This is a genomic window from Verrucomicrobiales bacterium (assembly GCA_016793885.1).
Classification (GTDB): domain Bacteria; phylum Verrucomicrobiota; class Verrucomicrobiia; order Limisphaerales; family UBA11320; genus UBA11320.
Window position 1 is genome coordinate 1 of the sequence record JAEUHE010000125.1, and the last position, 42,593, is coordinate 42,593.

Here is a 42,593-nt window from a genome sequence, read left to right on the forward strand (position 1 = left end):
TCCGACCCCTTACTCTTCCTATAGCCTGCGTCCCCTGACGCGGCTCCCTCCAACACGCGATGTAAGCAGTAGCGCTCGTTCCTAAACAGTTAACTCAGCCACCCACTGTCTCTGCGCTCCTGCCTACTTCGCATTCTTGTTCGACTTGAGGCTGTCCCGCTCAACCAGCCAGGCTGCCCGCTCCCTCCGCAGGGCAGCCAACTCCTCCCCGGTCTCTTTCCACGAGGTGCTCACCTTGGTCAGCTGGTCACGAAAGCGGTCTCGATCCGCATTCGAGTCGCGAATCTGACCGGCTTGCTCCTCCACTTTCGCCAGCAGTTCGTAGTGAACCTTCGTCTGCGCCACCCGCTCCAACTGAGCCCGCCGGCTGGCTTCCCATTGAAAGAGGCAGATGCCGCTCAGGACCAGAACTCCCACGAGATTGAGAGGGCCAAGAAAACGATTCATGGAGCGCTGGCCTTGACTGCCTCGCGGGTTTCAAACGCCACCTTGTCGATTCCCGAGGATCGCACCAGATCCAATGCTCGAATGACATCTCCGTGACGCGCCGCTTGATCCCCGCTGATGAACACCCGGACGGACGCATTGGTCTTTCGTTGCGCCGTAAGCAACGAAATCAGCTCCTGATTCCCGATGGGTTTCTGGTCGAGGAACAAGGTGCCAGCCGCATCGACCGACAAACTGAGGAAGTCCTTGTGAGCCTCGCCGGTCGCGGTTGTGGCCGTCGGCAGATCGACCTTGACGCTCCGGCTGTTTACCATGCTGAGGCTAACAAGCATGAAGGCGGCCAAGAGGAAAAACATGATGTCGATCAACGGGATGATCTCGATGCGAGCCTCGGTCTCGTCGGCATGCCGGGATGTCAGCTTAACAGGCATGATGCTTAGCGGTGGGTGAGCGTGGTGGAAGGCTGACGTGTTGACTCCGACGACCGGGTGCCGATCGCCTGGTCTCGCGCAAACTCCTCCAAATCGTGCCCGTGCTGCTTGGCGGAAGCCACCAGGAGTTCGACCTGGTTGATCGTCCGCTCCAGGCGCGATCGGAAACTTGCCAAGCGTCGATTGAAATAGTTGTAAGGCAGGAGGCAGAGAATCGCGATCCCCAGCCCGCAGGCGGTGGCAATCAGCGCCTCCGCAATGCCACCGCTCACCTTGGTGACCGCCAGTTGGTCGTCCCCGACGAAGTTGAACGAGTGCATGATGCCGGTGACGGTGCCCAGCAGCCCCAGCAAGGGCGCCAAGGTAATGAAGCTTCCCAGGATCCAGAGTCGCTGCTCGGCTCGCTCGATCTCATCGGTGGCTTTAACCTGCATTGCACCCAGCAGACTGCTGTGCGCGTGAGTGAGACCCTGGTGGACCGTCGCAAGATAGGGATCGTTGGGCCGCTGGCCACTCAGCTGAACGGCGCGGACAAAACTTCCCTGAGCAACCGCCTCACAGGTCTCCGAGAGGATCTCGCGAGAGGCCCGCCGACTGAGGGCCCACCACCACAGACCTCGCTCCGCCACCACCACCAGCGCGGCGAGCAAACAGAGCAGAATCGGCCACATGATGGGACCCCCCTTCAGGAAAAAGTCCACAACGACGTTGGCGAGCATGGGATGGATCATAACGATTTAGGGAGCGAGTTCAAAACGAATCGAGACTTCGTACAGACGAAGCGGGCCAGGGCGGAACTTCCAACGATCCCGCACCGTCCGCAGCGCCGCCTGGGTCAGAATGGGCCACGGCGCGGGCCTGATCGCCTCGGCAGCCACAACGTGGCCGTCCGGGCCGACCGTAAAACGAACACCCACAGTTCCCTGCTGCCCCTGTCGACGCGCCGTCATCGGATACTCGGGCGCGGGTTGCCTTCCTTCCCCCTGTCCGTATTGCAGCTGCTGGACGGCCGGGACCGAAACCGGGACTGCCGGGGTGGCTGTGGGTGTAACCACCGGCGCTTGACGAACCAGGGAGGCCTGCGCGGCGTTCACGACCCGAACCGGGCCTTCGACGGGTATCGGAAATGCAATCGCCGGACTGGGCTCGGCGACAGCGATGGCGGCCGGTGCCGGCACGGGCATGGACTTCTGCGGCAGCGTGGGTGGCATCGCCGCCGGTGGCGGCGATGCCGGAAGTTCCGGCGAAGGCAGGGGCTCCGTGGTCAATTCCACACTCAGAAACTCGGCCTGAACGGGGGCTCGTGGCGGTGCGGGAGGCAGTGGAGTCGGATAGGACAACCAGGCACCCATCCCCGCCACCCCTGAAACGAACAACCAAAGGACCAGGGTAAAGATGGCGGACCAGTCCGCGTCCTCCGGATGACAGCTCAGCTGGCGCCGTTCGGGGCCAGTTGAGGTCGATTTCGAATGGAGCTGGGTCGAAGTCACAGGTTTTCTCGGAGCGCATCGGGTGGTCCGTTGGCTACTGCGCTGTTCTCGCGACGCGACCTAAATCGACGCCACGCCAGCGCGAAGCCGGTCCAAACCAGAACCGCCCCACCCAGGGAAGCCAGGGCAGCCACGAACTTGCCAACCATTCCCAGCGCTTCGCCCGTGTGAAGGAATCGAAACCACATCCGGAGCTTACGTCCGGAGTTAAACTCGGCATATCCCTCGCGTTTCAGCACTGCGCCCGTATAGGGATCGAGCCACAGCTGAACGCTCCCGTATTGAGGCAGAGCCCCTCGCTCCCGGAGCGAGAAGTTCACAGCGGGAACGTTGTCCGGCCCTTTGCTGGCCTCGCCTTTACCCTCGCCTTCTCGCGGACCGCGAGCGGAGCCGCCGCGGTCCGCCGACGGAGCACCACCACCACGACGGTCGTTCGAGCCTAAGCGCAGGGTCAGAAGGTCCCACTGCGGAACTGCCTGCTGAGCGATCGCCGCCAAGGCCGCGTAGGTGAGCGGCTGGGTCGGCACCTCAGGTTTGCCAACGGTCACCGCTCCCGCTCCCGCAGGCCCACCAGGACCCGCGGCGGCCGGCGGTGGCGGAGATCCCGCCACACGGTGCAGGAGATCGGACGCCCAACGATAGGAAATCACCATGCCCGTGAGCGTGAGCACGATCAACACGGGCGAAAGCCAGAATCCGACCACTGTATGCCAGTTCCAATCCCGAGCCTTGCCGCGGGCCTGCCAGCGGAAGTGGACAACCGACTTGATCGATTCGATCGACCACTTCCGCGGCACCCACAGAATCAGTCCGGAAATCGCCAGGAACAGAAAAGCCACATTCGCTGCACCGGTGATCGCCTTGCCGACCGATCGACCCTGGTCATCGCGACCGAGCCACCGATGCCAATCCGTCAGCACGCGCATCAAGCTGCGCGTGCCCGCGGCTCCTGGATCGACCATCGCTCCGGTATACGGGTTCATGTAAGCAGATTCGTACCGGCCATACGACAGCACCACCGCCTGGCCCGGATCAAAGGACACTGCCAGAGAAGTCGGCTTTTTGCCAGGCCGATCGAGTTCTGCCCGCCTCAGCATTGCATCGACCGACAGCGGTTTGATCCCTGGAATCGGCTCCACCCTCCTCAGGCCAGCCTCGCCGAACCCGATGGCCTCCTTCTCGAAGGCGATGGCCGCTCCGGTCACGCACAGCATGAGGATAACCACCCCCGCTACCACCCCAACCACCAGGTGGGCCCAGAACAAGAGTTTACGCAGCATCATGATCCTCTCAAAGCTCCGCCCATTGGCGCAGCAGGTTGTGGTAAACACCCGTCAGTTGAACGGCCGTTTGCTCAGCGGTGGCGTTCCCCGCGAGGTCTCGGCTCAGCCGCTGAACGCTCAGGTCCAAATCAAAAAGCAGCGATCGGTGCCCATCGTCGCGGACCATGCTCTGGATCCAAAAGAACGAGCAGACCCGAGCCCCTCGGGTCACCGGCGTCACGTGATGAAGGCTCGTTGACGGGTAGAGAACCAGGTACCCGGGAGGCAGCTTAACCCGCTGCACGCCATAGGTGTCCTCCACGCAAAGCTCGCCGCCATCATACTCTTCGGGCCCAGCAAAAAAGAGGGTCGCCGACAGATCCGTCCGAATCCGGTGCGCGGTTCCGGGCACTTGACGAATGGCATTGTCCACATGAGTTCCAAAGGACTGTCCGCCCGAATACCGGTTGAAGAGCGGCGGGAAAACCCGCAACGGAAGGGCAGCGGACAAAAAGACCGAGTGTCGTCCCAGCGCGCCGAGGATCATCTCGCCGAGTTGGGCGGCGATGGGATGCCCCTCGGGAATCTGGACGTTGTCCTTGGCTTTGGCCGACTGGTGGCCGGCGGTGACTTTGCCGTCCACCCAATCGGCCTGGTCCAGGAGTTGGCGTGCCTGCTTAACCTGGTCGCCATTGAGAACCTCGGGAATGGTCAACAACATAGGGGAGTGGGATTTAGAATTTGAACGACGCGGTCAGAATCGCCGAGCGCCCCGCGCCAGGAATGGCATGCCCACCGCCCACTCGGTCGATGTACTCCTTGTCCCACAGATTCGAAACGTTCACTCGAATATCGATATGATCATTCGCTTTCCATGAAACAAAACCATCCTGCAGCCAATAACCCGCCACCGACTGCTTTTCGACATTGTGCGAGAAGCGCTCATCCACAAAAAACACGCCAGTACCAAGGGTGAACCGCCACGGCAGCTCATAGGTGGTCGAAATGCTCGCGGTCTGTTCGGGGGTATTGTTGAGGCGATGGCCCTGCTCGCGAATGGCGACTCCATCGTAGGTCGTGACAGTCGACGATTTAAGAATCTCGCTGTCCATGAAGGCGTAGCCCCCGTAGATACTCCACCGCTCGGTCACTCGGCCGGAGACGCCCAACTCAATCCCCTGAACTCGCACTTTCCCGGTGGTGCTCACCACGCTGGTGATGGGATCCGTGTTTCGATAATTGTCCTTGTCGGTTCGAAACACCGCAGCGCTCACCGACAGCCGTTCCCGGAACAGATCCCATTTGGTTCCCAACTCATAGCTCCGCCCCAACTCGGGATCCAGGATCGCGTTGTTGGCAGCCAGGGTGAGGCCTTCGGCCGATGGGTTGAACGAGGTCCCGTAGCCAAAGTAAACGCTCCCGTGGGGCAGAGGCTTGTAAACCAAGCCGCTTCTCCACGTGGGCTCGATGTCGGTGCGGGCCAGCGTCGTGGTCACCCCATTGGTCGCACGCTGATGGTAAGTGGTCGAAAACACATCGCCTCGCAAGCCGGCGGTGAAGAGCCATTTCTCAGAGAGTTCGATGGTATCAAACACCGACAAGCCAGCCGCATCCACAATCGCCTGGTTCCGCGCACCGGTCCGGAAGTACGGATGGAACAGATCCGACGAGCTGGGCGAAAGCGGGTTGCTGAGCTGGGCTGGGTAGGGAAAGGCGGTGCCAACCGTGGAGGACCGCAGATAGTTGGCTTCCGTCTCGTGACTGTACTCGAAGCTAGTGACCAGCGTGTGCCCCAGCTTGCCGGTTTCAAACTCGGTCCGAAGATCCGTCTGGTTGGAAAAGACATCCGTGACTTGATCCCGGGACTGAAACTCGTGATTCAATCCATACAGTGCCCCGTCGCTGCCCGTAACCACTCGTCCCGATCCCAGGTCATAGGGCCCATAGAGCGGATCCGCCGTAGGATTCCGGATGATCCGTGGAGCGGTGATCACCGAGTCCCGATCCGTCCGCCCGTATCGGGTTTGATTCTGCAGTTTTACCGTATCCGTGAAGTCATGTTCGAAGCGGAGCCCGGCGATGTCGTTCACCAAATCCTCGAAATCACGGTCCACCAGGCCCAGAAAACTATCGTAGGGCAAGGGGGCAATCCTACCGACGGCGCTCCGGCCCCCGTAGGGATTGTTGCGACTGCTCACAAAGGGAAGTCCATATCCCGCCAAGTTGTTTTCCTGAAGATGCAGATAGCTCAACACCGCCCGGGTCCGGGTGCCCAACCCGAGCGCGAGGGTGGGATTCAAAGCCCACCGATGGTCGTGAATCCAGTCGCGGCCGGCGAAATCCTGATCATGGTAGAGCCCGTTCAAACGGAAGGCCGCCCCCTCGAGACCCAGCTTGCTGAGCTGTGGGATGGGCTGGTTGAAATCGAGAGTGCCTCGATAGTAATCGTCGGAACCGTAGCTCAACGATCCGCCATAGAACGGGTTCAGCTTGGGAGTCTTGGCGACCATGTTGACCGAACCGCCGGTCGAACCCCGACCGGAATACGTCGAATTCGGGCCTTTAAAGATCTCCACCTGCTCGACATTGAAGGCGTCGCGGGTATAGCCGCCGACGTCTCTAACCCCGTCGACGAACAGGTCGGTACGCGCGGCAAATCCACGGATGGTGAGCTGATCCCCGGCCGGCACCCCGCCCTCCCCGGCTTGAAAGCTGATGCCCGGCACGTTTCGCAGAACGTCCCGCAAGGTGGTCGCGTTCTGATCTTCAATGACCTGCCTGGGAACCACGTTCACTGTTTGTGGAGTGTCCCGCAGCGCGGTCACGATCTTGGGAGAAGCGACCGACTCGGGTTTGTACCCGGGGTCCTGCTCGCCCTTGACCACCACCTCCGGAAGCACGGACGGACCATTCGTTCCTGTCGCTGTTCCCGAGGCGGGCCTGGAGCCCACCAAGGAGGATGTCCCCTGCCCTGATGAGGCATAAGGGCAGAGCGCCGCCGCGCTCAATGTCGTCAGGAATGCCAATGCGGGTGACCCGCAACGACGGGTCAACAAGCTGGAGCCCTCGGCTTCCTCTCGGTCGTTAATCAGATTCAACATAGGAAAAGGGACGATTCACCATCCGATCGCCAAGGGAACTGCCCATGATCCGATCAAATGCGAGAAACATCATGCACACATACCCCCGGGTCCGCCTCTGCGTGGTTGCGATAGATTGTCGTTGTCTTGCGGTCGGAATCGAAATCTCCCGCGCTTCCCGGCAACGGCGTCCAACAGGCGACTCGATAGGGATTCCATGGCCGCCTTAACGTAAGGTCTCGCCCCTCAGGGCCGCTTTCGCAGCGCCTTTGATTTGCGCAACTGGCCGCCAAAGAATAGCAACCCCGCGGATGTGCTGCGCACAAAAGCCTGGTATGACACGGACATGTGCTCACGAACGTCTCAGAACCATGGATCATATTGAGAAACCCGAAAGCAGCCGATCACCAGGCGAGGTCCTCTTGCATCTCAGGGAGGCGGAGCGGTGCCTGGCCGCCGGGACAGCCTCAAGCCTCGCCTCAGGCTTGGCGGCGACGGATACGGCCCTGCGATGGCTCCAGGGGCCTGTCATCTCAAGCGATGATTCGGTTGTCTGGCTGAAGGCCACGGCCTTGCTTCTGCGCGGCAACTGCCTCCGCGAAATCGGAACCAGCCAAAGCAGGACGGCCGCCTTGTCCTCCTACGACGAGGCTCAGCGTATGTTGAGCGAGCGAGACTCGGCGCAGCGAATCGACGTCCGCAATTTTCTAGCCAATGTTTGGACCAATCGGGGGATCGCACTCATGAACGAAGGCGGCTTCGACAACCTGACGCAATCCATCCGCTCGTTCGACAAGGCCATCGAGTGTCGCCGGGCTTATCCTCCCGACGTAGATCCCTGGATCCGCTACGGCCTGGCCGCTGGATGGATGAACCGAGGCGATGCCCTCACGCGACTCGGAGGCACGAACAACCTCGAACTCGCCCTCACCGCCTACGATGAAGCCTTAGGGGTCATGCTGAGTTTTCCCCCACAGGCAGCGGCGGCCTTTCGCCAGCGAACCGCCATCGCATGGATGAACCGAGGGATCACCCTCCAAGCCTTCGCAACTGAGGACGCCCAACGTGAGGCGATCGACTGTTTCGAGCAAGCAGACGCATGCCTGGAGGGTTTGGCGGAGACCGGAGACAGCGCGCAGATCCGAGCGGCTGTCTCCATGAATCACGCCAACGCGCTCCTCCAATCCGGAATCCCGAATCCAACCCAGGCCTGCAAGTCCGCCCGCAAAGCAATAAGCTACTCTCACGGCGCTGAGCGGCAGCACCTCCGATCCGCGGAGGTCGGGTTGAAGGCCCGTTACATACTCTGCCAGGCTTTGACTTGCCTGATCGGGGAGCACCCAGATGGCGCGACGAGGGATCCGTTATTCGCAGAGGCCACCGACGCGGTGGATGAAGGAATGGAACTCATTCGGCATTGGACTGCGAGTGGATCGCCGTTGTCGCGGACAATAGCCAATGATCTGTTCCGTTTTGGAGCGAGAGTGTACCAAGCGTATCAGCCCCATTTCCTAACGGAGTTCCTGCTCGAAACTCTCGAACCGCAACCCTCGCCAGCAGCTTCAGAACCAAATCCAGAGATGCACCTCACGGCCGTGGAAGCGATCTGGCAAGAGCTGAGAAAAGTAAGCAGGAATGGCTTCAAGATGGTTAGCAAGCCTGAGTTCGATTCGCTCTTGGACCAACTTCGGCTGCTACGGGTCGCGGACGAGCGGCTGACCAAACTGCGCGAGCAGAGTTCCTAGCTCCCTTCTCTCAGTGCGCATGAGGCGAGGCGGCCGATCGTTAACAATCTCTTAACACTTTTGAACCGCTTCTTAACTACCCAAATCTGTCCAATGGACGCACCTTCACTGCATGGAAACTCTTCGTGAGAAACACGTCCCCCAACGGGGATACGGAAGGCACGCTATGATGGATGCGATCTACGTTGGACTCATGTTCCTATTTTTTGTCGCCTGCAGCCGCTATGTACGGTGGGTGGAGAAACTCTGAAACACGCCTATGGAAACCATGCTGCTCGGGAGCGTCGCGCTCCTGCTGTTCGTTTACCTGTTCACGGCCATGGTTCAACCCGAAAAGTTTTAAGGACTACCTATGGGCACCTCGGGCTGGATTCAACTCACCTTGTTTGTTATCGTCTTGGCTGCCGTTACCAAGCCGATGGGGCTCTACCTTGTTCAGGCCCTCGATGCGGATGGCAAGACCTGGTTCGATCGGATCCTGCGACCGGTCGAACGGCTGACCTACCGCGCGATGGGAATGGACGCGCGCCAGGAACAGGACTGGAAGCAATACACCTTCGCCATGCTGGTGTTCAGCCTGGTCGGATGCCTGTTCACCTACGCCATTCTACGGCTTCAACATCTCCTTCCGCTCAACCCGCAAGGATTCGGCGCGCTCAGCGAGGATCTCGCGTTCAACACTGCGGTGAGCTTTACGACCAACACAAACTGGCAAAGTTACGGGGGGGAGACAACCTTGTCCTATCTGTCCCAGATGGTGGGCCTCACCTTTCACAACTTCGTGTCGGCCGCCACCGGGATCGCCATCGCCGCTGCGTTGGTTCGGGGAATTTCGCGGCATTCGGCGAGCACGCTGGGCAACTTCTGGGTGGACCTGGTCCGGACAACCTATTATCTGCTCCTGCCCATGTGCGTGGTCTTCGCCGCGGTCCTGATCTCCCAGGGGATGATCCAGAACTTCGAGCCCTACACGACCGCGAAGCTCACCGAGACCTACACGGTCCAGGTTCCAAAATCCGACGACCGAGGCCTGCCAGTGATGATCGATCAGATCGTGGAGGAGCAGACCATCGTTCAAGGCCCCATGGCGTCGCAGGTGGCCATCAAGATGCTCGGTACCAATGGCGGCGGATACGTCAACGCCAATGCCGCGCACGGTTTCGAGAACCCGACACCGCTGTCGAACTTCCTGCAGATGCTCTCCATCTTTGTCATCGGCAGCGGCCTGACGTATTACCTGGGCCGGATGGTCAAGAATCAGAAACACGGATGGACGGTGTGGGCCACGATGATGGTGCTCTTCCTGACCGGAACCATGGCCTGCTGGTGGGCGGAATCAGCGGGAAACCCAATCCATCACCAACTGGGATTGGCCTCCAGCGACGGCAACATGGAGGGCAAGGAGGTGCGTTTTGGCATCTTCAATTCCGCCCTGTTCGCGACGGTGACCACCGCCGCTTCTTGCGGCGCCGTGAACTCCATGCATGACTCTTTCACGCCGTTGGGTGGGTTTGTTCCGCTCTTCAACATGCAGCTCGGCGAGATCATCATTGGCGGCGTGGGCGCCGGACTTTATGGAATGCTGGTCTTCGTCGTGTTGGCCGTCTTTATCGCCGGCCTCATGGTCGGAAGGACGCCCGAATATTTGGGCAAAAGGATCGAAGCCTACGAGGTCAAGATGGCGATGCTGACACTGCTCATCCTGGCCGTCTCGATCCTGGGATTGTCCTCCTGGGCTGCGGTCAGTGCCTGGGGAACCGCCGGGCTGAACAATCAAGGACCCCACGGGCTCGGGGAGATGCTCTACGCCTTTAGTTCAGCGACCGCCAACAACGGCAGCGCGTTTGCTGGGCTCACCGCCAATACCGTCTGGTATAACACCACCCTCGGGCTGGCCATGTTGATAGGCCGGTTTGCCATGATCGTGCCCATCCTGGGCCTGGCGGGATCGCTCGGCAGAAAAAAGATCTCTCCGCCCAGCGCCGGCACTTTCCCGGTTTCAGGGGGCACCTTCATGATTTTGCTGCTGGGGACCGTATTGCTAGTCGGTGCTCTGAACTTTCTACCGGCGCTGGCACTCGGGCCGGTGGTCGAGCACTTCCTCATGCATCAAGGAAAGCTGTTCTAAGAACTGTCTCACGAACGCTCGCCCCCTATGACTTCGAAACCAACTTCCCTGCTGGATTGGAAAATCGTCGGTCCTGCCATTGGCGACTCCTTCGTTAAATTGGATCCGCGCCTGATGATCAAAAACCCGGTGATGTTCGTAACGATGGTCGAGGCCGCCCTGACTACCGTCAGCATCTTCACTTCCTCGGACGAACGAGGTTTCGTCGCTCAGCTAGCCGTTTGGCTATGGTTCACGGTTCTTTTCGCAAATTTCGCCGAAGCAGTGGCCGAGGGCCGGGGAAAGGCCCAGGCGGAGAGCTTGCGCAAGGCGCGGAAAGAGACCACGGCACGTCGTCTGCGCAACGGGCGAGAGGAAGCCATCCCGGCACCCAGCCTCATGAAGGGCGATATCGTGGTCTGCGAGACGGGGGATGTCATCCCGGCCGATGGCGATGTCATTGAAGGCATCGCGACCGTGGACGAGGCGGCTATCACGGGCGAATCGGCCCCCGTCATCCGGGAAAGCGGCGGCGACCGAAGTGCCGTCACCGGAGGAACCCGCGTCCTGAGTGATCGCATTCTCATCCGCGTGACCATGGAGCGGGGCCAGGGCTTCCTGGACCGCATGATCGGTCTCGTGGAGGGCGCCCAACGCCAGAAGACACCGAATGAGATTGCCCTCACCATTCTCTTGGCGGCCTTGACCTTCATCTTCCTGCTGGTCTGCGTAACGCTCAAACCGTTCGGCATCTACTCAGGTGCGGTCTTCTCCGCGCCCGTGCTGATCGCACTCCTGGTTTGCCTCATCCCCACGACCATCGGCGGACTGCTCAGTGCCATCGGCATCGCCGGAATGGACCGCGTGCTGCAACGGAATGTGTTGGCGATGAGCGGGCGGGCCGTCGAGGCGGCGGGCGACGTGGACGTTCTGCTCCTGGACAAGACCGGAACCATCACGCTCGGCAACCGCATGGCAACCGCCTTCCTGCCGGCTCCCGGCGTTGCCGCGGAGCACCTGGCGAATGCGGCTCAACTGGCCTCTCTGGCGGACGAAACCCCCGAAGGCCGCAGCATCTCCGTATTGGCCAAGCAGCAGTTCAATCTCCGCCCACGAGACGTCGGCGATTCGCATGCCAAGTTCGTTCCCTTCACCGCTCAGACGCGCATGAGCGGAGTGGACTTTCCGTCGACAGATGGTCACGCGACGCGATCCATCCGCAAAGGGGCGTCCGAGGCGATTCGTCGGCATGTGGAGTCGCTGGGCGGAAGTTTTCCCAAGGAGATCAGCCAGGGCGTGGATGAGGTCTCCCGCGCAGGCGGGACGCCGCTGGTAGTGGCCGAGGGGCGCGAGGTGCTTGGGATCGTTCAGTTGAAGGACGTCGTCAAGGGCGGCATCAAGGATCGTTTCGCACAGCTGCGCCGAATGGGAATTCGGACGGTAATGGTGACGGGCGACAATCCCTTGACCGCAGCCGCCATCGCGGCGGAGGCCGGCGTCGACGACTTTATGGCGCAAGCCACTCCCGAGCAGAAGCTGCAGCGCATCCGCGATGAACAGGCGGGAGGCCACCTGGTTGCGATGACGGGAGACGGAACCAACGACGCCCCTGCCCTGGCCCAGGCCGATGTGGGTGTTGCCATGAACACTGGCACGCAAGCCGCTCGGGAAGCCGGGAACATGGTGGATCTCGATAGCAACCCCACCAAGCTCCTGGATATCGTCGAAATAGGAAAGCAGATGCTGATCACCAGGGGATCACTCACGACCTTCAGTATCGCTAACGACGTCGCGAAGTACTTCGCGATCATTCCGGCCATGCTCATGGTCACCTTTCCCGCGATCGCCCCCTTAAATGTCATGCACCTGCACAGCCCGACGAGCGCGATCCTAAGCGCCGTCATTTTCAACGCCCTGCTGATTGTCGCTCTGATCCCGCTAGCGCTACGCGGGGTCAAGTACACGCCCATCGGCGCGCTGGCAACTCTCCAACGCAACCTCTTGGTCTATGGTCTGGGCGGAGTCATCATGCCTTTCATCGGTATCAAGGCCGTCGATATGCTGATCACTGCAGTCAACCTCGTTTGACGTCTACTATGACTCACAGATTTCTCTCTGACCTTCGCGCAGGCATCCTCTCCACCCTCATCTTGGGCGTGGCTTGCTGTGGCTTGTATCCGCTCATCGTATTCGGAATCGGGAAGGCTCTATTTCCCGACCAAGCGGCCGGCAGCCTGATCCGTGACCAGACCGGGCTTATTCGCGGCTCAAAGTTGCTTGGCCAGAATTTCAGCGGGGAGGGATACTTTCACCCGCGGCCCTCGGTAGCCGGCCATGGCTACGATGCCGCCAACTCCGGCGGCAGCAACCTGGGTCCGACGTCACGAAAGCTCCATGACGCACTTAAGGTGCGGGCGGACACCTATCGAAAGCGGAACGGGCTGCCATCCACGGATGCCGTTCCGGCCGACGCCGTGACGGCCTCCGCCAGCGGCCTAGACCCTCATATTTCGCTTCAGAACGCGGCGCTACAAGCGCGCCGCGTCGCGAGGGCCCGTCAGCTCGAGTTGCAGAAAGTCCTGGGTCTCGTTCGCGAGAACACCGATGGCCCGGACCTCGGTATCCTAGGGGAACCCGGAGTGAATGTGCTAAAGCTGAACCTGGCGTTGGATGCGATTAGCGCCACTCGATGAACCAGGGAAAACCAGACAGGTCTGGACACGCCAAGGGGCAGGACGAGAGAATGGTGCCCTATGGACCGCGGTGGCACGACACCGCTGTTCCTTCACGCCGCCTGATCCCCGACCACGCACCCATTCACCGAGGAAGCCGAGGTGCCACTCCGTCGCGCGCAGGAAAAGCGGAGACATGTCTCCGCACTCCACAGAGCCACACTTCTTCGCAAGTCACTGGAGAGCAAGAACGCTCTATGGACCGCGGTGGCACGACACCGCTGTTCCTTCACGTCACTTTATGCCCCCGGATTCAGCCAATCACATGCGGCACTCCCCTGATCCTTCTGGCCCGCCTCCGCCATCCCAAGAAAGCTTGCCTTTTAAACTCCATCCGGTGGACTTGGCATGAGCGAAATGTCTGACGACGATCGACGAAACCCGGATGCGCTTTTAGCTTCCATCAAGCGCGAGGAAGCCCAACGAAAGCGCGGACGGCTCAAAGTGTTCCTGGGAATGTGTCCCGGTGTCGGCAAGACGTTCGCCATGCTGGAGGCAGGCCATCGGGAATTAAAGGCAGGTCGCGATGTGGTCGTGGGCCATGTCGAAACGCATCAACGTCAGGAGACCGATTCGTTGGTAAGCGGACTGCCTCAGGTTCCCCATCTGGAGCTCGAATATCGCGGGATGCGACTACACGAGCTTAACTTGGATGAGCTCCTCGCGCGACATCCCCAGATCGCACTGGTGGACGAACTCGCGCATACCAACGCGCCCGGCTCCCGACATCCCAAGCGCTGGCAGGACGTCCAGGAACTGCTTAGTTCCGGCATCGATGTGTTTACCACCCTCAACGTTCAACACGTGGATAGCCGCGCGGATACCGTACGACAGATCACCGGTGCCGAGATCCGTGAGACCGTTCCGGACAGCCTGTTGGACGAGGCTATCATGGAGCTGGTCGATATCCCGCCAGCCGAGCTGCTGCGGCGGCTCCAAGAAGGCAAAGTGTATGTTCCGGATCGTGCCGCAGCTGCCGCCCAAAACTTTTTCCGAGAGGCTAACCTCACGGCTCTCCGTGAGATTGCGCTGCGACTCGTGGCCGAACATGTGGGCGTCGACACTCGCGAACTGCGCCAAGCCCTCCCAGGTGCCGGGCCGTGGAAAACCAGCGTGCGTCTCATGGTGGCGGTGGGGCCCAGCCCTTTGTCAGCATCCCTCGTCCGCTGGACGCGGCGGCTCGCGGACGCGCTCCAGGCCCCTTGGCTGGCGGTCTCCGTCGAAGGCTCCAATCCTGTTCACGAGGACCAGCAAGCTCGCCTCGCCGCAAACTTGAACCTGGCCCGACAGCTAGGAGGCGAGGTCGTTACAACGGTGGACGAGGACATGGTTCGCGGCCTCCTGCGCTCTGCCCGCGAGCACGACGTCACCCAGATTGTGTTCGGGAAACCCGGCCCGGGCAGATGGCTCGGCGTCCGCCAGCGGAGACACGTGTTGCGCCGGCTCGTGGAATCCAGCGGCGACATCGACGTTCTGGTGGTGCGGGCCGACAAACCCGAGACCCCCCCTCCCGCGAAGGCCGCGTTGCTAAACCTGGAGTCACAGAGTGGTCAATACTTGGCCGCCTTCGCGAGTTGCGCCGCCGTCACCCTGGTAGCATGGGTCTTACAGCGCTGGATTGGGTATCAGACGGTCGCGCTCATCTTTCTCTCTGCGGTCGTGCTACTCGCCATGTTCGTCGGGCGGGGCCCCATCTTCTTCGCTGCCACATTGACCGCTCTCTCCTGGAACTTCCTGTTCGTGCCGCCGCTGTTCACCCTCTGGATCACCGGCTTCCACGACTCGATGATGTTCGCGCTGTACTTCTTGGTCGCCCTCGCCACCGGCCAGCTGACGGCCAGGCAGCGGCTCCAGCAAGCCGCGGACCGCGAACGCGAGAAACGGACAGCTGCGCTGTACCGCCTGACTCGCGAACTCGCCGCCGCTACCGATTACGCGCAAGTCCTGGGCGCGGCCATCAAAGAGGTGGGAGCCGCTTTCGATGCGGATGTCGCGCTCATGCTGTCCGGATCGAACGAGAATCAGGAGCTGGTTCGCTACTTCGCCGCGCCCTGGCTGCTGGATGACAAGGAGGAGGCGGTAGCGGCCTGGGCGTTTCACCACGATCAACCAGCCGGCCGCTTCACGGATACGCTGCCGCAGGCCGCGGGCTTGCATTGCCCCCTCAGCGCGGGGGGGAAATCATCGGGCGTGATCGCGTTGCGATTTCGCTCCTCCCAGCCCCTCTCGATCCAGCAACGAAGCCTGCTTGAGAGCTTCGTACGGCAGATTGCCTTGGTCATCGATCGCCAACGGCTGAAGGAAGGCGAATTTGGCGCACAGCTCATCGCCAAGTCGGAGCAGCTGAGCCGAACCCTTCTGAACTCCGTCTCGCACGAGCTGCGTACTCCCATCTCGGCGATCATCAGCGCAACGAGCGCTTTGGCCGGGGCGGGCCCGCTTAACGAGGCGCAGCGGGGGCTGTCCGAGGAGATCGACCTGGCGTCAAAGCGATTGAATCGAGTCGTGCAGAACCTGCTCGGCGCGGCGCGCCTGCAGTCCGGACACATTGCGCCCAAAATGGATTGGTGTGACGTGGCCGAATGGGTCGAGATTTCGGTTCAGGCGTTGGGACGGCAGTTGGAAGGACGCACCATCCTACGCGACATTCCCCGCGACCTGCCCTTGATCCGAGGTGATCTCGTGCTGCTGGAGCAGGCGCTGAACAATCTCCTTCTGAACGCGTCGACGTACACTCCCCCCGGAACGCCTATCGAGATTGGGGCTGCGCGAGACACTAAACACCTGATCCTAACGGTAGCCGACCATGGCCCCGGTCTCTCGACTCACGAACTTGATCGCGTCTTCGATCTCTTTCATCGCGGCCCCGATGCCGCGGCGGGCGGAACCGGCCTCGGACTGGCCATCGTGAAGGGCTTCGTTGAGGCCCAGGGAGGCCAAGTCACCGCGAGTAACCGTCCGGGAGGCGGTGCTCAGTTTTCCATCTCTCTTCCGCTCGCGGAACCTCCACCTCCCCCAGCTCAACAGACATGAACCGGACCTCACAAAAGCCAGCCTGGATGGCGCTAGTCATCGATGACGAGCCTCAAATGCGCCGCCTGCTGTCGCATGTCCTCGAGGCCCACGGGTATCGCGTGATCCTCGCCGAACGAGGCGAGGAGGGCTTGCTGCTGGCGTCTCAGCATCGGCCTGATATCATTCTGCTGGATCTCGGACTGCCCGATCTACCCGGCGAAACCGTGCTCAAGCAGCTTCGCGAGTGGTCCGCCACCTCCATCGTGGTTCTCACCGTCCAGGACGCTGCGGCGCAGAAGGTGGCTTTGCTCGACGAGGGCGCGGATGACTACATCACCAAGCCGTTCGACACCGGAGAACTGCTGGCGCGCATGCGCGCCGCGCTGCGCCATCGGCAGGGACCCAGCGCGGATCCGCTGTTCCGAGCCGGCCCTCTCGAGGTCGATCTCGCCGCACGTCTCGTTCGCAAGCAGGGTCAGGAGGTGAAGCTGACGCCGATCGAGTATTCCCTGCTCCGCCTGTTCGTGACACATGCCGGAAAGGTCCTGACCCACCGGCAAATTCTGACGGAGGTGTGGGGCCCCAATGTCTCTGGAGAGACCCACTTTCTCCGCGTGCACATCGCCCACCTGCGCGACAAGATCGAAGCCGCTCCCGGCCGTGCCAAACTCATCGTCACCGAGCCTGGAGTTGGATACCGACTACGCTTGCCCGAGTAATCGTACCCTTCGTTCCTTTGAAGCGTTGAATTACCGTCACCAGGATTGCCTCAGGGTCCATTGTCATCATCGAGAGGCGAACTCCTGCGAGCCCAGACCTGATCCCTGCTGTGAGCCCCACCGATCAAGGGCTGCTGGACTTCCCCCTAAACTCCCCCCCATGACCAATCCGATGAACGTACGTTCAGGGGATTTGTACTGGCTCGTTGGCAAGGTCGTAGTTAGTCTAGGCCTTCCAATGAGGCCAAGGACCAAGGAGTTGCTGTATCTAATGCTATGGACTTTCGAGACGCTATCGCGTCCGAGTTTTCGCAATATCGGTGAGTCGTTTGAAGGATGGGCTTACCGAAGAGGGTTCCTTGGACGACTCCAGGAGTTGGAAGCCATGAAGTTTGTCGAGCGGCGAGACGTCGGTCTAAAGAGGATGTTCCGGCTTACGGAGAGCGGCAGACTCCATGCGCTGGGCGGCTCCGATCCAGAATCACAATGGAACAGGCCTTGGGATGGGAAATGGCGGCTGGTCATCTTTGATGTTCCCAATGAGCACACTCGACTCAGGAATCGTTTCCGAGCGCAACTCCGGCGGGCAGGCTATGGGTGGCTGCAGAACAGCGTTTGGGTTAGCCCGGATCGACCGTCCATCGATCGGACCATTCTGAAACTGACCGAGGCTGATGTCGAATCACTCGTGCTTCTGGAGGCCACCCCCATCGCCGGGGAGTCGAACTCAGACATCGTGAGTGGTGCCTGGAATTTTTCCCTTATTAACCAGCGCTACGAGAGTCATGGGAACATCCTGGCCCAAAAGCCCACAATCGCCGATCGAGAGCCGACCTCTGCGGGGAGGCTGCTTGAATGGGCTAGGCAAGAACTAGCGGCCTGGGAGGCGGTGATGGAGGTGGATCCATTGCTGCCGAGAGTACTGTTACCCGCCGACTATCGAGGTATGGAAGCCTGGGGCAAAAGAAAGCAAGTCATGGGTGAAGTCGGTGCACTGCTACGTGAGCTTCCACCGAAGTCCCTACCAACTCGATGAACGTACGTTCACTCAGTTGGTACAGGTGAGCGAAACCCAGGGGCACTGCACTACCGGCCCACAAACCGCTAAGTTCACCAGCCCCATCGCTGATCATATCCCCGTCCACTCCCCCCTACCAACTCGATGAACGTACGTTCACTCGGTTGGTACAGGTGAGCGAAACCCAGGGGCATTGCACTACCGGCCCAAAAACCCACTAAGTTCACCAGCCCCATCGCTGATCATATCCCCGTCCACCCCCCTCCCCCCTACCAACTCGATGAACGTACGTTCACTCAGTTGGTAGGGGGGAGAAGGGGGTGGGCTGCTGAGTCCTCAGGGAGGAACCCCCAAGTGAGAAGGAGCGGAGTTGAGGGAGGACCGGACAGAATGCTGGGCTAGGCGGCCCAGACTCTACGGGCCGTAGAGCCCGGGGACTACACCGCAACAAAGCCGCCCACGCCTAAAGCACGGAACGCTCGGCGATTTATCGGATTGGAAAATTCTCTCACAAACTCAACAAAACCACGGCTTTTAAAGCGCCCTATGCGGCAGAACAACTACCCGAAACACGTCGTGGCACACCCGCTGCTAAAGGCATCAGCAGCGCGCCCAAGCCTGCGACACCGTGGAACGAAGGCGTTGATAGAAAAATAACAACCTAAGAATTGCTCATGAAAATCAAGTATCCAACCGTCCCAAGCCGCAGCCTTCTCTCGTCGGTGCTGTTCGCCACCTTCGTCGCTCTCGATGTCTCAGCTCAGTCGTACACGTTCATCGATTTAAGCACCGGTTCTGCGAGTGCGGTAAAGGACGGAATCGTTGTCGGCCTAACATCGCCCGTGGGATCGAGTGCTCTGACCCGGGCGACCTTGTGGGACGCCAGCGGCCCGATCGATTTTCACCCCGCCGCCTTGTTGGATCCGGTCAATGGCACGGGTGGACGATCCGCTCTGGAAGACCTTTCCGGCGGCATCCAGGTGGGATGGGCAGCCACGGCGGCTCTGTCCACCCGGGCATTCCCCATGGTCTGGCGCGGAACGGCTGAAAGCGGAGCTTTCCTCCCCATCCCGTTCACCAGCTTCGGCGGTCAAGCCACCGCTACCGATGGCATCCAAATTGGCGGCTACGCCATCGGGATCAATGACGAAACAGGAACTATCGGTTCAGCCCATGCGATGCTCTGGGATGCAGCAACGGGCGCAGCGACCGATCTAGGCGAAGGGAACGGCGGCGCACAAGTATTCGGAGTCGCTGCCGGACAGCAAGTCGGCTTTATTGTGAAAGGAAACGCCAATGCCACCCTCTGGCGTGGATCGAGGGGCTCAGCGGTTTCGTTGCATCCCAAGAGCGCAACGCTCTCCGTAGCCAATGGTACCGATGGCGCTCGTCAGGTCGGCTACGCCGGGTACGATATTCGAGTCCGCAATGAGGCGCCCAAGGGCAACAAGACTGCTCGTTTCAATTACGCGATGCTTTGGACGGGCACGGCGGCCAGCGCGCTTAACATTCATCCCTATCCGGTCAACGCTGGCGATGTCGTCTTCACACACAGCATCGCCCTGGGACTCTCAACGACCTACATTGCGGGCTACGCAAATGATCCAGCGAAGATCAATACCCCAGCCTACAACCACGCCATCGTGTGGGACAGCGTTCTTCAATCGATCGACCTGAACGCTTTTCTACCGGCGGAATTCATTGGAGCCCAGGCCTACGGAGTTGACGAAGCGGGCAACGTAGCCGGCGTCGCCACCAAGGCAAACGGGGAGCGACATGCGGTCATGTGGCAGTTGAACCCAGCCCAATAGTCCTCGAGCGTTGCGTTGAGAGGGTAAGGTTAATCCTCTCCCAACCGAGCAGCTGCGAGTGGTTTTATCCGCTCGCAGCTTTTTCCTTATACCATGGCTGACTTGAAGTTAGCTCTACGAAAAACACCGAGCCAGTTTCTCCGAATCCGCCGTGGTCAGGGCGAGATATACATTCGGGCCGGTAGACCAGATCGCACTATTCCAACGTGGAAGCTTGAAGAACTGAGGCTCGGGGCCAGGGGGATCGATCAACGCGCTGCGATCAACCACCAGGATATGAACAACCGCCCGAGTGTGTGCGGGAAGAAAGCAGATCAAGGCTGCTCTCCGACGCTTCCAACGAAGTTCCTTGCAACCCACGGTGCGGCTGTTCGCCAGGAGGGACGGGATCTCCAGACGCCCCGGCTCTCCATGCTTTTCAAGCCATTGTTTGACGTTCGCATAGTCATCCTCCGCGAAGTCGAACGTATGATCCCACACCCTGTCCAAAAAGTCTGCCATATCCTCACGGAAAGCAGTCAACGGCCACACTCTCTTTCTGAACACAGCCAGTCCAGCCACCGACCCCAGAACCGCAACGGATGCCGCCATCGCTAGAAAACGACGACGTTTCCCAGGGGCCGGAGAAACCGGGACTGCTGGCTGACCTGCTCGGATCCGTTCCAACAGCTCGTCGGGAACGGGAACAGATCTCAGTTTATCGCGCATCGAGCGGTCGAAGTCTTGCGAGACTTCGAGCCAGCTCGCCAGTTCTGCGTCGCACTCGGCCATGCGAAGCGCCTCTTCAAACCGAGGATCCCCAGCGTCAACCTCGCTGGCCCGCCATGACTCTAGGATAAATTTGGCCTCTCTCGAATTCATACTGACCCCTTCGAATGGAGCCCCGGATCTGTCAGCGAGACCACCTTGCCTCCCGATCCGGCAGCCGCTTCGCCGATCAAAACACGAAGCTGTCCCTTCCCTCGCGCGAGCCGCGACATCACGGTGCCCACCGGCACCTCGAGAATTTCAGCGATCTCCTTGTAGGAAAAGTTCTCCAGATAGAACATCGCCAGGGGTATCCTGTAATTCTCATCGACACGCTGAAGGGCTTGCATCACCGCCGCGGAGTCAAGGTCATTGACTACTGTCGACGCGATCACCGGCAGCTCACTTTCGACCTGACTGGTCTCGTAGTGTTGAAACCGATCCGAGTGCGCCTTCCGACGCAAGAACTCACGATGGAGAGTGGTGAACATCCAAGACTTCAGCTTGGAGGGGTCCCGTAGCTGATGACCCTTCGCAGCCCAAATGTAGTAAGTCTCCTGGGTTAAATCAGCAGCCACCGTCTCGCTACGCGAAAGGCTCAACGCGAAATGATAGAGCGAGCGATAAAATCGCTCTACCAAGCCGTCGAGATTCGCGTCGTCCATTAGTATTGGGAGCAACCAGCCCCACGTTTATTCCAGTTGCCCCTAACAATTTGCAAAACCTTCCACCTCAACTGCTCGGCCGGAATAAAGCGCCGATCCAACGCTCCGACAATCGATGCAGCTCAGTGGAAAGCTCAGGCCTCCGGTTTGAAGCAACTTAACACCACTGTAGCTCATCTCGTCAAACCAAACACAGGACAAACCAATGAGACCCACGAACCAACAGATGAGCTGCCTGATGGCCGTTTTTCTCCCTTTCTTAGCCGAATCAGCCCCTCCACCCGAATTCCAGACCCGAGTCGTTGTGGCCGGGCTCACGCGCCCGACTGGAATTGTAGCCGGAAACGAGGATGAACTTTACTTCACCGAGATCCCAGCCCCAGGCACACCCAACGCCGGAAACGCCGTCAAGAAGTTCGATTTGGAGGATTGCACCCTGACCACCCTTCACGAGGGCGAACCGGAGCCCGTCAATATAGCCGTCGACCGCACGGGCCAGCTCTACTGGACGTGCAAATCGGCCGGAGTCATTCTCAAGCAGGATGAGGATGGGCAAACGACGTCGGTGCTCACCGGGCTCCAAAAACCCAGTGGGATTGCGGTAGATCGCTGGGGGCACATCTACTTCACTTCGATTCCCACCCCGGGACTCCCTGGCGACAAAGGCGGAGCTAACACCGTGGCAGTTCTCGGAGTCAAAGGGGTCAGCGTCCTCCATACCGGTGAGCCAGAACCTCAGGACATTGCCGTCAGCCGACAGGGAGAACTCTATTGGACCTGCAGGTCGGCGGGTGTGATTCTCGAACAGAATCGGCACGGAGAAACGAGCGTCCTTCTTCAAGGGCTGAACAAACCCGTTGGAATAGCTCTCAACCGCAAAGGGGACCGACTTTACTGGACGGAAGTTCCCACGCCTGGAATGTCAGGTGCGGCTGGAGGAAAAAACCGGGTCTGGGAACTCAACCTACGCACCAAGAAGAAGACATTAGTGCATTTCGGAGATCCCGAGCCTACCGACGTTACGGTCGGCCCGGATGGTTCGGTGTATTGGACTTGCACCTCGGCCGGCGTGATCGTAGAAGCGCATCATCGGCGAAACCATTGAGGCACTCGAGCCGATCGGTTTCGTAAGTTCGAGGACGGGCTGCGAGTGGAAGGATCCGCTCGCAGCTTGCGGCTTTCTCTCCAGGGTGAAAATGCACGCTTAAGTGATGCAGCAAATCGCCTCACCTGATTGGCCTGATTCAACAGGATCAGACTCGCTCAAGGAGTCACTTGGCTTGCTTCACGCAACGCCTCGGCCAGCTCGCGGGCTTTCCATTGATTACTATCGAACTGGCGATGAATTCGTCCTCGAGTATCCAGCACGACGGTTCGAAGATTGTGAAGGATGCTTCCCCCTTCAGGATAGTACATCAAATCAACTTTCGGGGCCAGGCGCTCCATGACCGGGTTCGATGCGGCCGCAAAAGTCCAGTGGGTGGGATCCTCGCCGCGATAGACGCCGGCGTAGCGTGTGAGCACCTGTGGAGTGTCAAACTCCGGATCAAAACTGATGGATAGAAAATGCCAATTGGTGCCCCCAGCCGTGTCCTCCTTGAGCAAGGCGCGCGCCCGGCTAAAATTGCGGTTCATCAGCGGGCAAAAATCAGGCAGAGGACAGCGGGTGAAGATGAAGGTCAGAGCCACCGCCTGGCCGCGAAACTGAGAGAGACGGAGACGCTCCCCGGTCTCGCAAATCAGTTCGAACTCAGGCAACGGTTCACCCACCCTGAGCTCCTGCCCCTTCTTCGCAGGGGGCTCGACCCGCAGTGGTGCAGCAGGGGCTTGGTTCGTGACACTCACCCGCTTGAGCGTGTCGATCCAATGGGTGTCCGCAGTCGCCAAGAGACGGAACGTGATGACATCGCCCACTTTGAACCCCTCCAACTCGCGCGGATTTAGGGCCGTGAGCTCCATGGTCATCGCGGGCATGTAGTTTGGGATGGGCTCATGCCGGATCACCGCCTTCTTGCGGTCGTCCGCTATGCTCCGAAGCACACCTCGCGCCTCATGGATCTCCTTCGCAACCGGGGTGGCAACCTTGGATGAGGCGGCTGGGGAAGCGGCGACCACGGTCAGATCTGAAGCGGCCAGGCCGAAACCGAGGCTTAGCGCGCAACTCACCATCCGCCACGTCGATCTCATAGCGCGGCGCGCGGTTGTCGAATTCGCTCGATCTCCGACATGACTACGTCGGTCACCCGGGAATCCAACCCGTTAAAGGTGGCGCGCACCTTGCCATCAGGGTCGATCAGAAGGATTTCCTGAGTGAGCCGAAGTCCGTTAGGAATCAGGAGATTCTCGCCGGACAAATCCGGAAAGAAGCTCTGTTCAAGAAGGTCGCAGATCGCTGTTTTGGAGCCCGTGAGAAAAAGCCAGCGGTGGGTATCGGCCTGGAAACGCTGAGCGAAGCGGGCCATAGCTTCCGGGGTGTCGGTACGCGGATCAATGCTGATGGAAACCAGTCTGATCTGATCGTTGGTACCGACCTTGGTCTGAATTTCCGACATGCGCCGATTGACTTCTTGGCAGCCTAAGGAGCAGCTGGTGAAAACGAAGTTCATGACCAGATACTGGTTGCCTAGATCGGTTCTGGACACTTTCCTTCCGCTCCGTTCTACGAGTTCAAAGTCGGCCAGCCAGCGGGCGCGGAGATTGGTATCGTGTCCCGCGGTATGAAGCCGAGTTGACGCCGCCGCAGGCGACTCGGAGTCGCTCCGTCGCCACCGAGAAATCGCCAACACGGCCACAACTCCCAGCGCCGCCAGACCGCACGCGATCACCGTGAAAAATCGCTGCTCGCGCGCAAGCTGGGCATCTTCGGGTTTTTGCTCTTCCAGAGAGGAGTTCATGGAACGCGTGTCGCCTGATAGCCGGCTTCTTGTATCACCTTGATCAGTTTCTCCTGATCCACTCGGGCCGGATCCACCTTCACTTCCGCATCCGCTTCCGGGTAGCGCACCGTGGCGGATAAGACGCCCGGGACCGCGACAAGCTCCGAGCGGATTCCGCCGGCGCACCCAGTGCAGTGCATGCCTTGAACCTTAAAATGCCACGCCACGGGCGCCGCGCCAGAGGCTGTGTCTCGCGGGCCGGCGCAGCCCGCCCACAGGGCTGCGAGCGCCCCTGCCCACAGAAGCGTGGCCGCACGTCGGCATTGGGAAGCATTCACTCGGAGGTTTAGGAACCGAACCATAAACACAGCATGGGTGCGCCAAGCGGCATGGTCAATATCTCGGCACGGTTTCGTCCCTCACAACCAGGACCGGGGGAGACACAACACCCAAGCGCGGTGGGGTTGTCCTTCGTAAGGGGCTGCAAATCAGGAAGAGAAACGCCGATGTTCGTTGTAAGGCCGGCGGGCAGCCAACCAGATGCGGCAAAATGCCACAGAGCGTAAGTCCGTTTGATCAACCTTCCCGCAATGGCCGCACAGATCGTTCACCGCAAGGAAAGCCACCAAGCATGAGAGGGTGCGGGTAGCCCTCCGCTCACCTCACGCTAGCCTGGACCAGGGACGGGGTTGTCGGAAGGTATTGCTTGAGGTTGACGAATCGTTCGGCTCGTTCGCGGATAATACGGTGCACCTTGTTGGCGTCGAAACCGAGCTTGCGGTAATACGTCAGCCCGGCATTCCACATCACATAAAGATCAAAGTCCCGGGGATTGCGGCCGGTTTCCTGCTGAAAGCGGGTCATCAAGAACCGCAAATGCTGCCGGGCCACTTCACCCGAAAGCCAGGGGTTACGGTAATTCTGGGACCGGGAGTAGGTTCGCCATACCTTCGGCAGGATCTGATAGCGGCTAACCTCGCCCGCCTCGCCTACGGCAGCATCGTTTCCCCCGGATTCGATCAAGCTGAGAGCTTCCAAATCGGAAAGCCCGGCCTGACAACTCAGAATACCTGCGGAAAGCAGTGCGATGAGTGATCTCATAGAGTAGAGCATGTAAGTTTCGTCATTTTCTGCTGGCGAACACCCGCACTCCCTTGCCCGATTTCCCCCACTCCATCTTCCCGTCGAACTCAATGCCTATTCCCATCCCCAATCGCCAACATCACGGCACCAAGACCGAAGGGCGCATACTGAAGCAGGGGGCCGACAAGATTTGAAGCGTTTCTTTTGTCTAATTTCGTTCAAGAGTTGGTTTCCATCCTCAATAAGCAAGACCCGAGCCGATTGAGATCGTCCGAAATTGAGATTAACCTCACTCTAAGAATGCATCATTCTTGAAATCTGTGACGGTAAAGTGGTGAAATTTGGAGTGAGTCGTCTCAGTGCCGCGACAGCTTCTGACTGTCCCCGAGGCAAAAAACGAGCCCGGGCAACGTTCATTGCCGGGCGGCCAGCGCCTTACTAACTGGGTGTAGCTTTTCGACCAATCCGGCGATCGGTGCGTGTTCTTACCGATGACTACCGGTCGAGCCCCCTGATAAATTCTAAAGTGCTCTATTGCAGTTCATCCCTGAGCCGGGGTAGTTATCGGCTTGGCGCGGAAGGGAATCCCGATGGAGGTTTTCCGTTTCTTGCCGACATAATCTCTTATGAGCGAAGTACTAGTCATAGGGCACCGGAACCCCGACACGGATGCGATTTGCTCGGCCATCGGCTACGCCGAGTACAAGCGGCGTACCGGCATGCTGGAGGCGGTTGCCGCGCGATGCGGGGATACAAACGACCGGATCGACTTCGTTCTCAACACCTTCGGCGTTCCGCCGCCCCGGTTCATTGCGGATGTTTCCCCCAAGGTCCGTGACGTGATGGCCACCCAAGTCGTCAGCGTGCCTACGAAGGCCACCGCGGCTGAAGCGATGTCGGTCATGGAAACCAACAACATCCGGGTGCTCCCGGTGTTGAACGACGACAGCAGCTGCGCTGGGCTGGTCTCCGTGTTCAAGATGAACAAGTTTTTCTTTCCGGTGCGTAACCGTCTTTTCGATTCCCGACGAGTGCAAGCCAGCATGAAGAACATGGCCGAGACCCTGAACGCGAAGGTCTTGGTGGGAAAGGACATGGATACCGAGGAGGATTTGATTCTCATGGTCGGAGCCATGAATCTAGAATCCTTCGCTCAAAGGCTCAAACAATACCCAGCCGACCGGTTGATCGTCCTCGTGGGGGATCGCCTCGAAATTCAAGATCGTGCCATCCGCGAAGGAGTTCGGGCCTTGATCGTGACCGGCGACCTGCCGATCTCGCAGGCCATGGAGGACTACGCACGCAAGCAGCAGGTCACCCTGCTCATCTCTCCGCACGACTCCGTCACCTCGGCGATGCTGTGCCGTGCGGCCATCGCGGTGCATCACATGATGCACGAGAACCTGCTTTTTCTCTTCGAGGACGATCCACTGGACAAGACGGCGAAGCGGGCGATGGCCTCGCAGTTCCTGGGCTTTCCCGTCTTGAATGCCGAGCAGCGGATGGTCGGCTTTTTGTCCAAAACCGATTTTCTCAAGAAGGTGGATCGCCGGTTGATTCTGGTGGATCACAACGAGCTTTCTCAAGCGGTGCCTGGCGCGGAGAACATGGAGATCATCGAAGTGATCGACCATCATCGCATCGGATCTTTAGCCACTCAGCAACCCATCCTGTTCCGGAACGAGCCGGTGGGTTCCACGAGCACGATTGTGGCGGACTATTTCTTCCGGGACGGGGTCGAGCTACCTAAATCCATCGCCGGGCTACTGCTGGCCGGTCTGGTCACCGACACCTTAAATCTGACCTCGCCCACCACCACTCCCAAGGATCGGGACATTCTCCGGAGGCTTGAGAGCGTCAGCGGCATCAACGCCCGCCAGTTTACCGAGAGCCTGTTTGCCACCGGTTCTGTTCTCGTTTCCAAACCAGCCTCGCAGGCGATCACCGCCGACTGCAAGGAATACACCGAACTGGGGGAGACCTTCAGCGTCGCGCAGATCGAAGAGATCGGCTTCGAGCAGTTCTGGAAACGCAAGCTGGAGGTCCTTCATGCCCTCAGTGACTACCGGCTGCAGAAGGGCTATTTATTCGCCGCCCTGCTGGTCACCGATGTTGACCTGCAGACCTCACTACTTTTAATCGCGGGGAGTCTGGATTTTCGCGACCAGATCGACTATGTTGAGAGCGACACGTATGCCGAGCTGGACTGTGCCATCTACGAGCTCCCTGGGATTGTGTCCCGCAAGAAGCAGCTCCTTCCGTATCTTACCCACTGCCTCAAAAAAATGGATGCCTAACAGGCTGGATTTCCGTACCGAGAACCATTCAGTATCCCCCTATGAAATTCATATTAACCACGCACAACGTGACCCTCACCAAGGCGATCGAAGATCATATTCTGGCACGCATCGACAAGCTCGAGCATTATGACCGCTGGGCGGTCGACGCGCGGGTGTCGCTGGAACATGATCATACGCGCACGCCGGAGCGGGCCTTCACGTGCTCCATTCGACTTGGCGTGCGTGGGCCAGATCTCTTTGCCACGGACTCCGAGGAAGATTTGTACGCCGCCATCGACAAGGCTGCCAAAAAGATTGAGCAGCAGATCCGCAAGCGGCATGGGAAGGCGAAAGCCCGGAAGCATACCGATGCTTCCCGCTCCAAACGGAGCCGCCAGGAAGCTGACCTGTAGTCCGGAGACCGATGTTGCTCAGAGCGCGCGTTGTCTTTCCGGTAGGGTCACCTCCGATCGAGAACGGTGCTGTCCGGATCGGTGAGGGGCGTATTCTGGAGGTGGGTCGGTCCGATACAATTCGGCCGACCGCAGGGGCGTCGTGTGTTGATCTTGGGGAGACTATCCTCCTCCCGGGTCTGATCAATGCTCATTGCCACCTGGATCTCACCCTTCTGGCCCGGCATATCCCCCCACCCTCGAGCTTTACCGATTGGGTCAAGCAACTCATCAGCCTGAAAGCGGGGTGGAGCTATACCGACTTCGCACAGTCGTGGCTCACCGGAATGCACCAGCTGATCGAGTCCGGAACCACCACCGTCGGCGACATTGTCACTGTTCCTGAATTGCTCCCTGACGTACTCCCGGTGCTCCCACTGCGGATCACCACCTTCCGGGAAATCATCAGCATTCGCAACCGCGGGCAACCCGACGCCCTGGTCGAGTCCGCCGCTCGAGATCTCGAGAGCGTCACCGCCCCCCTTCGCCACGCCGGATTGTCACCGCATGCTCCTTACTCCACCTATCAAGACCTCGTGGCCAGGGCGGCAGCGGAGTGCCGGAGTCGGGGTTGGCGATGGTCCATGCATCTAGCGGAGTCCATTGAGGAACAGTCGATGTTCCGCGAGTGCACCGGCCCACTGTTTCATTGGCTGAAATCGCAGCGCGACATGAGCGACTGTGGCGGAGTGTCGCCATTCGAATGGCTGGAAGCTACACAGGCTCTCAGCCCGGAGCTGCTCCTTGCCCACGTGAACCTTGTCAACGAAGCGGAGATCAGGCGGCTGGCAACATCGGGTGCTCAGGTGGTCCATTGCCCGCGCAGTCATGACTACTTCCAACATCCTCCATTCCCCTATCACGAGTTAGTCCAGGCAGGTGTCCGTATCTGTCTCGGCACGGACAGCCTAGTCAGCGTCCGTTCCTCTCGCGGCCAACTGCCCACGCTGAGCCTCTTCGCCGAGATGGCCGCATTCGCTCACGCCCATCCAGAGGTCAAACCGAACCGAATCGTGGAACATGCGACTCGCGATGGTGCCCTAGGTTTGGGTTGGAATGACACGGGGGTCTTGGCACCCCGGCTGTCCGCCGACTTGATCACCATTCCCTGGTCGGGCAGCACACGCCAAGCGGCCGAGGCGATCGTCCACCATGAGGGCCCGGTTATCTCCAGTATGGTCGAAGGACAGTGGATCCAAGGTCCGCTCCTATGATCACTCCTCCCTGCCCCTCAACGAGCCGGGTCGTATGGATCACCGGTGCCTCGGGCGGCCTGGGGCGACAGCTGGTGAAGCAGTTCCGGTCGCAGGGCGATATCGTCATCGCGGGTTTCCGAACCCGTCATGACTTCCGCGAGGACACCCACTTGGCAGCCGTTCGTCTTGACGTTACCCAGGCAGCATCGGTCCAGACAGCCTACGAAACGATCCTCGCACGCTGGCAACGCGTGGATATCCTGATCAACAATGCCGGCATCGCACGTGATCGGCTCTTGGCGCAGATGACAGAAGCCGAGTGGGACGAGGTCATGGAGGTCAATCTACGAGGGGCGTTTCTCTGCAGCCGCACGGTCGTCGAGAGTTTTGCGGCCCGACGCTCAGGACAGATCGTGAACATCGGAAGTTTCGCCGCCAAACGAGGCCATTCCGGCCAAGCCAATTATGCCGCAACCAAAGCCGGATTGCTTGGATTCACTCAGTCTTTAGCCCAGGAGTTAGGACCGCATCAAGTGCAGGTCAACGCGGTCTTGCCCGGAGTTCTGCCGACCGGCATGACGGCCGAACTGAGCGCGGAACGGCTTGCCGGTCTCGCCGCGGAGAACGTCCTAGGAAGGCTCAACGATCTGGAGGAGGTCGCCCGCTTCATCGGGTTCCTCACCACGCTCAAGAACGTGTCGGGACAGATCTTCCAGCTGGATAGCCGAATCAGCCGGTGGGTTTAGCTGATCACTCCCGTATGGAGTTCCTGCTTCAGCAGGTCGGGCACGCCATCTCACTTTGAGGCCGCCTCCGCCTAAAGGCGGAACTCCGTACCCAGGACGAAGCCTTCGGGGCATGGAGTTCCTGCTTTAGCAGGTCGGGCACGCCATCTCACTTTGAGGCCGCCTCCGCCTAAAGGCGGAACTCCGTACCAAGGACGAAGCCTTCGGGGCATGGAGTTCCTGCTTTAGCAGGTCGGGCGCGCGATCTCACCTTCAGGCCGCCTCCGCCTAAAGGCGGACGAATGAACTATAAACTTCATCGGATCGTTGCGCGATCAACTACGTGCCAAGGACGGCCAGCTCGGCAGCGAATAAATCCTTCGCCTTCGCCTTGGCATCCGCCAATGACACCTCACCCTTGTCGAGCTTCGCCAAGAGCGCCTTTTGAGCCAAGTAATCCTTGTTGATCACCCCAGCTTTGCTCTGTAGCACGCGCCACGCTTTACGGCGCTCCACCGCGAAGAGCACCATCTGACGACTCACCGCAAAGAACTTCATCTTCCCCCCCTGCTCGGCCTTGATGTAGCAGCCAAAGTTAGCCACGTGGCTCCGATGTTTAGGATCGAAGACGCGACGATGAATCACATCGTCCTGGGTAATGAGTAAAAGCATGTCGTCCAGGAGTAACAATCCGGCGGCCTCCTCAGCCGTGATGCTCTTGACGTGCTTACGGAACCGTCCTTCGGTGATGGCCCAGTGCGCGACACTGAAGTTGTATTCCTCGCCGTTGCTGGCGTATTTAGTGCGCCACCAATCCCGGTCCATACTGGGATTTCCCTTAAGGTCGAGGGCTTCCTGACTAGTCTCGCCCCGTCGCGGGTTGAAGACGAATTCCGGCATCCCACGCGCATCGCGAACCAGCTTCGCCTGATCTGCGCTCATGTTGTCGCCCACCCCATGCTCCGGCTGGCAGGTGGTGTAGCTCTGGAAGAAGGCGGTGCCGCGATACTCCAATCCATCAAGCAGCGCCTTGTAGAGCTTGGCAGCATTGGCCATGGAAACCTGGGCGACGAATGGGGATCCATGTCCGCTGGTGAAAGCCTCGGCCACGTTCTTCTTCTCGATCAGCTTGCCTTGGGAGGCAGCCCCGAACTGATTCATATCGTAGCCGCCCAGCATGGTGGATGAATCCGAGTTCTGACCGCCGGTGTTGGAGTAGACCTGGGTATCCAGCATCAGGATCTTCACGTTGGGCCGGTTCTGCAGAACCACTTTGGAAACATTCTGGAAGCCGATGTCTCCCAGCGCCCCGTCGCCGCCCACCACCCACATCTTCGGCAACTCGCGGATCTCCTGCTCCGTCATGGTCGCGTCGTCCAAGTGGGTGAGCGCGAAATATTCAGCCTCGGAGGCAACGTTCGCCTCTCGGTCCAACAAAGCGTCGGCCAGTCGCTCAGGAACCACCGAGCGCCGAGAGTGCGTCAAAATCAAGGACTCGGCCAACAGCCAAGAAATGGTGGCCCCATCCTGAAACAAGGAATTCATCCAAGGATACGGATGCGGATTCGATGGAGGGGTTGACCCATAGACGGTGTTACATCCCGTGCTCGCCCCCATCATCATGACCGACATGCCGTTTGTCCGGCGTCCATCCACAGCCTGCAATTCCCGGTGATTGAACGCATCCTGTCGGAGTAAGGCGACCATCCCTCCAACGATTTCACCATCGGTGATCGGTCCATGCTTGGCCTCGTAATCCGAGATTCGATGGTTGGTGTCTTGCTCGTTCTCACCGCCAAGGCCCACCACCACATGAGCAAACGTTTTACGGAAGAGTTGGTATTCCGACTCCGACCGCGCCTTGAGGGAGGCCAACTTGGCAGCCCCCTCCTTCTCGAGGCGATCCGCCTTCGCACGCAGTCGATCCGCCTTGCGATGGTAGAGTGGACGCATGTAGGCCTCGGTGACACTGGCACAGGCCCGGAGAATGCTTTTCTCCCCACAGCCCGCACATGCGCCATCGCCGGAGACCAGGGCTTCGTAGTTGCGCCGCACCATCAGATGGTTCCGCAATGCCGCATCGCGAGAATTCGCGGCGTCGGCATCGTTGTAGAGTCCCAAGAACTTTTGCGGGGTGTCGGGAAGCAAGCGGGAAAAGATTTGTGCTGTCGTAAGATCAGCATTGAGTTCCTCCGTCTCAGTGGTCATGCGCAAGGCATCGTGATCACCGCAGACCTGAACGCATTCGCCACATCCCTTGCAAAGATCGCTGACAAAGATCGAGAACACCCCGCCGGCACCGGGCGTCTTCTGCTCCAGGGACCGGAAGATCGCAGGAACGTTGCTATAGGCGAGCGGTAGCTTCTCAATGATTCCGGTGAACTCCGACTTCGTTTGAGCCGTGAGGCCAGACAGCGCCTGAACCTCCTCGCCAATGATTTCTTTCAATGGACGGTTGGTCTTGGCTTTGACCGATTCCGTCATTTTGGCTCGAGCCCGGGCTTCCACACCTGGAAGCTCGTTCATCAGCAGACGGCGTTCGGCGGCGTCGGAAACATAGTTGACTGCAGCGGTCTTGAGGATCGTGGACACATCCTGAGCCGAGTTCGGCAGCGCGGTGTCCGGACAGGCGGTGATGCATTCCATGCATTGAGTGCAGTTCTCAGCGATGTACACCGGCGTCTCACGTCGCGCGTTATACTTGGATTGGGTCGCTCCAGTGCCCGGTCCCATGACCCCGACCGATGCCAGCGCTCCCGCCGGCTGATGGTACCCCAACCCGTTGCGAAACTCGGAATCAAACTTGGCCAGTCTCTGAAAAGGCGCGCGCACCCCCTGAGCTACCGGCGTTGGCAACCCGCCGCATGTGGTCCCGCAACCAGCCGTGGGCAACAAATGCTGTTCCCCCAACGGCGCCACCGGCGGATTGCGCATGGAGGATCGATCGGCTGCCCCAAACTCGCCATACTTGATTTCCTGGACGCGCGCGAACCCTTGCTCCATGACTTCCATGTTCGATGTCACGACCGCATCGCCAAAGCGTCCAAACTTCTTTTGATACTGCTTCTGCACACTTTCGTGAAACTTCTCCTCGGTGATACCGAACTCCTGCAGGAAGGGACTCACCCGGAAGAAGGCACCCAGGAACGAATTGCCCTGCATCCGCAGTTGAAGCTCGGGCTTGTTGGTGGCTTTCCGGGCAATATCGAATCCCGGGAGGATGAACACATGGATGTTGTTGTCCTTAACGAACTGCCGGTACTTCGACGGAATGCGCGTCCAGGCTGTTTCAGCGGTATCGCTCGATTCCCACACAAAGCTGCCGCCCTTTTTGAGTCCTTCGAGCGGATTGGTATGAGTGAACGCCTTGGGATCGCAGCACAGCACCACATCCACGTGGTTCAACTCGCAATTCACCTTGATGCGCTGCGGAGCGACGGTCAGGTAATAGTTGGTGGGGGCGCCCTTCTTTTCAGACCCGTACTTGGGGTTCGCCATGACATAGAGCTTCTCCACGAGAAACCCGTCATCGTCGCGGACCGCGTCGCGTTCGGTAATGTATTCCCCGAAGTCACCCACCAGTTCTCCCAGGTTCTTTCCGGTGGTGATCATTCCCCATCCGCCGATCGAGTGGAACCGCACCGCAATGGCCCCCTCCGGAAGCAGCGACGGCGTATCTTTGCTGATCACCGCATAGGGGTGGTTCACGCCGAGAACAAAAAAGGTCTCGCCATCGGCGGCACTGCGCCCGTCCGTCCGCTTGGTCTGGCCGATGGCGAATTCGTAGGCCCCGAGCGTGTGCTCGGGACGGAAATCGCGCGACCCAATGCCATAGGCGCCACGGAAAAGCCGGGGGGTCTCCTCCGGCTTGAGCGCCGGTAGGGACCCGCCGAACTTGGCAGCCTCGTTGGCTTTGCCGAGCGCTACTCGGATGTCCCGCGCCAGCGGATTGTCGCCGGAGAGGCCTTCATCGGTACGTTCGAGAATGATGACATTCTTGCGTCCGCGGAGCGCCTGAATAATGGCCGCCTCGGGGAAGGGCCGGATGATGTTGATATGAATCGATCCAACCTTGGCGTTGCGTTGCTCGCGGAGATAGTCGCAAGCCGCCTCGATGTTGTCCGCCGCGCAACCTAAGGAAATGAAAACCGTATCGGCATCCTCGGTTTTGTATTCGCTGAGCGGGCCATAGAAGCGTCCGGTGAGCCGACCGAATTCCGAGTAAGCTTGCTCCAGGAAGCCCAGGATGGGCTCATTAAAATTGTTCCGCCGAGCCACGACCCCGTTCATATGATGCTCTTGGTTCTGCACCGGACCGAGCAAGAGAGGGTTCTTCAGATCCATCATCTGCGGAAGCCGTCGGCGCGTGGGCCCGAACAGCTCGCGCTGGGCTGGGGTCGGACACTCAATCTCATCATCGGGTGCACCCAGGAACTCGCGCAGCAATTCCGCCTCCGGCGCCAGGTACATGCGCTCCGAGTGAGTCGTCAACATGCCATCCTGAATGTTCATGCCAGGGTTGAGCGACAACTCACAAACCTTGCGTAGAATCACCGCCTGATCAGCTGCCTGCTGCGCGTCTTTCGACATGAGCATGATCCAGCCAGTGTCCAAGGCGGCGTAGAAGTCGTCATGACCGCAATGCACATTGAGGGCGTGCTTGGTGAGAGCGCGCGCACCTACCTCGAGAACCATCGTCGAAAACTTGCCGGGAGCGTGGTAATACTGCTCCATCGCGTAAACGATCCCCTGGCCTGAGGTAAAGTTCACCGTGCGACGGCCCGTGACCGCAAACGCGGTGGCACCGCCTTGCGCTGCGTGCTCACCTTCCGTCTCCACGGCAATCTTCTGCGCCCCCCAGACGTTCAATTCCCCGTGCGCATAGGAAGACTGGTAGATCTCGCCACCTTCAGTGGAGGGCGTGATCGGATAAAACACACCGCCTTCGGTGATCCGTGTCTCCACATGCTGAGCCACCAGCTGATTGCCGTTGCAGGTCACTCGCACGCCGGGATACTTGGGTTTATGGCGCGCGGTATTGGGCTTGGGGTTGGAGGTGGAATTAGACGAGGGTGAGGAGCCGGAGTTGGCGTTCGGTTTTGTAGCAGCATTTCCAGTCATAACAAGAAACAGCCTTTCCCAAAAACCCCGTCCAAGCGCGAACTCGATGTGATCCCGTGCTCGACGCAGGGTGTAAAGTCAATCTAGGGATTCATCCCGAAGAAACAATGGAAAAGAATCCGGAAGGAGGTCCGCCAACCACGACAAAGTTCCGAAATCCCGGGCAAAATCGAGCACCGGCAACAACGGGAGAATGCTCAGCAAGAAAGGGAGACCCGCTCAGGCTGAGGAGGTTCTGCGATGTCCTAGCCTAGTGGGGACCACCCTATGGACCGCGGTGGCACGACACCGCTGTTCCTTCACGCCGCCCGATGCTCTCCCACTCACGGGTCCGGTTCGTAATCCGTGTCATCCGCGTAATCCGTGGTCCACTTCTGGCTAGGGTTTCTGTAGTCGGTAATACCTGGCTGAAGAGCCTGCCGGAATCAGCCGAGGATTCGTCGACCCATCGGCAACATTCTTCCAATCTGGACGTGAGAGTTGCAGAGTTTCCTGAAGCACATAACCGGGGGCGTTAGGAACCCAGCTAAGCCTCACCCGACCTTCGGGCGCGAGTGCCACGCTGAGCACCGGACCGGTTTGGTCCTGTGATGTCGCGAGAAGTGCCCAAAAACCTCCGACGAGGGAATAATCCCCGCCGGCCAGGGTGGTCCCCGGATCCGGTTGTCCAATCGTTCCACTCAACGAATAGACATCGGCTGAACTCGTCCCGCCACCCCCATCGACCGTAAACCAGTCGATCGAATGGTTCTGCGCATTCACTCGGAGACTCAGAACAACCACTAACATGACTGACCACAACGCCAAGTCGTTTTTCATAATGGTCCAATTTGTCGGAAGGTGGATTCTAGGGAAGTGCTGAAGTTTACCATTCATTCGATCCGGACCTTTCGTTCCCACGCCACCAGTTTCATCGGCTTCGCCGTCATACAGTTACAAAATCAGGGTTGTGTCCCTCACTGATTCTTTCGCAGAGGCGTCCGACTTGTTTCAGGGAAGGTTAAACTTTTTTGGGGAGAGAAGATTCGGTCGTGCGCTGAGAACTCCCTCATCGCTTCGGAACCGGCTTCTGAATATAGGACGCGAGTGTTCCCGCCCGCTCCCGTGGGCATGTCTTGCAGGAGATGGATTCGAAATTTCCTAAGCCGACGGCGGACCCCAACTTTCGTGTATTTCTGCGCGGAGCGGTCACTCTAGAAGTTGGCAGACCACTTGTCATGTACATGGAAGCACTAGCTCAGGAAAAAGTATATACTCGGATCGATGGTGCCGATCTCTGCCCCTCCGTAACGGGGCTCAGAGAGCGGATTCGCGCGATAGATGGCTTACTGCATGCTCCCTGCTTGGAACGTGGATCAACCGACCAACCCTTGGAGATTTCAGAGTGAGGACAACGGACCCCGACTCCGTCGGATCCTGAAAAGCGGTAGAGGTCTACCCGCACTCCAAGACGCTTCGCGAGGCCCTGGACGCTATGGAGTGCTGTAAGCCTCCCTGAGTGTCGCTCCCCATGCTTTTTCATCCGTGTCATCTGAGAAATCCGTGGTCACAGTTGGCGTTTCTGGTCTGAACTCCGATCCGCAACCCACCTTGGGGTTGTCCGCAAACACACCACTCACCCAGGGTAGGCGCTCGTGCCTCACGCCAACCCTGGGCTTTGAGGCGGAATCCCTTTGGGATACGGCGCGGCAACCGGATTCGTAGAACGAAAAGTTGTGGGCAATCCTCAGAGGCTTCTACAGCTTTTGCCCCACCCGACGGCGACGGTAGTTTCCGCGGGCTCGAAAACCCCTTTACCGACTTTCAGCCAGTCACACTCTGAACCCTTTTCGCCTTGCTTTTCAAGGGGCGGAGAGCAATGTGCATCCCGTGCCCAACCCGAAGTTCCTCTCCACGTTTTGTGATGCCCAAGTAGGTATACCTGGATCCTTGTAAGCCCGTCGGTCGGGAAACGCCGTTCTGAGGAGTCGTCGAGCTGGCACAGCGGAGAAGTTATGAGTGCTAAATTGTTTGTCGGAAACCTTCCCTTCAAGGTCACTCAGGAAGAACTGAGCGACCTGTTTACCCCTCACGGCTCAGTCACCGAAGTTCAACTGATGATGGACCGGGTCACCGGACGTCCTCGCGGCTTCGGATTCGTTACCATGGCCTCCACCGAAGAGGCTCAGAAAGCAATCGAAGCCCTCCACGGGGCCGAGTTCGGGGGCCGCGACCTCACAGTCAACCTCGCGCGCCCCATGGAACCGCGCCAGCCTCGCGAGCAACGTCGCTAGCGCCAGCCAGCGCACGGCAGATCCCTAGTCCTCAAGAAGGACCACCTGCTCGTGGGTGTGCAGACCCGCTAGCAGGTCACTCACGCTTTTGCCCTGCCCGGGAAAGATGGCCTGCGGCAAAAGTTCGGCGAGCGGCTGAAGCACAAAGCGTCGCTGATGCGCTCGTGGATGAGGCAGGGTGAGATGAGTCTCCCGACGGGACTCCCGACGGAACCAAATGATGTCCAGGTCCAACGGCCTAGGCTCGTTCAACTGCTTTTTCAAACGACGGCCAAACTCCCTCTCGAGCTCTTGAAGCGCGGAAAGCAACTGCTCTGCACTGACCGATGCGGCAGGCCGCAGCAAGGCCACCGCGTTGACGAACGGCGGGGATCCCGGGGGACAGTCCACCGGCGAGGTTTGCCACAAGGAGGATCGGATCACGGGAGTCTCCGACCAGGCTTGCAGGCGATCGAACGCAGAGCGCAAGACGGCCTGGGAATCTCCTAGATTGGATCCCAGGCTCACCACCGCCAAATCCGACGCATCTCCCATCACTGATGGATGGGACGATCGCGTGGGAGTCATCGGGAGAGAGAGAGCGGGGCGACCTTGCTTTATTTCAACCCGAGCACGTCCTGCATGTCGTAGATGCCCGGTTGCCGAGTGACCACCCAAGCCGCCGCGCGCAGAGCGCCGTTCGCAAAGGTGTCGCGACTGGATGCCTTGTGCGTGAGCTCGAGCCGCTCGCCGACATTGGCATAAATCACCGTGTGATCTCCAACCACGTCACCGCCCCGCATCGAATGCATACCGATCTCGGTTGCAGTGCGCTCGCCAGTAATGCCTTCGCGTCCATGGCGAATCACTTCCGACAGCTGCTGTTTGCGCACATCCGCCAAGATCTCGGCCAAACTGGCGGCCGTTCCGCTCGGCGCATCCTTCTTCAACCGATGGTGCATCTCCACCACTTCCAGATCGAAGCTTGGGCCCAGAATTTCGGTGGCCTTGCGAACGAGCCAGAAGAGCGTGTTCACCCCGGTTGAATAGTTGGAAGCCCAGACCATCGGGATCGCACCGGCGAGCGAGCGAATCTTGGCCTTCTCGGCATCCGAATGGCCGGTAGTACCAATCACCAGAGCCTTGCGCCGCGCCGCGCAAAGTGCGGCGAGATCAGGCGTCACGGAGTGAAAGCTGAAATCGATCACGACGTCAGCTCGCTCCAATAAAGGCTCGATGGCATCGCCGGCATCCGCTTGCGCGGTCACCTGGAGATCGGGCATGCGAGCCGCGCACGACAGTAACGCCTGTCCCATGCGCCCCTTATAGCCGTTGATGAGAACTCGGGTCGGGTTCAAGCCAACTCCCTCCTCTTGGATCCAGCCGCTTTCAGCACCCCACAGGCCCGCAAGGTTTGTTCAAGTTTCTCCCGATTCTTGGTGCCCATCGCCACCAGCGGCAACCGATACTCCTCCTCGATCAACCCCATCATGGCCAAGGCCGCCTTCACCGGGATCGGGTTCGTCTCGATGAACAGGTCCTTGAAGATGGGATAAAAACGGTGATGAAGTTTGCGCGCCGCCTCGACTTTACCGAGACGGAACGCCTTGACCATGTTGGCAACATCGCGGGGAATGACATTCGAAGCAACGCTGATGACACCGTCGGCACCGACGGACATGAACGGCAAGGTTAAGGAGTCGTCGCCTGACAAAATGTCAAACTTGGGTCCCAACACTGCGCGCAGTTGACTGACGCGGTCAGGATTACCACCCGCCTCCTTGATACCCACAATGTTCACGCTGTCCTGGGCCAGCCGATGAACGGTCTCCACAGCAATCTCCACTCCACAACGACCCGGGATGCTATACAGCACAATCGGGAGCTTGGTGGCGCGAGCGATGGCATGGAAGTGCTGGAACAACCCCTCTTGCGTGGGCTTGTTGTAATAAGGAGCCACTTGCAACGATCCATCGGCCCCCGCCTCCTCAGCCGCCTTGGTCAGGTAGATCGCCTCCGAAGTGGAGTTAGCGCCCGTCCCGGCCATGACCTTGGCCTTGCCGGCGGCAAATCGCACCGTGTTCCGGACGATCTCGATATGCTCCTCGAAGCTGACGGTGGGAGACTCGCCGGTGGTGCCAACGGGAACGATTCCGTCAACGCCCCCGCGGATCTGGAGCTTCACGAGCTTCTCCAGCGCAGGAAGATCCAACTTTCCATTTCGGAACGGGGTGACGATAGCGGTATATGTGCCTTTGAACATGCTCTGATCGGTTTCGTTGTTTTCTAAACTGCCGGCGGTCGCCGCCGGATCCTAACTAAATCTGAGGTTTTCGACTAAATCTCGATGCGTCCTGCGAAGGCGAAGTCCGCCGGACCACACAGGTTGACGTCCACAAAGCGTCCTGCCTCCTCCCGGAAACTGACCTCCAATTGATCTCCGCCTTGCACTTGGACGCTAACCGGCGAGGAAAATCCATGGATACGCGAACTCACCAACGCCGCCGCCGTCACGCCGGTGCCGCACGCCAATGTTTCACCCTCCACCCCCCGTTCATAGGTGCGAACGCGGATGGCTCCCGGAGCCAGCACCTGCGCGAAATTCACGTTCGTTCCCTTAGGCTTGAAATGCTCATGGTAACGCAGCTCCGCCCCCAACTGCTGCACCATGGCCTTGTCGGCATCCGGTACGTAGACCACGGCATGGGGAACTCCCGTGTTCACGGAGTGCACCGTCAGTTTGCCGGAGGATGAGGGAACCAGCTGGTTGAGTGCTTCATCCCGTGGGGCAGTCAAGTTCACGGTCACGCGCTCGCCTTGGAAGGTGGCGGTAATAATGCCGGCCCCAGTCTCGAAGGTAGTGCGCTCGCACGGACCAACGACGCGCTGTATGTATCGGGCAAAGCACCGGGCGCCATTCCCGCACATCTCCGCCACGCTGCCATCGCTGTTGTAAAAGTCCCAAGCCCAGTCCGCCTTGCCGGTCCGACTCGGAACCAGCAGCATGACTCCGTCCGCCCCAACGCCCCGCTGGCGGTGGCAGAGACGGACTACTTGCTCCGACGTCAGTCGGATCTTGCCGGAGCGGTTATCGATCAGAATGAAATCGTTACCGGCTCCGTTCATCTTGGTGAACTCCAGAAGCATCCCGGGAAAATAGGGGATCAGGGGCGGCGAGGGAATAGGAATTTCGCCGATCTTTCGCTGGCTTCTCAGGCAGGCTCCCGGCAAGTTATCGACCAAAGATTATGAGCATCAACAAACTGCGCTGGGGAATCATGGGCACCGCCAACATTGCCAGAAAAAACTGGCAGGCGATCCACTTGAGCGGGAACGGCACGGTCACCGCCGTGGCCAGTCGGGACCTATCCAAAAGCCGGCGGTATATCGAAGAAAACCAGCGTCAGGTGCCCCAAGATGCTCCCCCAGAGGCCCTCGGGAGCTACGAGGCCCTGCTCCAATCCCCGAACGTGGACGCCGTCTATATCCCGCTCCCGACCGGATCTCGTAAGGAATGGGTGTTGAAAGCCGCTGCGGCCGGCAAACACATCGTCTGCGAGAAACCCTGTGCCATTTCCCTGCCCGAGCTGCAGGAGATGGTTGCCGCCTGCGCCAAGCATCGAGTCCAGTTCATGGATGGCGTCATGTTCATGCACAGCCGCCGCCTGAACCTGATCCGAGAGGTCCTCGACGCGGGACAGCACGTCGGCACTCTTCGGCGAATCGCCTCGTCGTTCAGCTTTTGTGCACCTGAGGAATTCTTTACCGGGAACATTCGCGGCGATAGCCGCCTCGAGCCGCACGGCTGCCTCGGGGACCTGGGCTGGTACAATATCCGTTTTGCGCTCTGGGCTCTGAAGTGGCAGATGCCCCGCCAGGTGATCGGCCGCATCCTCTCGCAGACCAACCGGGCCGACGGCGCAGGCTCGGTCCCCACGGAGTTCTCGGCCGAACTGTTCTTCGAGAACGGCCCCTCCATGACCTTCTACTGCTCGTTCATCACCGAGAACCAGCAATGGGTGCACCTGAGCGGCACCAAAGGTTCCCTGCTCGTCTCTGACTTCGTCCTGCCGGTCTTCGGCTGCACCGCCGGGTTCACTACCCAGAACCCACATTTCGAGGTGAACGGATGCGACTTCAACATGGAGGGCCGGGTCCGTCATCACGAAGTCCAGGAGTACAGCAACAGCCACTCGACTTCACAGGAGACCATGCTTTTCCAGAACTTCAGCACTCAGGTGTTGAGCGGCACGCTGAACGACGAATGGCCGGCCATGGCAGTCAAAACCCAGCAGGTAATGGAAGCCTGCTTGGAGTCCGCACGAGCGGGGAGCAAACCGGTGAACCTGTAGAGCCGGCCTATTTCGGGCTCGGCAAGGTCCGCCATTCCCGAACCACACCGTCCTGGAAGATGATCTCAGAGCGGACGTAAGGCTGCAGGTAATAGTCCTGAGCCATGTAGGGTTCCGAGTAATAACGGTTCCCCACCCTAACGCCGCGATACGTCCAATAGCGATGCTCTCGCAAGGTCGATCCGTGATAAAGCCAGTGAGTGGTGGCTCCCGCCTGAGTCTCCTGCTGCAAGATCTCTGCAGGTTTTCCTAGGGCGATATAGACCGCATCGGGGCTCATTCCAATCTTAACCCGTCCCTGATCGACGAGTTCGCGCTGCTCAGGGGCGAGAGCGCTATAGGCCCCATAACGTTCCTGTTTGCGCTTCTCGACGGTGCTGGTCGCGCATCCGGTGAAGAACGCAGCGATCAAGACGAGCAAGCAGAATGTAACTCCGCGAGACTGTTGGGCGGTCATGCGGAAAGCATAGCGGCGGTAGGAGCCAAGTAAAGTCAGGTTCGGACGGGGGGAAAGGGCGTGAGACCTTCTTGGAGTGCTGTAGCCCTCTACAGCTTTTCGGTCACCCCCGGAGGGGATCCCAGCTCCGCTGGGGAGACCAAAGCGGCAGAGGGCTGCCGCACTCCATATGTCTCCCCTTCCTCGCGCAGCGTTTGGAGTGCTGTAGCCCTCTACAGCTTTTCGGTCACCCCCGGAGGGGGAACCCCAGCTCCGCTGGGGAGACCAAAGCGGCAGAGGCCTGCCGCACTCCATATCGCTACCGTCCCCCGCGCAGCGTTTGGAGTGCTGTAGCCCTCTACAGCTTTTCGCCACCCCCGGAGGGGGAACCCCAGCTCCGCTGGGGAGACCAAAGCGGCAGAGGGCTCTGAGCATTACCCACAAGTTCGGAGGGCTTCCTCCCTATCCCAACGGGATTGCGCCTCAAAGCCCAGGGTTGGGAGGAACGAGCTACCCTGGGGAAAACGCCATAGAATCCACAACCCCATCGTG

At 59.6% G+C, this 42,593-nt stretch carries 36 protein-coding genes; 16 read left to right on the forward strand and 20 right to left on the reverse strand.

All coding sequences use genetic code 11. The features are described from left to right. Positions 1-123 precede the first annotated feature (123 nt). From JNN07_14160 to JNN07_14190, 7 genes are read right to left on the reverse strand one after another with little or no spacing between them, the layout of a single operon-like run. The gene (locus JNN07_14160) at positions 124-447 is read right to left on the reverse strand and encodes a hypothetical protein (GenBank protein MBL9168879.1); all 324 of its coding nucleotides are present in this window, start codon (positions 445-447) and stop codon (positions 124-126) included. After that, entirely contained in the window at positions 444-878 is a 435-nt protein-coding gene (locus JNN07_14165; GenBank protein MBL9168880.1) for a biopolymer transporter ExbD, read from the reverse strand. Before JNN07_14165 ends, JNN07_14160 begins: the two co-directional genes overlap by 4 nt. A gap of 5 nt (positions 879-883) precedes the next feature. Continuing rightward, positions 884-1,609, reverse strand: a complete 726-nt coding sequence (locus JNN07_14170) for a MotA/TolQ/ExbB proton channel family protein (protein ID MBL9168881.1) — start codon at positions 1,607-1,609, stop codon at positions 884-886. Between the two features lie 6 nt (positions 1,610-1,615). Further along, a complete protein-coding gene (locus tag JNN07_14175; GenBank protein ID MBL9168882.1) occupies positions 1,616-2,368 on the reverse strand; it encodes a TonB family protein in 753 nt (250 codons plus the stop codon). Next, positions 2,365-3,651 carry a PepSY domain-containing protein gene (locus JNN07_14180; GenBank protein ID MBL9168883.1) on the reverse strand — a complete coding sequence of 429 codons (1,287 nt, stop codon included), beginning with the start codon at positions 3,649-3,651 and terminating at the stop codon, positions 2,365-2,367. The genes JNN07_14175 and JNN07_14180 overlap by 4 nt, the downstream gene beginning before the upstream one ends. 7 nt (positions 3,652-3,658) lie before the next feature. Beyond that, the gene (locus JNN07_14185; protein ID MBL9168884.1) at positions 3,659-4,351 is read right to left on the reverse strand and encodes a Fe2+-dependent dioxygenase; all 693 of its coding nucleotides are present in this window, start codon (positions 4,349-4,351) and stop codon (positions 3,659-3,661) included. Between the two features lie 13 nt (positions 4,352-4,364). Further along, positions 4,365-6,731: a TonB-dependent siderophore receptor gene (locus JNN07_14190; protein MBL9168885.1), complete on the reverse strand. Its 2,367-nt coding sequence runs from the start codon at positions 6,729-6,731 to the stop codon at positions 4,365-4,367. A 350-nt stretch (positions 6,732-7,081) separates the two neighbouring features. On the opposite strand from JNN07_14190, the gene JNN07_14195 reads away from it, so the two are divergent. The 9 genes from JNN07_14195 to JNN07_14235 all read left to right on the forward strand — a co-directional run bounded on the left by JNN07_14195 (position 7,082) and on the right by JNN07_14235 (position 19,857). Then, positions 7,082-8,455 (forward strand): hypothetical protein, encoded by a 1,374-nt coding sequence (locus JNN07_14195; GenBank protein MBL9168886.1) that lies wholly within the window; start codon positions 7,082-7,084, stop codon positions 8,453-8,455. A gap of 259 nt (positions 8,456-8,714) precedes the next feature. Beyond that, entirely contained in the window at positions 8,715-8,798 is an 84-nt protein-coding gene (gene kdpF, locus JNN07_14200) for a K(+)-transporting ATPase subunit F (protein MBL9168887.1), read from the forward strand. A gap of 9 nt (positions 8,799-8,807) precedes the next feature. After that, positions 8,808-10,583: a potassium-transporting ATPase subunit KdpA gene (gene kdpA, locus JNN07_14205; GenBank protein MBL9168888.1), complete on the forward strand. Its 1,776-nt coding sequence runs from the start codon at positions 8,808-8,810 to the stop codon at positions 10,581-10,583. Between the two features lie 27 nt (positions 10,584-10,610). Next, complete coding sequence (gene kdpB / locus JNN07_14210) at positions 10,611-12,650, forward strand: potassium-transporting ATPase subunit KdpB (GenBank protein MBL9168889.1); 2,040 nt, start codon at positions 10,611-10,613, stop codon at positions 12,648-12,650. 8 nt (positions 12,651-12,658) lie between these two features. Beyond that, positions 12,659-13,255: a K(+)-transporting ATPase subunit C gene (gene kdpC, locus JNN07_14215; GenBank protein MBL9168890.1), complete on the forward strand. Its 597-nt coding sequence runs from the start codon at positions 12,659-12,661 to the stop codon at positions 13,253-13,255. Between the two features lie 396 nt (positions 13,256-13,651). Then, positions 13,652-16,327, forward strand: a complete 2,676-nt coding sequence (locus tag JNN07_14220) for a sensor histidine kinase KdpD (protein ID MBL9168891.1) — start codon at positions 13,652-13,654, stop codon at positions 16,325-16,327. After that, complete coding sequence (locus JNN07_14225; protein ID MBL9168892.1) at positions 16,324-17,028, forward strand: response regulator; 705 nt, start codon at positions 16,324-16,326, stop codon at positions 17,026-17,028. The genes JNN07_14220 and JNN07_14225 overlap by 4 nt, the downstream gene beginning before the upstream one ends. 238 nt (positions 17,029-17,266) lie before the next feature. Then, positions 17,267-18,064 (forward strand): hypothetical protein, encoded by a 798-nt coding sequence (locus JNN07_14230; protein ID MBL9168893.1) that lies wholly within the window; start codon positions 17,267-17,269, stop codon positions 18,062-18,064. Between the two features lie 656 nt (positions 18,065-18,720). Then, positions 18,721-19,857: a hypothetical protein gene (locus tag JNN07_14235; GenBank protein MBL9168894.1), complete on the forward strand. Its 1,137-nt coding sequence runs from the start codon at positions 18,721-18,723 to the stop codon at positions 19,855-19,857. A 114-nt stretch (positions 19,858-19,971) separates the two neighbouring features. Here JNN07_14235 and JNN07_14240 read toward each other — a convergent pair whose 3' ends face one another. After that, positions 19,972-20,718, reverse strand: coding sequence for a hypothetical protein (locus tag JNN07_14240; protein MBL9168895.1), 747 nt, complete (start codon positions 20,716-20,718; stop codon positions 19,972-19,974). Further along, the gene (locus JNN07_14245) at positions 20,715-21,269 is read right to left on the reverse strand and encodes an RNA polymerase sigma factor (GenBank protein MBL9168896.1); all 555 of its coding nucleotides are present in this window, start codon (positions 21,267-21,269) and stop codon (positions 20,715-20,717) included. Before JNN07_14245 ends, JNN07_14240 begins: the two co-directional genes overlap by 4 nt. 205 nt (positions 21,270-21,474) lie before the next feature. Here JNN07_14245 and JNN07_14250 point away from each other — a divergent pair, with 205 nt between their 5' ends. Beyond that, positions 21,475-22,374 carry a hypothetical protein gene (locus JNN07_14250; GenBank protein MBL9168897.1) on the forward strand — a complete coding sequence of 300 codons (900 nt, stop codon included), beginning with the start codon at positions 21,475-21,477 and terminating at the stop codon, positions 22,372-22,374. 158 nt (positions 22,375-22,532) lie between these two features. Here the strand turns inward: JNN07_14250 and JNN07_14255 are convergent, their stop codons facing one another. From JNN07_14255 to JNN07_14270, 4 genes are all read right to left on the reverse strand, one after another. Further along, entirely contained in the window at positions 22,533-23,456 is a 924-nt protein-coding gene (locus JNN07_14255) for an SCO family protein (GenBank protein MBL9168898.1), read from the reverse strand. Beyond that, positions 23,453-24,163: an SCO family protein gene (locus tag JNN07_14260; GenBank protein MBL9168899.1), complete on the reverse strand. Its 711-nt coding sequence runs from the start codon at positions 24,161-24,163 to the stop codon at positions 23,453-23,455. The genes JNN07_14255 and JNN07_14260 overlap by 4 nt, the downstream gene beginning before the upstream one ends. Next, positions 24,160-24,507 (reverse strand): heavy-metal-associated domain-containing protein, encoded by a 348-nt coding sequence (locus tag JNN07_14265; GenBank protein MBL9168900.1) that lies wholly within the window; start codon positions 24,505-24,507, stop codon positions 24,160-24,162. The genes JNN07_14260 and JNN07_14265 overlap by 4 nt, the downstream gene beginning before the upstream one ends. A 295-nt stretch (positions 24,508-24,802) precedes the next feature. Further along, the gene (locus JNN07_14270; protein MBL9168901.1) at positions 24,803-25,246 is read right to left on the reverse strand and encodes a hypothetical protein; all 444 of its coding nucleotides are present in this window, start codon (positions 25,244-25,246) and stop codon (positions 24,803-24,805) included. Positions 25,247-25,854: 608 nt separating this feature from the next. On the opposite strand from JNN07_14270, the gene JNN07_14275 reads away from it, so the two are divergent. The 4 genes from JNN07_14275 to JNN07_14290 are packed head-to-tail and all read left to right on the forward strand — an operon-like array spanning position 25,855 to position 29,901. Then, entirely contained in the window at positions 25,855-27,525 is a 1,671-nt protein-coding gene (locus JNN07_14275; protein MBL9168902.1) for a putative manganese-dependent inorganic diphosphatase, read from the forward strand. A 41-nt stretch (positions 27,526-27,566) separates the two neighbouring features. Beyond that, positions 27,567-27,920: a ribosome-associated translation inhibitor RaiA gene (gene raiA / locus JNN07_14280; GenBank protein ID MBL9168903.1), complete on the forward strand. Its 354-nt coding sequence runs from the start codon at positions 27,567-27,569 to the stop codon at positions 27,918-27,920. Between the two features lie 11 nt (positions 27,921-27,931). Next, on the forward strand, positions 27,932-29,173 hold the full coding sequence (locus tag JNN07_14285; protein ID MBL9168904.1) for an amidohydrolase family protein: 1,242 nt from the start codon (positions 27,932-27,934) through the stop codon (positions 29,171-29,173). Further along, positions 29,170-29,901 (forward strand): SDR family NAD(P)-dependent oxidoreductase, encoded by a 732-nt coding sequence (locus tag JNN07_14290; GenBank protein MBL9168905.1) that lies wholly within the window; start codon positions 29,170-29,172, stop codon positions 29,899-29,901. Before JNN07_14285 ends, JNN07_14290 begins: the two co-directional genes overlap by 4 nt. A gap of 318 nt (positions 29,902-30,219) precedes the next feature. On the opposite strand, the gene JNN07_14295 is transcribed toward JNN07_14290, so the two are convergent. Together JNN07_14295 and JNN07_14300 are read right to left on the reverse strand one after the other, a co-directional pair. Continuing rightward, a complete protein-coding gene (locus tag JNN07_14295) occupies positions 30,220-35,001 on the reverse strand; it encodes a 2-oxoacid:acceptor oxidoreductase family protein (GenBank protein MBL9168906.1) in 4,782 nt (1,593 codons plus the stop codon). A 378-nt stretch (positions 35,002-35,379) separates the two neighbouring features. Next, the gene (locus JNN07_14300) at positions 35,380-35,820 is read right to left on the reverse strand and encodes a hypothetical protein (GenBank protein MBL9168907.1); all 441 of its coding nucleotides are present in this window, start codon (positions 35,818-35,820) and stop codon (positions 35,380-35,382) included. Positions 35,821-36,995: 1,175 nt separating this feature from the next. Here JNN07_14300 and JNN07_14305 point away from each other — a divergent pair. Further along, complete coding sequence (locus JNN07_14305) at positions 36,996-37,274, forward strand: RNA-binding protein (GenBank protein MBL9168908.1); 279 nt, start codon at positions 36,996-36,998, stop codon at positions 37,272-37,274. A 24-nt stretch (positions 37,275-37,298) separates the two neighbouring features. Here JNN07_14305 and folK read toward each other — a convergent pair whose 3' ends face one another. The 4 genes from folK to JNN07_14325 all read right to left on the reverse strand — a co-directional run bounded on the left by folK (position 37,299) and on the right by JNN07_14325 (position 40,400). Then, entirely contained in the window at positions 37,299-37,808 is a 510-nt protein-coding gene (gene folK, locus JNN07_14310; protein ID MBL9168909.1) for a 2-amino-4-hydroxy-6-hydroxymethyldihydropteridine diphosphokinase, read from the reverse strand. Positions 37,809-37,870: 62 nt separating this feature from the next. Then, complete coding sequence (locus tag JNN07_14315; protein ID MBL9168910.1) at positions 37,871-38,611, reverse strand: 4-hydroxy-tetrahydrodipicolinate reductase; 741 nt, start codon at positions 38,609-38,611, stop codon at positions 37,871-37,873. Beyond that, complete coding sequence (locus JNN07_14320) at positions 38,608-39,516, reverse strand: 4-hydroxy-tetrahydrodipicolinate synthase (GenBank protein MBL9168911.1); 909 nt, start codon at positions 39,514-39,516, stop codon at positions 38,608-38,610. Before JNN07_14320 ends, JNN07_14315 begins: the two co-directional genes overlap by 4 nt. Positions 39,517-39,590: 74 nt before the next feature. Further along, positions 39,591-40,400: a diaminopimelate epimerase gene (locus JNN07_14325; protein MBL9168912.1), complete on the reverse strand. Its 810-nt coding sequence runs from the start codon at positions 40,398-40,400 to the stop codon at positions 39,591-39,593. A gap of 101 nt (positions 40,401-40,501) precedes the next feature. Here JNN07_14325 and JNN07_14330 point away from each other — a divergent pair, with 101 nt between their 5' ends. Continuing rightward, the gene (locus JNN07_14330; protein MBL9168913.1) at positions 40,502-41,605 is read left to right on the forward strand and encodes a Gfo/Idh/MocA family oxidoreductase; all 1,104 of its coding nucleotides are present in this window, start codon (positions 40,502-40,504) and stop codon (positions 41,603-41,605) included. A gap of 7 nt (positions 41,606-41,612) precedes the next feature. Here the strand turns inward: JNN07_14330 and JNN07_14335 are convergent, their stop codons facing one another. Then, positions 41,613-42,062, reverse strand: a complete 450-nt coding sequence (locus tag JNN07_14335) for a hypothetical protein (protein MBL9168914.1) — start codon at positions 42,060-42,062, stop codon at positions 41,613-41,615. Positions 42,063-42,593 lie beyond the last annotated feature (531 nt).

Bases quoted from the DNA above. Each gene is read 5' to 3' on its own strand.
- JNN07_14185 (MBL9168884.1), bottom strand. From the start codon at position 4,351: ATGTTGTTGACCATTCCCGAGGTTCTCAATGGCGACCAGGTTAAGCAG.
- JNN07_14240 (MBL9168895.1), bottom strand. From the start codon at position 20,718: ATGAATTCGAGAGAGGCCAAATTTATCCTAGAGTCATGGCGGGCCAGC.
- JNN07_14220 (MBL9168891.1), top strand. From the start codon at position 13,652: ATGTCTGACGACGATCGACGAAACCCGGATGCGCTTTTAGCTTCCATC.
- raiA (MBL9168903.1), top strand. From the start codon at position 27,567: ATGAAATTCATATTAACCACGCACAACGTGACCCTCACCAAGGCGATC.
- JNN07_14300 (MBL9168907.1), bottom strand. From the start codon at position 35,820: ATGAAAAACGACTTGGCGTTGTGGTCAGTCATGTTAGTGGTTGTTCTG.
- JNN07_14330 (MBL9168913.1), top strand. From the start codon at position 40,502: ATGAGCATCAACAAACTGCGCTGGGGAATCATGGGCACCGCCAACATT.
- JNN07_14265 (MBL9168900.1), bottom strand. From the start codon at position 24,507: ATGGTTCGGTTCCTAAACCTCCGAGTGAATGCTTCCCAATGCCGACGT.
- JNN07_14295 (MBL9168906.1), bottom strand. From the start codon at position 35,001: ATGACTGGAAATGCTGCTACAAAACCGAACGCCAACTCCGGCTCCTCA.
- JNN07_14325 (MBL9168912.1), bottom strand. From the start codon at position 40,400: ATGCTTCTGGAGTTCACCAAGATGAACGGAGCCGGTAACGATTTCATT.
- JNN07_14290 (MBL9168905.1), top strand. From the start codon at position 29,170: ATGATCACTCCTCCCTGCCCCTCAACGAGCCGGGTCGTATGGATCACC.
- JNN07_14275 (MBL9168902.1), top strand. From the start codon at position 25,855: ATGAGCGAAGTACTAGTCATAGGGCACCGGAACCCCGACACGGATGCG.
- kdpB (MBL9168889.1), top strand. From the start codon at position 10,611: ATGACTTCGAAACCAACTTCCCTGCTGGATTGGAAAATCGTCGGTCCT.
- folK (MBL9168909.1), bottom strand. From the start codon at position 37,808: ATGGGAGATGCGTCGGATTTGGCGGTGGTGAGCCTGGGATCCAATCTA.
- JNN07_14305 (MBL9168908.1), top strand. From the start codon at position 36,996: ATGAGTGCTAAATTGTTTGTCGGAAACCTTCCCTTCAAGGTCACTCAG.
- JNN07_14335 (MBL9168914.1), bottom strand. From the start codon at position 42,062: ATGACCGCCCAACAGTCTCGCGGAGTTACATTCTGCTTGCTCGTCTTG.
- JNN07_14320 (MBL9168911.1), bottom strand. From the start codon at position 39,516: ATGTTCAAAGGCACATATACCGCTATCGTCACCCCGTTCCGAAATGGA.
- JNN07_14160 (MBL9168879.1), bottom strand. From the start codon at position 447: ATGAATCGTTTTCTTGGCCCTCTCAATCTCGTGGGAGTTCTGGTCCTG.
- JNN07_14270 (MBL9168901.1), bottom strand. From the start codon at position 25,246: ATGAGATCACTCATCGCACTGCTTTCCGCAGGTATTCTGAGTTGTCAG.
- JNN07_14260 (MBL9168899.1), bottom strand. From the start codon at position 24,163: ATGAACTCCTCTCTGGAAGAGCAAAAACCCGAAGATGCCCAGCTTGCG.
- JNN07_14165 (MBL9168880.1), bottom strand. From the start codon at position 878: ATGCCTGTTAAGCTGACATCCCGGCATGCCGACGAGACCGAGGCTCGC.
- kdpF (MBL9168887.1), top strand. From the start codon at position 8,715: ATGGAAACCATGCTGCTCGGGAGCGTCGCGCTCCTGCTGTTCGTTTAC.
- JNN07_14255 (MBL9168898.1), bottom strand. From the start codon at position 23,456: ATGAGATCGACGTGGCGGATGGTGAGTTGCGCGCTAAGCCTCGGTTTC.
- JNN07_14225 (MBL9168892.1), top strand. From the start codon at position 16,324: ATGAACCGGACCTCACAAAAGCCAGCCTGGATGGCGCTAGTCATCGAT.
- JNN07_14195 (MBL9168886.1), top strand. From the start codon at position 7,082: ATGGATCATATTGAGAAACCCGAAAGCAGCCGATCACCAGGCGAGGTC.
- JNN07_14245 (MBL9168896.1), bottom strand. From the start codon at position 21,269: ATGGACGACGCGAATCTCGACGGCTTGGTAGAGCGATTTTATCGCTCG.
- JNN07_14190 (MBL9168885.1), bottom strand. From the start codon at position 6,731: ATGTTGAATCTGATTAACGACCGAGAGGAAGCCGAGGGCTCCAGCTTG.
- JNN07_14285 (MBL9168904.1), top strand. From the start codon at position 27,932: ATGTTGCTCAGAGCGCGCGTTGTCTTTCCGGTAGGGTCACCTCCGATC.
- JNN07_14170 (MBL9168881.1), bottom strand. From the start codon at position 1,609: ATGATCCATCCCATGCTCGCCAACGTCGTTGTGGACTTTTTCCTGAAG.
- JNN07_14230 (MBL9168893.1), top strand. From the start codon at position 17,267: ATGAGGCCAAGGACCAAGGAGTTGCTGTATCTAATGCTATGGACTTTC.
- JNN07_14250 (MBL9168897.1), top strand. From the start codon at position 21,475: ATGAGACCCACGAACCAACAGATGAGCTGCCTGATGGCCGTTTTTCTC.
- kdpC (MBL9168890.1), top strand. From the start codon at position 12,659: ATGACTCACAGATTTCTCTCTGACCTTCGCGCAGGCATCCTCTCCACC.
- JNN07_14235 (MBL9168894.1), top strand. From the start codon at position 18,721: ATGAAAATCAAGTATCCAACCGTCCCAAGCCGCAGCCTTCTCTCGTCG.
- kdpA (MBL9168888.1), top strand. From the start codon at position 8,808: ATGGGCACCTCGGGCTGGATTCAACTCACCTTGTTTGTTATCGTCTTG.
- JNN07_14180 (MBL9168883.1), bottom strand. From the start codon at position 3,651: ATGATGCTGCGTAAACTCTTGTTCTGGGCCCACCTGGTGGTTGGGGTG.